The organism is Streptomyces sp. NPDC007084 (assembly GCF_040703595.1).
Classification (GTDB): Bacteria; Actinomycetota; Actinomycetes; order Streptomycetales; family Streptomycetaceae; genus Streptomyces.
This window is the reverse complement of the sequence record NZ_JBEYFY010000010.1, coordinates 1-55,797: the sequence shown is the minus strand read 5'-3', so window position 1 is coordinate 55,797 and position 55,797 is coordinate 1. Positions and strand designations below refer to the sequence as shown.

Here is a 55,797-nt window from a genome sequence, read left to right as displayed (position 1 = left end):
CGAGGAGCGCGGCGCGCGGTGGCCGTGGCGTTCCACGCTGCTGGTCACCGTCTTCGTGCTGCTCGGCTCGGCGTTCGCGGCCCACGCGCAGCAGGGTGACCGGCTCGGCCTGGACGTCCTCGCGCGCGTCCTGCTGGTGGCGGGCTCCGGGCTGCTGCTGTGGCGGCAGCGGTACCCGGTGGTGGTCGCGTTCGGCGCAGCCGTGGTCGCCCTCGTCTACATCGCCGCCGGCTACCCGTACGGGCCGGTCTTCCTGCCGGTGGCCGTGGGCTGTTTCAGCGCGGTCGTGGCCGGTCACCGCAAGGCCGCCTGGACGGCGATCGGGCTGCTGTGGGCGGGACATCTGCTGGTCTCCCACTGGCTCTACCGTTGGCTGCCGCCCGCGGGGGACGGCCCGGCCCCCTGGGTCCAGGAGGCCGGCGTCGCGACCTGGGTGGTGGCGGTCGTGGCACTGTCGGAACTGTTCCGGGCGCGCCGTGAGCAGTGGGCCCGCGAACGTGCCGAGAGGGCCCAGGCGGCCCGGCGGCGCGCGGACGAGGAGCGGCTGCGGATCGCCCGCGAACTGCACGACGTACTCGCCCACAGCATCTCGGTCATCAACGTCCAGGCCGGTGTGGGCCTCGCGCTGCTCGACTCCGACCCCGAGCAGGCGCGGACCGCGCTCACCACCATCAAGACGGCCAGCAAGGAGGCGCTCGGCGAGGTCCGCCAGGTGCTCGGCGCCCTGCGCGCCCCGGGTGAGGCGCCCCGCGCTCCGGCGCCGGGACTCGACCGGCTTCCCGAACTGGTCGAGCAGGCGGCGCGCGCCGGTCTGGCGGTCGACGTCCGGGGCGAGGCGCCCGAGTCCGCGCCCGGCACCGATCTGGCGGCGTTCCGTATCGTGCAGGAGGCCCTCACCAACGTCGTACGGCACTCGGGGTCGCGGCAGGCGCGGGTGCGGCTCGATCACGCGGAGGGCGTGCTGCGGCTGACGGTGGACGATGACGGGCCGGCCACCGGCGTGGACGCGGGCGGGAGCGGCAACGGGCTCGCCGGGATGCGGGAGCGGGCGGCGGCCCTCGGGGGCACGATCGAGGCGGGGCCGCGCGACGACGGAGGGTTCCGTGTGCTGGCGGTGCTGCCGTGGCAGGCCAAGGAGGACCGGTGATCCGCGTACTGCTCGCCGACGACCAGTCGTTGGTCAGGGCCGGGTTCAAGGCGCTGCTCGACGCGCAGCCCGACATCGAGGTGGCCGGGGAGGCCGCCGACGGAGAGCAGGCGCTGCGTTCGGTACGTGAACTGCGCCCCGACGTCGTCCTGATGGACATCCGTATGCCCGTACTGGACGGTCTCGCGGCGACCCGGCGCATCACCGGTGATCCGGGGCTGCGGGACGTCAAGGTGGTCATGCTCACCACCTTCGAACTGGACGAGTACGTCTTCGAGGCGATCCGGTCCGGTGCCTCCGGCTTCCTCGTCAAGGACACCGAGCCCGACGAACTCCTGCGCGCCGTAAGGGCGGTGGTCGGCGGTGACGCGCTGCTCTCGCCCGGGGTGACCCGGCGGCTGATCGCCGAGTTCGCGGCGCGCTCCAAGGAACCCGACTCGGTCGCCTCGCTCACCGGACTCACCGACCGGGAGCGCGAGGTGATGGCGCTCGTCGGCATCGGCCTCTCGAACGACGAGATCGCCCGCCGGCTGGTCGTCAGCCCGCTCACCGCCAAGACCCACGTCAGCCGGACGATGGTGAAGCTGGGCGCCCGCGACCGCGCCCAACTGGTCGTCCTCGCCTATGAGTCGGGCCTGGTGCGCCCCGGCTGGCTGGGCTGAGCGGAGGGCGCCGCACCGCCGCGGAACCGCCACAGTACGGTGGCCACCCGGAGGGCGAAGAGCGCGGCGGCCAGGACACCGCCCGAGGTGACGAGCGCCCGTACGGCACCCCGCGACAGGTCCAGGAAGAGGGCGGGGCCTGCGACCACCCCGAAGGCGACGGCGGCGAGGAACGCCGCGCTGGCCAGGGCGTATCCGATCTCCACCGTGACCGCGTCCCGCTGTGCCTGGCTGCGCCGGCCGCCGGTGTCCTCCGCGACGGGTCGGTAACCGTCCAGGGAATCCCCGTTGTTGCTCATTCTCCGAGTCAACAGGGCGGTGTCCGGCGGGGCAAGGGCCCGCCGGACACCGCGTCCGGTCCAGTGCGTTCCTGTCCTGCCCTGCCCGGCCCAGTCCTGTCCGACTCAGACTGGTTCAGACTGTTTCATACAGGTTCGGCAGCGTACGAGTTACGAGTCGTTCGGCCCGGGCGCCGGTCAGGTGCTAGTCGGCGACCGTCACGGTCTCCTGTTCCGACTTCTTCGTCAGGGACCCGGCGACGACGACGGACTCCTGGGGGCGGCGGGTGCGCAGGCCCGGCAGGGTGATCAGCAGCCCCGCGAGGGCGATGCCGGTCACCACCATCAGGCCGGGGCGGTAGCTGTTCAGGACGGCCTGGGGCGAGGAGCCGTCCGAGGCGTTCGCGGTGACGGCCGCCGTCACGACGGCGAGGAAGATCGCGCCGCCGACCTGGACCGAGGTGTTCAGCAGACCGGAGACCATGCCCTGCTCGTGGTCGTCCACGCCGTTGGTCGCCTGGATGTTGAGCGACGGGAAGACCAGGGCGCAAGCGGCGCCGATCAGCAGCATGGTCGGCAGGATGACCGACGCGTAGGCGGGGTGGAGGTCGACGCGGAGGAACAGCGCGTAGCCCGCGACCATCAGGGTGAAGCCCGTCGCGATGAGCCGGGGTGTGCCGAACCGGTCGACGACGGCACCCACCGACGTGGAGGACAGCGCCACGAGCGCGCCGGCCGGCAGGAAGGCGAGCGCGGTGTGCAGGGCCGACCAGCCCAGCAGCGACTGCATGTACAGCGTCACCAGGAACTGGAAGCCGACGTACGAGCCGAAGAACGCCATCGCGCCGAGCTGGGCCCGGACCTGGCTGCCGGAACGCAGCACGCCCAGCCGGATCAGCGGACTCGGACTGCGCCGCTCCACGCCGACGAAGACGGTGAGCAGGACGGCGACGGCGGCGAAGGACAGCAGCGTGCGGGCCGAGCCCCAGCCGGCCTCGGGTGCCTGGACGACGGTGAAGACGAGCAGCAGCATCGAGGCGGTGCCCAGGATGGCGCCGGGGATGTCGTAGCCGTCGTGGTTCTTCTCGCGGTCGCTGCGCGGGATGAGCTTCAGGCCCGCGAACAGGGCGAGGAGGGCGATCGGGGCGGGCAGCAGCATGGTCAGCCGCCAGCTCGCCTCGGTGAGCAGGCCGGACAGGACGAGGCCCATGGAGAAGCCGGTGGCCGCGCAGGTGGTGTAGATGGAGAGCGCGCGGTTGCGCAGCGGGCCCTCGGCGAAGGTCGTGGTGATGATCGACAGTCCCGCGGGTGCGGTGAACGCGGCGCTCAGGCCCTTGACGAAGCGGCTGGCGATGAGCAGCGGCCCGGAGTCCACGAGGCCGCCGAGCACCGACGCGAGCGCGAAGACCGCGAGCGCCACCAGGAAGACCTGGCGGCGGCCGAGCAGGTCGGCGGTGCGTCCGCCGAGGAGGAGCAGTCCGCCGTATCCCAGGATGTAGCCGCTGACGACCCACTGGAGCGTGGCGGTGGAGAGGTCGAGTTCGGAACCGATGGACGGCAGGGCGACGCCGACCATCGACACGTCGAGGGCGTCCAGGAACATCGCGGCGCAGAGCACGAGCAGGGTGCCCCACAGCCGTGGGGTCCAGTGTTCCTGGGGCGCGGGACGGGTGAGCGGAGAAGTCATGCGCCAGAGATTACATGCACGCGCATTCAATGCAAGAGCATTTAATGACGGTGCAATAAAGCGGGTTCTTTGCTACCGTGCGCCCATGGCGGCGACGCATGCCGAGCAAGGGCTCGTGAACCAGTGGCGCGACATCCTCGCGGTGCACGCCCGCACCCTGTGCGAACTCGACCGTGAACTGCACCGGCACGGCCTGGGGGCCAGCGACTTCGAGGTGCTCGACGTCCTCGCGGCCTCCACCGCGGCGGACGGCGGTTCCTCCTACCGCGTGCAGGAGATCGCCGAGCGGGTCCATCTGAGCCAGAGCGCGCTGTCCCGGCTGGTCGGCCGCCTGGAGAAGGACGGCCTGGTGGCACGCGGGATGTGCGCTGAGGACCGGCGGGGCGTACGGGTCTGCCTCACCGCCAAGGGCCGTCGGCTCCACGGCGAGGTACTGCCGTTGCAGCGCGCCGTCCTGGCCCGCATGCTGACGCCGGAGTCGGCGGGCCCTCACGACTGACGGGCCCCGGCGACCGGGGGGTCCCATGCGGCTGATGGGCGCCGGCGACCGGGGGTCCCGCGCGGCTGATGGGCGCCTTCGTGGCGGGCGACGCGCGTCTCGCCGCCCCTCCGGGGGGCTCGGGGTCCTCGGACCAAACATCGGGGTCCTCGGACCAAACATCGGGGTCCTCGGATCAAACATCGGGGCCCTCGGGCCAAACATCGGGTATCTCGGGCCCAAGGGGACCGGCGCTCAGCCCACCGCGACCCGGCGCGTCGCGAAGCCGATCAGCGCGGCCACCGCCGCGAGCGCGGCGACGCTGGTCAGGGCCGTCGGCAGTGAGTACCAGTCGGCCATGAACCCGATCGCGGGCGGCCCGAGCAGCATGCCCCCGTAGCCGAGGGTGGAGGCGACGGCGATGCCGCTCGCTCCGGCGAGCGCGCCGGCCCGTTCAATCGCGACGGGGAAGATGTTGGCGAGACCGAGGCCGGTGACCGCGAAGCCGAGCAGCGCCACCCATACGGACGGGGCGAGTGAGCCCAGCAGCATGCCGAGAGCCGCCGTCGTGCCGCCGGCCACCAACGTACGGGTGCGGCCCAGTCGTTCGAGCAGTGTCGTCCCGCTCAGCCGGCCGATCGTCATGGCCAGCGCGAAACAGGAATAGCCGGCCGCCGCGATCCCGGGGTGCGCCTCCAGGTCCTGCTCCAGGTGCAGCGCGCCCCAGTCGGCGAGCGCGCCCTCGCCGTACGCCGTGCACAGGGCGATCAGGCCGAAGACCACGACGAGACCCCGGGTGCGTCCAGCCAAGCGCCGCGGTGCCGTCCGGTCGTCGCTGCGCGGCCGGTCCGGCGGCGCGGGCATGTCGTACCGCAGCAGGGCGGGCCCGGCGAGAGCGGTCACGAGCAGGCCGAGGAGGGCGAGGGCGAGCAGGTGCCGGGTGGGGGACAGATGGGCGGCGACCAGGCCGCCGAGCCCGGCTCCGAGCATCCCGCCCAGACTGAACGCCGCGTGGAAACTGGGCATCACCGGGCGCCGCAGCGCGGCCACGAGATCGACGGCCGCGCTGTTCATGGCGACGTTGATCCCGCCGTAGGCCATGCCGAACACGAGGAGGACGGCGCCCAGCGCGGCGGCCGAGTGGGTGAGCGGAGGCAGGACGACGCTGAGGCAGAGCAGGACGGCGCAGGCGAGGGTGACCTGACGGCTGCCGTAGCGGCGGCAGAGCCGCCCGGTGAAGACCATGGTCACGACCGCCCCGGCGGAGACGCCGAGCAGGGCGAGGCCGAGCGCGCTGGCCGAGGCTCCGGTCTGCCCCTTCACGGCCGGGATGCGCACGACCCACCCGGCGAAGATGAAGCCGTCGAGGGCGAAGAACGCGGTGATCGCGACGCGGAGCCTGGTGAGGGAGGGGTCCGGCACGACGCTGTGCGGGAGGGTTTTGTTTATTGGCGGCACAAATTCACGTTAGGCCGGTGTTCCGCTCAGGGCAAGGGACCGGACCTCGCGCTCACCGGCGTCTCCGTGCTCACCCGGCGACCCTACGGTCATCGGCGCCTCCCCTCCGGTCACCGGGAACCCCGCGGCTCGCCGTCCCCTTGCGCCGGGACGGCGAGCCGCGGTCCTACCGGCGGGGTCAGGCCGCCGGAGCCGGGTACGTCGGGTACTCCACTCCCGAGACGTGCTGCACGACGCGGATGACCTGGCAGGAGTAGCCGAACTCGTTGTCGTACCAGAGGTAGAGGATCGCGTTGTCGCCGTCGACCTTGGTGGCGCCCGCGTCGACGATCGAGGCGTGGCGCGAGCCGATGAAGTCGCTCGACACCGCGTCGGGCGCGCTGGTGAAGTCGATCTGGCGCTTGAGCGGCGAGGTCAGCGAGACCTCGCGCAGGTGGTCGAGGACCTCCTCGCGGGTGGTCTCGCGGCCCAGGCGCAGGCTGAGGATCGCGATCGACACATCCGGCACCGGCACCCGGATCGAGCTGCCGGTGATCGGGGCATCGAGGTCGGGGAGCGCCTTGGCGACGGCGGAGGCGGCGCCGGTCTCGGTGATGACCATGTTGAGCGGCGCGGAGCGGCCCCGGCGGTCGGAGCTGTGGTAATTGTCCAGCAGGTTCTGGTCGTTGGTGAACGAGTGGACCGTCTCCACATGGCCGCGCAGCACGCCGTACTCGTCCGCCATCGCCTTCAGCGGCGGCACGATCGCGTTGGTCGTGCAGGAGGCGCAGGACAGGATCCGCTCGTCCGGCTTGATCATGTCGTGGTTGACGCCGTGCACGATGTTCGGGACGTCGCCCTTGCCCGGCGCGGTCAGTACGACCTTGTCGATGCCGGGGCGCAGGTGGTTCGACAGGCCCGCGCGGTCGCGCCACTTGCCGGTGTTGTCGATCAGGATGGCGTCGCGGATGCCGTACGCCGTGTAGTCGACCTGGGAGGGGTCGTCGGCGTAGATCACCTTGATCTCGTTGCCGTTGGCGATGATCGTGCTGTTCGCCTCGTCGACGGTGATCGTGCCCTGGAACTGGCCGTGGATGGAGTCGCGGCGCAGCAGCGAGGCGCGCTTGACGATGTCCTGGGCGCCGCCGCGGCGGACGACGACGGCGCGCAGCCGCAGGCCGTTGCCGGAGCCGGTCTTCTCGATGAGCAGGCGGGCGAGGAGGCGGCCGATGCGGCCGAAGCCGTAGAGGACGACGTCGCGTCCCTCCCGGCGCTCGATCTTGTTGTCGCCCGTGGCACCGGCGACCGCCTCGGCGGTGAACTCCTCGACCGACAGGCCGCGGTCGTCCGCCCGGTAGGTCGCCGCGAGCATCCCGAGGTCGATCTGCGACGGCCCCAGGTCCAGCGTGCTGAGCGTCCGCAGGAACGGCAGCGTATCGGTGACCGACAGCTCCTCCCCGGCGATCTGCCGGGCGAAGCGGTGGGTCTTGAGAATGCTGACCACTGACTTGTTCACCAGGGAACGGCTGTGCAGGAGGATCGTGACGTCCTGCTCCCGGTGCAGCCGGCCGATGATCGGGATCATCGACTCCGCTATCTCTTCGCGAGTCTTCCAGTTGGTGAACGCGTCGTCATTGACAGTCACAGAATCATCTTTCGAGCTAGGTGGCGCTCATATGCTAACCCGCCCCTCGGTGGTGATCGTTCACGCGGTGTCCACCCGTGCGGAACCCGGGACTCTGGACTCTTTCGTTGCGGTAGGCACCCTTGACAGCGTGCGTACTGTTTCGCGACGTTTGAGCCCCGCCGTTCGCTTCGGATCTCGGCGCTCGACCTGGGGGGCGAGCCGCGGTCCGGCGCGACCGGCGGAAATCAGAAAAGTGGCGGGACGCGGACAGCGCGTCACGGGGGGAGCTGTCGCCCATGCGATCCATCAACGATGATCCACACGCCCTGACGTCCTGCGGTGTGACGTCCTGCGGTGTGACGTCCTGCGGTGTGACGTCCTGTGTAGTGACGGCCGGTGCACTGACATCCTGTGTACTGACGGTTTGTGTAGTGACGGCCTGCGTTGTGACGGCCGGTGTCGTGGCCGGTGCGTCTTGCGCGGCGCCCACCGAAGGGCGGCTGGTCTGAGGTGGAGATCACCAACCACAGACTCGACGGCCTGAGTCTCCCGCTGCGCGCGGCCTGGCACCGGGCGATGGACGAGTCGCCCGAGTACGCCAACCCGTTCCTGGCACCGGAGTTCGCGGCCGGGGTCGCCAGGTTCCGCAACGGCACCCGGGTCGCCGTCCTGCGCGAACACGGCGAGCCCGTCGGCTTCCTGCCCTACGAGCGCGGCGCCCTCGGCGTCGGCAGAGCCGTCGGCCTCGGACTCTCCGACTGCCAGGCCCTCGTGCACAGACCCGGGGTCACCTGGGACGCCCAGGAGGTGCTGCGCGCCTGCGGGCTGTCCATCTTCGAGTTCGACCATCTCGTGGAGGAGCAGCGGCCGTTCGGCCGGTTCGTCACGGGCACGTTCGCCTCCCCAGTGGTCGACCTGAAGCCGGGCGACAGCGGCTATCCGGAGTGGCTGCGCGGCGCCTACCCGGGCCAGGCCAAGACGACCCTGAAGAAGGAGCGGCGGCTCGCCCGGGACGTGGGGGAGGTGCGGTTCGTCTTCGACGAGCGCGACCCCCGGATGCTGCGCACGCTCATGCGCTGGAAGTCCGCCCAGTACCGCAGGACCGGACGGATGGACCGGTTCGCCCGGCCCTGGATCGTCGGTCTGGTGGACCACCTCTTCGACGTCCGCGAGGAGCACTTCACCGGCGTGCTGTCCGTCCTCTACGCCGGGGACCGGCCGGTCGCCGCCCACTTCGGACCCCGGTCCCGCGGCGTCCTCGCGGCCTGGTTCACGGCGTACGACCCGGAGTTCCACCGCTACTCGCCCGGCCTGATGATGCATCTGCGCACCGCCGAGGCGGCCGGACGCAACGGCGTCAGCGTGCTGGACCTCGGCCGGGGCGACAAGGAGTACAAGGACTGGCTCAAGACCCGCGAGCTGCGGGTGGCCGAGGGCTTCGCCTACCGCCCCCATCCCGTCGCGGCGGCGCACCGGCTGTGGCGCAGGCCCGTGCGGGGCCTGCGGAACACGGTCCTCGCCCATCCCGAGCTGCGCGACCCGGCCGACCGGCTCCTCAAGACCGTCGGCACCCTGCGCGCGTCCCGGCGGCCGCGGTCCGGCGCGGTGAACCGGGCGGAGTGGACAGGCGGAGCCGACTCAACCGACTGAGCCGATGGAGGGGCGGAGCGGGTGGAGGGGCTGGGCGGAGCGGGCTGAGGGGCTGAGAGGGCTGGGCGGACGGAGTGGGCCCGGGTGTCAGACGGTGACGACCTCGACGCCCGCCTCCTCGAACTGCCGCACGGTCGCCGGCGCCACCGCCGTGTCCGTGACGAGCGTGCCCACCGCCTCGGCCGCGCAGATCCGGGCGAACGCGCGCCGGCCGAGCTTGCTGGAGTCGGCGGCGACGATCACGCGTTCGGCGCGCTCGCACAGCAGCCGGTTGATCGCCGCCTCCGCCTCGTCGTGCGCGGCGGCGCCGTGGGCCGCGTCGAAGGCGACCACGCCGAGCACCGCCACGTCGAGGGTGATCTGACCGAGCACGCCGTCCGCGAGGGGGCCGATCAGCTCGTAGGACTGGGGCCGGGCCACCCCACCGGTGACCACGATCTTGAACTGCGGGCGCACGGCCAGCTCGTTGGCGATGTTCAGGGCGTTCGTGACCACGGTGAGCGCGGGGGAGCCGTCCGCCAGGTCCGGGCGCACCGCCAGGGCGCGGGCCACCTCGGTCGTGGTCGTGCCGCCGGTGAGCCCTACCGCCTCGCCCGGCGCGATGAGCCCGGCCACCGCCTCGGCCACGCGCTGCTTCTCCGAGGCGCGCCGGGCGGTCTTGTAGCGCAACGGCAGTTCGTACGACACCCCGTGGACGACCGCGCCGCCCCGGGTGCGGACCAGCATCTGCTGCTCGGCGAGCTGGTCGAAGTCGCGCCGGATGGTCGCCGCCGACACCTCCAGCAGCGTCGCCGCCTCCTCGACATCCAGGCGGCCCCGCTCCACCAGCAGTTCCAGCAGCGCCTTCCAACGGGCGTCGCGCGACATCCGCCTCTCCCTTGCTCGATCCTCCGCGACCTTAGCGCACCCCACCTCATCCCAAATGCTTGATTGTGCTTGAAAGATCGCTATATCTTGCAGGAACAAGCATCACTGGGAGGGGTACGGCATGACCTATGTCGAGGACGAGCTGAGCAGCCAGCCGGAGTGCTGGATCCGCGCCGCCGAGGAGGCCGCCGGACACCGGGCCGCGCTGCCCGCGGCGGGGGAGCGGGTGGCCATCGTGGGATGCGGCACCTCGTACTTCATGGCACAGGCCGCGGCCGCCCTGCGCGAGGGGGCCGGACAGGGCGAGACGGACGCCTTCGCCGCCTCCGAGTACCCGCACGGCCGCTCCTACGACCGCGTGATCGCGCTCACCCGCTCCGGGACGACCACCGAGGTCCTGGAACTGCTCGGACGGCTGCGCGGGCAGACCCGGACGACCGCCGTCACCGCCGACCCGGACACCCCGGTGATGAAGTCGGCAAACGACGTGGTCGTACTCGATTTCGCCGACGAACGGTCCGTCGTGCAGACGCGGTTCGCGACCACCGCGCTCACCCTGCTCCGGGCCCACCTCGGCCTGCACACGGACACCGTCGTCGCCGACGCGCGCACCGCGCTGGACACACCGCTGCCCGAAGGGCTCGTCGGCTGCGCCCAGTTCACCTTCCTCGGCCGCGGCTGGACGGTCGGCCTCGCCAACGAGGCCGGACTCAAGATGCGCGAGGCATCCCTCGCCTGGACCGAGGCCTACCCGGCCATGGAGTACCGGCACGGCCCCATCAGCGTCACCACCCACGGCACCGCCACCTGGATGCTCGGCGAAGCACCCGACGGGCTGGCCGAACAGGTCCGCTCGACCGGCGCGTTGTGGATCGACGGCGCCCTCGACCCGCTGGCCGAACTCGTCCGCGCCCAGCGCCTCGCCGTGGCCGTCGCCGCCGCCAAGGGCCTGGACCCCGACCAACCCCGCCACCTCACCCGCTCCGTCATCCTCGGCGACTGACACCCGCTCACCCACCCCTGGAAAAGGAGCAGTTGTGCCCCTCGCAGCAACCGGTGAGCTGGTCGCCCGGGCAGCGGCGGCGCGGACCGCCGTCGCCGCGTTCAACGTCATCACCCTGGAGCACGTCGAAGCCGTCATCGCGGGGGCGGAGTCCGCCGCCGCGCCCGTCGTCCTCCAGGTCAGCGAGAACGTCGTCACCTACCGCTACGGCCGGCTGCTCCCGCTGGCCCGCGCCGCCACCGCCGCCGCCGAACGGGCCTCGGTGCCCGTCGCGTTGCACCTCGACCACGTCCAGAGCGACGACCTGCTGCGCCAGGCGCCCGCCGCCGGGTTCAGCTCCGTGATGTACGACGCGTCCCGTCTGCCCTACGCGGAGAACCTCACCGCCACCCGCGCCGCCGCCGACTGGGCGCACGCCCAAGGGCTGTGGATCGAGGCCGAGTTGGGCGAGGTGGGTGGCAAGAACGGCGAGCCGCCGCGCGACGCGCACGCACCCGGCGCCCGCACCGGACCCGGCGAGGCGCGCGCCTTCGTCGCCGACTCCGGGGTGGACGCCCTCGCCGTGGCCATCGGCAGCTCGCACGCGATGACCACCCGCACGGCCGCCCTTGACCACGGCCTGCTCAAGCAGTTGACCGCCTCGCTCGACGTCCCGCTCGTCCTGCACGGTTCCTCCGGGGTGCCGGACGGCGAACTGCGCGCGGCCGTCGAGGGCGGCATCGCCAAGGTCAACGTCGGCACCGCGCTCAACATCGCGATGACCGGCGCCATCCGGGAGTTCCTGGCGGCGCATCCCGAGGCCGTCGACTCGCGGAAGTACCTCAGCGTGGGACGCGAGGCCATGGCGCGGACGGTGGCGGAATTCATCGGCGTACTGCGGGGCTCCGGCGAGGCCTAGCCGGGACAGGCCCTGACGGGCCGGGAAACACGGCGCCCTGACGGGCGGCGACCATGACGGACGGGGCCTCCCGCCGCTCGGGTGACCTTCACCACGGGCCGGCGGGAGGCCCTTTCGCATGCCCGGCCGGGGGACCGAGTTCCGTGTGCGGGCGTTCGCACGGGTGACAACGTGGCTAGTGTGAACAAGTATGGGAGAAGGCCGAAAAGGGCACGGCGCCTTCGCGCGTGAGGCACCCTTCGGGAGGCCTCTCGGGGAGGCCTCCCCGTGCCCCGTTGACGCGAGGAGCAGGAGTTGGCGGTGATGCGCAGGGGGCGGAGCCGGCGCCGGGCCGAGAACCGGGGGGTGGTGCCGGGGGGTTGTTCGGTGGCCGGTTTCCGCACATCGGGAGAGCGGGCTGCGCGCCCGCGTGCCGGTGACTCCAGTGAACCGGCGCCGGCCGTCCCGGAGCTGGTTCGCGGGTCGCGTACGACGTTCACGCGCCGAAGGTCCGTGGGCCCGGCGTGAGCGGATTGATCTACTATCTGGCCGCCGCCGTCCTGTGGACAGGGCTGGCGGCGCAACTCCCCGATTTGTGGCGCCACTGGCGAGACCCCCTCAAGCGGGCCTTCTGCGCGGTCATCTTCCTGTCGGGACTCTGCTTCGTGCTCGGCGCACCGCCCACCGTGGCGCTGGTCAACGGGACGACGGGCATTCCCAACGTGGCCGCCCCCCTCACCTACGGAACGGTGACCGCCTTCAGCGCGGCATCCCTCATCCTCATCGTGCACTGGCGGGGCACCGACCCCGTCCGGGTACACCGGACCGCGCGTGTCTGGATGTTCAGCTACCTGGCAGTGATCGCCTCCCTCGGCATCCTGTTCACCCTGGGCGACGCGCCCGTCGAGCGCCGCGCGGACTTCGACACCTACTACGCCTCGACACCGTTCATCCGCGAGATGATCGTGCTGTACCTGGTCGCCTACCTGGTGGCCGCCGTGACGACGACCCTGCTCTGCTGGCGCTGGACCCGCCAGGTCAGACGTTGGACCCGTGCGTCGCTGGCCCTGCTTGTGCTGGGTTGGCTGTTCATCAGTGCCTACGGAGTCGTCAAGTTCGTCGCGCTGACCGCCCACTGGCTCGGGCACGGCTGGGACGGCCTCAGCACCAGCGTGGCCCCGCTGGTCGCCGTCGGCGCCTGCCTCGCCTCGGCGGGCTACATCCTCCCCGTCATCGGACCACGCATCGACTCGGCGATCACCTTCGTGCGGCTGCGCCCCCTGTTCCGGCTGCTCGCCGGGCCCGCCGGCGGCAGACGGCCGGTCACCCCGCTGTCGTGGCGGACGATCGGCGACGTCGATCTGCGGCTCACCGCGCGCGAGACTGCCATCCGTGACGGCCTCAAGCGGCTCTCCGGGCACCTCGACGACCAGGTCCGGCTCCGCGCCTACCGGGAGGCTCTGGCCGCCGGGTTCAGTGTCGCCGACGCCGAGGTCGTCGGCATGGCCGCGATGGTCGCCGTCGCCGCGCTCGCCGACGCCCCGTCCCGCCGCGCCGGGCCGGGAACGGTCGGCATCACGGTCGGCGACCTCGACGTGGTCGTGTCGGTCGCCGCGGTCGCACGGCGTTCCGCCTCCCGCGCCCGCACGCTGGACACGGCTCAGCCGTCGCTGCTGAGCCTGTCGCGAGCGGTGCGCACCCCGATCGTCGACGCGGCGGTCCAGTCACGCAGGACCACCGTCCGTCCCCTGTGAAGCCGGCCTCCTCGCCGGCGAGTCGGCGAGCGACCGGCTGAACTGCGTTACGGCAGGACGGGGTTCGGCGGATTCAGGCGCCGGTCACGGCGCGTGCCGGCCGTGCGGGAGTCGCCTCCGTGCCCATGGCCCCTCGGGCAGTTAGTCGCGTTCGACGACGGTCACCTCGTCCACGGACCCGGACAGGGCCGCGGCGGCGAGAAGACCGGCCACGCTCCCACCGATGACGACAGCGCGGCGCGACATGGTTCTCCCGATCGTCATGAACGTTGCCCTGGGCGCGAGGGCTCACCTTACGGTCGCGCTCGTCGCCGTTCACAGGAGATCGGGAGGTCCGCCGCTCGCGCCCGTCCGGAGGACCCGAAAACGTCAACTGGACCGCTGTGCAGAGTGGTTGACGTGCCCCGGGGCGCGTGACGACGGGCCGGGACCGCTGGCCCGTCTCCAAGCTGGCGGCGCCTCCAGGCCGGCAGCCCGCGGGCGTCCGTCATGGCCGCTTCCCGTCAGGGCGTTAGCCTTTGACGTCCTTCTTCACCGCCCGCAGAATCACGAACTTCGCGTCCCCCGCGACCAGTTCGCTGTTGCCGAAGAGGCGGCGCAGCTTCAGGTGGTAGCCGAGGTGGCGGTTGCCGATCACCCACAGTTCGCCGCCCGGGCGCAGCGCGGTGCGGGCGTCCGAGAACATCCGCCAGGCGGTCGTGTCCGTCGTCGCCTGGTGGGAGTGGAACGGCGGGTTGTTGAGGACGAGGTCCACGCTCCCGGCGGGCACCCCGGTCAGGCCGTCGGCGACGCGGAACTCGGCGGCTCCGTCGGCGTTCGCCCGGTAGGTGGCCTCCGCCGAGGCGACCGCCTGGAACGACTCGTCGACGAACAGCACCTCGGCCTCCGGATTGGCCAGCGCCATCGCCGTACCGACCACGCCGTTCCCGCAGCCCAGGTCCACGATCCGCTCGCCGCCCCGGCTGCGCGGCAGGTGCCGGAGGAAGAAGCGGGTGCCGATGTCGAGGCGGTCGGCGCAGAACACGCCCGCGTGGTTGACGACCGTACGGCCGGAGACGATCCCGATGTCGTCGGGGAGCCGGTAGCTGTACGGCCAGGGGTTGGCCTCCCGGGCGATCCCGGTCAGCGGGGTGCAGAAGATGAGCCGGGCCTTCTTCTCGGCCGGCGAGGTGCGGGTGGGACCGAGGATCCGCTCGAAGAGCTGGAGCGTCGAGGTGTGGATCTCCTTGACCATCCCGGTGCCGACCACGACCGTGCCCTCGTGCACCGCGGGCGCCAGCCGGCTGAGCTGGTCCTCCAGCAGGGCGAGGCTCTTGGGCACCCGGACCAGCAGCACGTCGATCCGCTCGGGCGGCGGGTCCTGGGTGGTGAGCAGCCGGACCGCGGACTCGTCGGCGCCGGCCCGCGCCAGGTTCGCCCGGGTCGCCTGCTGGGTGAGGTGGGAGTCGGTGATCTGCGTCGGCCGGGCCGCCGACAGCGCGGTGGCGAGCGCGCCCCACCGGTCGCCGGCGATTACGACCGACCCGGTCAGGGGCACCTCGCTCGCCGCGAGGTGCCGCAGCAGATAGGTGTCGGCGGCGTCCCACGCGCGCAGCCGGTCGCGGGGGTCCTCGGGGAAGCGGGCGAGCTGGTGGTCGCCCCAGGGGGTGGTCATCCGGTCGGTCATCGTGCCTCCAGGCTAAGCGACGCAGGTCGGTGCGGGTGCGCGAGGATGGAGGCATGGCGATGGACACGGAGCTGTTCCCCCGTGGCCGCCGGGAGATCGCGCCGGGCGCGGTCCACCTCCCGGACTGGCTGGACGCGGACGGTCAGCGGCGGCTCCTGGAGGACTGCCGCGGCTGGGCGCGCCCGCCGGCCGGCCTGCGCACGGTGCGGACCCCCGGCGGCGGCACGATGACCTCCCGGCAGGTGTGCCTGGGCTGGCACTGGTATCCGTACGGCTATGCCCGGACCGTCGTCGACGGCGACGGCTCCCCGGTGAAGGCGTTCCCCGACGGGCTCGGCGAGCTGGCCCGCGCCGCGGCCCGGGACGCCCTCGGCGCGGGGGTCGCGGGCTCCGACGGGCCCGCGTACGACATCGCGCTGATCAACTTCTATGACGCCGAGGCCCGCATGGGCATGCACCGGGACAGCGACGAGACCTCCGACGCCCCGGTGGTGTCCCTGAGCCTGGGCGACACCTGCGTCTTCCGGTTCGGGAACACGGAGTCCCGGACCCGGCCCTACACGGATGTCGAACTGCGCAGCGGCGACCTGTTCGTGTTCGGTGGCCCGTCCCGGCTCGCCTATCACGGTGTGCCCCGGGTGTACGCGGGCACGGCACCGCCCGAGTTGGGACTCACCGGACGGCTCAACGTCACGCTCCGGGTCAGCGGGTTCTAGACGAGCGGGTACGGGTGCGGGGGTTTCCGCCGAGCGGGTGCGGGTGCGGGGGGAGGTGGAGGTGCGGGTGCGGGTGCGCGGATGGGCGAGTTCCGGCCGGGCGGGTGCCAGACGGCCGGGCTGCCGTCCCAGCGGCACGGGTTCCCGTGCCCGGCGGGCTCCGGGGGACGGAGGCCACCGGGGGAGCGGATCATGGGAGACTCACCCTCATGAACGGCAAGGCGGGCCCCCGGACGGCGGGGGACGGGAACACGCGGACACGGCTCGACCGGGGGCGCGGGGCGCTCGGACCGGCCCTGGAACTCGTGCACACCGGGCGTGCGCCGACGCGCGCCGTGCTCACCGCCGAACTGGGCGTCACCCGGGCGACCGCGGGCGCGGTCGCCGCCGAACTGGAGGCGCTCGGGCTGATCCGCGTCGACGCCCGGCCCGGCGCCGCCGCCGGTTCCCAGGGACGCCCCTCGCACCGCCTGGAGGTCGCCGAGGACGGGCCCGTCGCCCTCGCCGCGCAGATCCACGCCGACGGGTTCCGCGCCGCGCTGGTCGGCCTCGGCGGCCGGATCGTCGCGACCGCGCCCGGCTGCGAGGCCGTCGACGCCGATCCGGCGAAGGTGCTCGGCTCGGTCGTCGAGGCCGGCGCCGACCTGCTCCGGGCGACCGGCCGCCGCTGCGTCGGCGCCGGGCTCGCCGTGCCGTCCGCTGTCGCCGAACCCGAGGGCCTCGCCCTCAACCCACTGCACCTGGCCTGGCCCGCGGGCGCCCCGGTCCGGCAGATCTTCGCCGAGCGGGTGCGCGCGGCCGGCATCGAGGGACCCGCGTTCGCCGCCAACGACGTCAACCTCGCCGCCCTCGCCGAGCACCGGCACGGAGCGGGCCGCGGCGCCCGCGACCTGCTCTGCGTGGCCACCGGCCACCGTGGCGTCGGCGGCGCGCTGGTGCTCGACGGCCGCCTGCACACCGGCAGTTCGGGCCTCGCCCTCGAAGTCGGCCACCTCACGGTGAACCCCGAGGGCCGCCCCTGCCACTGCGGCAGCCGCGGCTGCCTCGACGTCGAGGCCGACCCGCTGGCCTTCCTCACCGCCGCGGGCCGCGTCCCCGGCCCCGAGATGTCACTGCTCCAGCAGTCCAACGAGCTGATCCGCGACGAGTACGCCGACCCGTCCGTCCGCCGGGCCACCGAGGCGCTCATCGACCGCCTCGGCCTCGGCCTCGCCGGTCTCGTCAACATCCTCAACCCGGACCGCATCATCCTCGGCGGCCTCCACCGGAGCCTGCTCGACGCCGACCCGGACCGGCTGCGTGCCGTCGTCGCCGACCGCAGTCTGTGGGGCCGCAGCGGCGTGGTGCCCATCCTGGCCTGCACCCTGGACCACAACAGCCTCGTGGGAGCGGCCGAGTTGGCCTGGCAGCCGGTCCTGGACGACCCGCTGACCGCCCTGGCCGCCTGACCCGGGCCCGGTAGCAGGAGACTGCCCGGCCCGACCGGCCTCACGGCGCCTGATCGGGCCGAGCGCGAGGCCGGGCCGGGAACGCCGGGCCACCGCGGCGGCCCGGCCCCCCCCCATTCGCTCAGGAACCCCACGCCACCGCGAAGGCGCGTCCCGGGTTGCCGGTGAGGATCCGGTCCACCAGGTCCTTTCCCACGGCGTGTTCGAGCCGGGGGCGGACGCGGCGCAGCAGATACGGCATGCCCGGACCGCCGTCGACCGACCGGGCCGCCGCGGTCGTCGTGTCGCCCCCGAGCAGCAGCCGGTCCCCGAACCCCGCCTCGGCCAGGGCGCGTACGGCGTCCGGCATCCGCCAGTCCGTGGCGTGATGGGCGCGCGAGGGACCGTCGAAGGCGAGGAAGGCGCCCGCCTCGGCGGCCTCGCGCTGCACCACCAAGTCCGGTGAACGGTTCAGGTGCCCGAGGATCACCCGGTGCGGCGGCACCCCCAACTCCCCGCACAGCAGGTCGAGTACGTCCAGCGCCCCGGTGCCCAGCTCCAGGTGGACCGCGATCGGCGCGCCGGTGGCGTGATGGGCCTCGGCCGCCGCCGTCATCGTCCAGCGGGCGTGCGCGTCCACCGCGTGGAACCCGCCGGCCACCTTGATCAGCCCGGCGCGGACACCGGACGTCCCGATGCCGGAGGTGAGTTCGGAGACGAACAGAGCCGCCAGCTTCCCGCGCAGCCGGCGCGGCAACTCCGGTGAGTAGTGGACGGCTTGGTGCAGCCCGGTCGCCGCCACGATGTGGACCCCGGTGTCCCGGGCGACCAGCGGCAGGTCCGCCGCGCGCCGGCCCAGTCCGTACGGGGTCCACTGGACCACGCTGCCGCCGCCCTCGGCGCGGAACGCGGCGAGTTCGGCCCGCGCGGCGGACGCGTCCCGCAGTTCCTGGCCCGGCAGCCGGGGGCTGCCGAAGAAGACGTGGTCGTGCGCGTCGCACACCCCGAGGTCCTGGGGCGGCAGGTCCCCGAGAACCGTACGCACCATCGCCGCCCCGAGCACCGAACTGGCGGTCGCCGCCCCGGTCACCACTGCCGGCCCCGCGGCAGCGACCCCCGTTCCGGCTCGGACAGGTGGAGCACCTGGAAGACCTCGCCGGACGCCTTGGGGGAGGAGCCGGACCAGAGCGAGAAGTGGACGATCTCCCAGTGCCGGGCATCGACGGCGGCCGCCGCGCCCACCACCCCGTCCAGGGACGCCAGCCGCTTGGTCTCCCGTACCGCCTCCTCCATCGCCTCCGTCAACTCGACGCCCTCCGGGACGGGTTGACGCCGACGGACCGCCACCTCGGCCGGTGAGCCCGCGGCGCCGCCGTCCTCGTAGGCGAGTCCGGTCCAGTGCTGCACGACCGGGCGGCCGAAATCGTTCACCAGACCCTGGAACGGCCCTCCCCAGAGGAAGGAGTTCATGCCCTCGACGGTGTTCCACAGGTAGAACGGCGCGTACTGGTTGACCGGCGAGCCGTCCACCCCGCGCTCGCGCATCAGATACGCCTTGAAGCCCAGGCCGTCCCACGAGTCGAGCAGATGGCCGAGCCGGGCCACGCGGTCGCGGATCACGGTCATGTCGTAGTCGGCGGGAAGCGTGACCTCGTACTGGATCGCATGCATGGGCGGAGTCCTCAGCTCTGGTCGGTGTCGGAATCGGTACGGGCGGTGAGAGAGGCCGGAGCCAGCAGGGCGAGCAGGCCCCGGACCCCGGCGTCGAAGGCGGCAGGAGAACCCGAGGCGCGCGCCAGCACATAACCGCCCTGCACGGTGGTGAGGATCGTCGCGGCGATCTCGTCCGCGTCGAGCGACGGCCCGAACTGCCCCTGTTCCTTGCCCTCTTCGACGAGCGAGGCCAGCCGGCCACGCAGCCAGGCGAGCGTCTCGTCGACCGGCGCCCGCAACGCGTCGTCGGCGATCACGTCCGGGTCCATCGTGAGCCGCCCCACGGGACAGCCGCGCAGCACCTCGCGCTCACGGGTCAGATAGGCCTTGATGCGCTCGTACGGGGTGCCGGGGGAGTCGAGAGCCCTCTCCGCCGCTCCCCGCAGCTCGGTCGCGGTGCGTCGGATCGCGGCCAGCGCCAGATCGGGCTTGCCGCGGAAGTGGTGGTACATGCTGCCCTGCCCGGCACCCGCGCGATCCAGGATCGCCTTGGGGCTGGTGCCCACGTATCCGCGCTCCCACAGCAACTCGCGCGTGGACTCGATCAGTCGGTCCGCTGTATCCATGCGAGCACTGTACATACCAGTAGGTACAGAGGTCTAGACGGGCCGGGAGGAGCCGCCGACGGGCCCCGGCGCGGGCGGTATCCGCCGGACGGCATCCGGCAGGTAGCAGATAGCAGGGGGCAGGGGGCGGCGAGAGGCGGGCGAAGCAGGCGCGGGTGCCCCGTGTACTCCCCGGGAGGTACGCGGACGGCCGCTGGCCGTACGACGACTCGGGCCCCCTCCCGGAGCCAGTCTCGAAGCATCACCCGATTCCGAAGATCCCGCGCGAGGGCGCGGCCCCACCGAGGAGATGACCCGAGATGCAGACCCTGGCGAACTGGGACGGCGGCCCCGGCCCGTGGATCCTGTTCTTCCCGCTGATCTGGGCGGCCGTCGTGCTCGGCGTGGTGACCGTCCTGCGGCGCACCGCGTTCCGGGGCCGCCGCGGTCCGTGGCGGGCCGTCGGCGGCTTCGGTCCGGGCGACCCCCGTCCGACGGGCGACTCGCCGATCGCCGTGCTCGGCCGGCGCTTCGCCTCCGGGGAGATCGACGAGGACGAGTACTGGCGCCGGCTGTCTGTCCTGGACGAGCAGTTCGGCCGTACCGGCAAGGGCGGCGCGGCGTGACGGCGGCGACCGCCACCCGCGACGCGGCCCGGGTCGCCGACGCCGTGAAGGTGTACGGCAGCGGCGACACGGCCGTACGGGCCCTGGACGGGGTGAGCGTCGGGTTCCCAGCCGGCCGCTTCACCGCGATCATGGGGCCGTCCGGCTCCGGCAAGTCCACCCTGATGCACTGTGCCGCGGGCCTGGACACCCTCACCTCCGGAGCCGCGTACATCGGCGATACCGAACTCGGCGCGCTCGACGACCGCCGGCTGACCCTGCTGCGCCGGGACCGCGTCGGATTCGTCTTCCAGGCGTTCAACCTGATCCCGACGCTCACCGTCGCGGAGAACATCACCCTGCCGCTGGATCTCGCCGGCACCGGCGGCTCCCGTGACCGGCTCGACGCGCTCATCGACGCGGTCGGCCTGCGCGACCGGCTGCACCACCGTCCGAGCGAACTGTCCGGTGGGCAGCAGCAACGCGTGGCCGTGGCACGGGCGTTCGCCGGCCAGCCCGACGTCGTCTTCGCCGACGAACCCACCGGCAACCTCGACTCCCGCTCCGGCCAGGAGGTGCTGGACCTCCTCGGCGGGACAGTGCGCCGTACGGGCCGCACCGTCGTCATGGTCACGCACGACCCGGTCGCCGCCGCCCACGCCGACGAGGTGCTCTTCCTCGCGGACGGGCGCCTGGTCGACCGGATGGCGGACCCGACGGCCGACAGGGTCCTCGACCGCATGAAGGCCTTCGACGCGTATGAGACCCACGGCGCCTCCGACGGAGAGGCGGCCCCGGTATGAGAACCGGCACGAACGCCAGCACGAAAACCGGCATGAACACCGGCACGAACACCCGCACGAAAGCCGGAATGAACGCCGCGCTGCGCCTCGGCGCCTCGGCGCTGCGCGCCCACCGACGGCGCTTCGCCGGCACGTTCCTCGCGGTGTTCCTCGGCGTGGCGTTCCTGGCCGGCACGCTCGTCATGGGCGACACCCTGCGCGCCGGGTTCGACACGATGTTCGGCAACGCGACCAAGGGCACCGACGCCGTGGTCCGCAGCGCCGACACCATCACCACACCGGGGCAGAGCCAGGGCGTACGCAGCCCCGTCGCCACCCGCCTGGCGCGAACCCTCGAACACGTGCCGGGCGTCGCCGCCGCCGTGCCCGACATCGAGGGCGCCGGCCAGCTCGTCGGCGCCGACGGCGAACCGGTCGGCGGCCAGGGCCCGCCCACCCTCGCGGGCAACTGGATCGACGACCCCCGGCTCAACGCCTACCGGCTCGCGGAGGGGCGGGCGCCCGCCAGGACCGGCGAGGTCGTCGTCAACCGCGGCGCCGCGAAGAGGGGCCACCTCGCGATCGGGGACACGACCGTCCTGCGCACACCGGACCCCGTACGGGTGACGATCGTGGGCCTCGCGACCTTCGGCGGCGAGGACGGCATGGCCCAGGTGACGTTCACCGGCATGACACAGGCCGACGCGGAGAAGTACCTGACCGCGCGACCCGGCCAGGCCGCCGGCATCCGCGTGCGGGCGGCTCCCGGAGTCGGCCGGCACGAGCTGGTGGCCGGCCTGACTCCCGTACTGCCCAAGGGAGTCGAGGCCATCACCGGCGAGGAGTTCGCGCGGGAGAACACCGACATGATCTCCAGCCAGTTCCTGACCCTCTTCACCACGCTGCTGCTCGTCTTCTCCGGGATCGCGCTCCTCGTGGCGACCTTCTCCATCCACAACACCTTCGCCATCGTCGTCACCCAACGCACCCGCGAGAACGCCCTGTTGCGCGCCCTCGGCGCCTCCCGCCGCCAGGTCACCGTCTCAACCCTGGCCGAGGCGAGCGTCGTCGCCGTGACGGCCTCGGCGGCCGGACTCGCCGGGGGCGTCGGGATCGCGGCAGGACTCCAGGAGCTGTTCCCGGCCATCGGATTCCCCTTCCCCGACGGCGACTTGGTGATCAGCGTCCTGTCCATGCTGCTGCCGCTCGCGGTCGGCGTCGTGGTCTGCCTCGCCTCCGCGCTGCCGCCCGCCGCGCGGGCCGGACGCACCGCGCCCCTCGCCGCGCTGCGGGAGTCCGCCGTGGACGAGTCCGGCGCCTCCCGGGGACGCGCGATCACCGGCGGGGGACTGGCCGCCCTCGCCGTGACGGTCACCCTGACCGGGGTCCTGATGGCCCCGTCGCTGTGGCTCGCCGGGCTCGGGGCGCTGCTCGCCCTCGCCGCGTTCGTGGTCCTCGGCCCCGTGGCCTCCTCCACCGCCGTACGCGTCCTCGGCGCCCCGCTCGCCCGACTGCGCGGTGTCACCGGCGCACTCGCCCGGCGCAACGCGCTGCGCAGCCCCCGGCGTACGGCCGCCACGGCGGGCGCCCTGATGATCGGCGTCGCCGTCGTCGCGCTCTTCACCGTGTTCGGCGCCTCGCTCAAGGCCACCATGGACCAGACCGTCTCCCGCTCCTTCGCGGGCGACATCGCCGTCAGCGCGCCCTCGTTCGGCGCGGGCGGCAGCGGACTGAGCCCCCGACTCGCCCCCGCCCTCGCGCGCGAACCGGTCGTCGAGCACGCCGTGGGGCTCGGCAAGGGCATCGCCGAAGTCAACGGCAAGGGACGGGCGTTGACCGTCACCGACCCGGTCGCCCTCGCCACGGTTCTCGATCTCGGCGACGTGCGCGGCTCGTTGGCCCGCCTCGGCACCGACGGCATCGCCGTCACCCGCGAGGAGGCCGGCAAACAGCACCTCGCGACCGGCGACACGGCCCAACTCGCCTTCACCGACGGCCGGAAGGAGAAGTTCACCGTCCGCGCCGTCTACGGGCGCTCGGAACTCGCGGGCGACTACCTCATCACCCGCGCCGCCTGGGCGCCGCACCGAACCCAGGACTCCGACACCCTCGTGGCCGTCTCCCTGAAGGACGGCGTGAGCACGGACCGGGGCACGGCCGCCGTACGCCGGGTCGCCGAACGGTACGGCAGCCCCGAGGTGCAGACCCGTGACGCGTACGCCCGCTCGTCCGCCTCGGGCATCGACATGATGCTGACCCTGGTCTACGCGCTGCTCGCCCTCGCGGTCCTCATCGCACTGCTGGGCATCGCCAACACGCTGACACTCGCGACACACGAACGCACCCGCGAGATCGGGCTCCTGCGGGCCGTCGGGCAGACCCGGGCGCAACTGCGCGCCATGGTCCGCTGGGAGTCGGTCCTCGTCGCCGCCTTCGGCACGGCGGGCGGTCTCGCCCTCGGCGCCTTCCTCGGCTGGGTGCTGGTGAAGGCCTCGGACGGAACGTCCGACACCGCCTTCGCCTTCGCGGTCCCGCCGCTCCGGCTCGCCGTGGTCGCCCTGGTGGGCCTCGCGGCGGGAGCCATCGCGGGCCTGCGCCCGGCCCGGCGGGCGGCGCGCCTGGACGTCCTGCGCGCCATCGCCACCGAGTGATCCCACGGGGTTCGCAACTGATCCCGCCGGCCACGTACATGGTCGCGCCGGGCCCGCGTCCGAACCCGCCGGACACGTGCCCGATCCCGTCGGGCCTGTACGTGAACCCGCAGGCCACGTACCCGGTCCCGCCGGTTCCGTACGTGATCCCGTCGGGCCCGTACGACGTCCGTGACCGGGCGGCGTACGCGACGGAGGTCACCGCCCGGTCAGCCGGCAACGGCCGACCGGGCGGGAGCGTGTTCCGGCCTGAGGGCGTCGATGCCGACATCGACACCGACGGCATCGACGGTCTGCCGCAGCGAGGCCTCGCCGGAGATCTCGTACGGGGAGCGGAGGGCGGACGCCACGACGGGCGCCTTCGCCGGAAGGGTGAACCAGACGACCTTGCCCGCGTCACCGTCGGGCCGCACCCCCCAGTTCTCGGCCATCGCGGCGACCATGGCGAGGCCGCGTCCGCAGGTGGCGCCGGGGCCGGCCTCCCGTATCTCGGGAAGCCGTGGATCGTGGTCGCGCACCGAGACCGTGAGGGTGTCGAGCAGCAGCTCGATCTTCACGGTGCACTGTTTGTCGGGCCGGGCGTGCAGATGGACGTTGGTCAGCAACTCGGTGACGCCGAGCGCGGCCCGGTCTATCAAGGGGTCCAGATGCCAGTAGCGCAACTGCGCAGAGACGATTCTGCGGACCTGGCCGATCCGCGACGGCAGGGCTTGGAGCTCCACCGCGCAATGCCTGCTTGGCTGGCTGATCACGGCTGCGACTCCCCGAATTGAGGTCCGGAAGAAGACGGAGATCGGATCCAGCAGGGCGGCCGAGTGGAACGCCGCCTGCTGTGGTGACCGGCGGGCTGGTTCACAGCGTTATCGCCGGTAGACCCAGAGTAGTGATGTGGAATCAGAGTGACCCAGGGGGCGCCGTCCCGCAACTCGCGGTGCCCCGCGGGCCGTCGTGGACCGCCTCAGCGGCCGTGTCCCGCCGCCCTGCGGACCGCCTCGATGAAGCGGCGTGCCGAGGGCGGCCCCGGCTTGCCGGGCGCCGGATCGCGCTCGCCGAGAGTGAGCGAGTAGCGGGTGCCGTTCAGATCCGCCGAGGCCCGGTCCCCGTGCGCGAACCAGGGCTTCGACGCCCGCACCGCCCGCACCGGGGCGCTGTCGATCTCGCTGCCGTAACTGGTGAGCAACTGCAGCCTGCCGTCGCTGATCCGGACCTGTCCGGCTCGGGTGAGCGAGCGCAGCCGCTTCCCGATCCGCACGCCCGTCGCCGTGAACTCCGGCTCCGCCATGCCGCTCCGCCCCCTCGCGCTCTCCGGCTCTGCCCGGTCGTGGTTCCCGGTGTCCGTGCCCGGCGGGGCGATCGCCCCGAGGGGCAGTCTGCCCGCAGGCGCCGCCCGGCACCAGTGCGCATCGCGGGGGCGCTCGGGGCGTCGGCAGCACGGGCCGGTTGCGCCCCCTCGGCGGTGCCCGGGCCCCGTCCCCAGGGGTGCCTTTGGGGCGCCCAAAGGTGTGTTTATGCAGGTGAGAAGCGTGCGGAAGGTGTTTATGATCGAAGTGTCCGACCGGTTCAGCGGCGTCGGCACCACGCGAACAGGAGCCCTGCCGTGAGCACTCCCCAGCAGACCCGGACCGGCGCGACCCTCGACGTCGACCGTACCGACGAGGGCTACCGGAAGTGGCTGAAAGACGCCGTCCGCAAGGTCCAGGCCGACGCCAACCGCTCCGCGGACACCCACCTGCTCCGCTTCCCGCTGCCCGAGGCCTGGGGCATCGACCTGTATCTGAAGGACGAGTCGACCCACCCCACCGGCAGCCTCAAGCACCGGCTCGCCCGCTCCCTGTTCCTGTACGGCCTGTGCAACGGATGGATCCGCCCCGACCGCCCGGTGATCGAGGCGTCCAGCGGCTCGACCGCCGTCTCCGAGGCCTACTTCGCGGGGCTCATCGGCGTGCCCTTCATCGCCGTCATGCCCCGCACCACGAGCCCCGAGAAGTGCCGGCTCATCGAGTTCCACGGCGGGCGCTGCCACTTCGTGGACGACTCGCGCCGGATGTACGAGGAGGCCGCCGCCCTCGCGGTGGAGACCGGCGGCCACTACATGGACCAGTTCACCTACGCGGAGCGCGCCACGGACTGGCGCGGGAACAACAACATCGCCGAATCCATCTTCCGCCAGCTGGAGTTGGAGCGGTTCCCGGTGCCCGCGTGGATCGTCGCCACGGCCGGGACCGGCGGCACGTCCGCGACCCTCGCGCGCTACGTGCACTACATGCAGGCGGACACCCTGATCTGTGTGGCCGACCCGGAGAACTCCTGTTTCTTCGAGGGCTGGACCACCGGCGACCCGGACGTGACCTGCGACTGCGGTTCGCGGATCGAGGGCATCGGCCGGCCGCGAATGGAGCCCAGCTTCGTGCCGGGCGCCATCGACCGCATGATGAAGGTCCCCGACGCGGCCTCCGTCGCCGCGGTGCGCGCCCTGGAGCAGGCCATCGGCCGCAAGGCGGGCGGCTCGACCGGCACCGGCCTGTGGAGCGCCCTGAAGATCGTCGCCGAGATGGTGGCCGAGGGCCGCACCGGAAGCGTGGTGACGCTGCTGTGCGACCCCGGCGACCGCTATCTCGACAAGTACTACTCGGACTCCTGGCTGGAGGAACAGGGGCTGGACATCGCCCCGTACACGGAGGCGATCAGCTCGCTGCTGCACACGGGCGTCTGGCCGGACTGAGGCGCGGCCGGGCCCGCCCGCGCGGACCCCTCTGGTCGGGAGCCCCTGCTCATGCGGCCCATTGCTCATGCGGGCGCCTGCTCATGCGTGCCCTGCTCATGCGTGCCCTGCTCATGCGGGCCCCTGTCCACGCGGCTCCTGCTCGGGCGCCGCGCCCCCCGTCCAGGCGGCCCCTGCCCGGCCGGGCTTCTGCCCCGCCCGGAGCCCAACGGCCAGGTGGGCGCGCCGGTGTCAGGCCGGCGCGGATGCCAGGCGCCGGTCCAGCGCCGTGACCGCGTTACGGAAGGCGCGGCCCAGACCGGGCCGCGCGAGAGTGAGTCCCCCGCGGAACAGGGCCGTCCCGTCGGCGGCGAAGGTCCACTGGACCCGGGTGCCCCCGCCTGCGGGCGTCAGCCGCCACTCCTCGACCAGCGCGCGCATCCCGGGCGCGTTCGTGACGTCCGCCCGGTACGCGTACAGCCGGGGCGCCTCGGCGGCCAGGACCGTCTCCGCGAAGCGGGTGCCGCCGCGCAGCCGCACCTCGCGTCCGGTGCCGTCGCCGGTGGGCCGGGCCAGTGTCACCGCCGAGAACCAGTCGCTCCAGCCGGACACGTCCTCGGCGAGCGCCCGGAAGACCGCCTCGGGAGGCGCGGCCACCTCACGGGCGAACACCAGACGCACCGGAGCGGTCTCGGCGAAGTCGGGCCCTACCGGACGCAGACGGTGTGCCATGAGCGAACCCCCAGCGGGAACGAGTCCCGGTCGGCAACGATCGATGACCCGAAGCACCCCGAAGGCCTCCGGAGCCTCGGCAGCGACACCCTGGCTGGCGGCCCGTCAGATGTCTGTATCGTCCTCGGGCTCACCGGCCACGACGAGGCGCCGCAGGTGTTCCGCGATCTCCGCGCGGGCCTCCGCCGGGAGCCCCCCGTCGGTCACCAGCGTGTCGACCTGCTCCAGCGCGGCGAACGAACTCAAGCCCACCGTGCCCCACTTGGTGTGGTCGGCGACCACGACGACCCGGCGCGCGGACTGCACGAGGCGCCGGTTGGTCTCCGCCTCCGCCAGGTTCGGCGTCGACAGGCCCGCTTCCGGCGATATGCCGTGCACCCCGAGGAAGAGGACGTCGAAGTGCAGCGTCGCGATGGCCTGGTCGGCAACCGGCCCCACGAGCGAGTCGGACGGCGTACGGACACCGCCGGTGAGGACCACCGTGGCGCCACCCTGGCGCTGGCCGGAGGTGCGCTGCGCGGAGTGGAACACGTCCGCCACCCGCACCGAGTTGGTGACGACCGTCAGATCCGGGACGTCCAGGAGCCGGTGGGCCAGCGCGTATGTCGTCGTGCCGCCCGAGAGCGCGATCGCCGAACCCGGCGCGACCAGCTCGGCCGCGGCCCGCGCGATGTCCTCCTTGGCCGTCAGCTCCAGACCCGACTTGGCCTCGAAACCCGGCTCGTGCGTACTCGCCTCGGCCACCGGGACCGCGCCGCCGTGCACCTTCTCGACGGCACCCTGACGGGCCAGCGCGTCCAGGTCGCGGCGGACCGTCATGTCCGACACACCGAGCTTGCGCGTCAGTTCGTTGACCCGGACACCGCCGCGGCGGCGCACCTCGTCGAGGATCAGGGCGCGGCGCTGCTCCGCGAGGAGGTTCTGATTCTCACTCACGACCGCTCCGGTCCTTTCGCCGCTGGCTGCCCGACACTCCGACCGAACCCGCTCCCACGTGGACGTTCTCCTTGTCCGAGGTCTGGAGGAGGTCCCATCCTCGCACGGCGCGCCGACAGCCGCGCCACCGCCCGCACGCCCGTCGCGGCCCTTCCGGGCCGTCACTTTCACACGTATCGGGGAGATTCGGCGCGTACCCCTGTGCCGCGCGCACCCCAGCCGCGATCCTTGTGCCTGAACATGACACACGTGGCACACGTTGCCCGGGGGAGTGCCCAACCGTGGAACACACACCGGAACAGACCGCCGGCGCCGAGCCGCCCAGCGCCTTAGCGAGGCGCCGGGCGGACGACATCGCCCTGGAACTCCTCGTCCACGGGGTGGGCGGCGCCACACCCGAGGACATGCTGGACGACCCCCGCACCGTCCGGGTCACCGGCGACGCGACCGCGGCCGTCTACCGCCGCGCGGACGACGCCGACGCCGAGGAACACCCGCGGGCCGACCGCGCCGGCCCGGTGCGCGAGGCGTACGTGTGGTGCAACCTCACCTCCGGCAACGGCGCCCGCGCCCTCTGGCTCCTGCTGCTGCCCTTCATGGTCGTCAACCTCGCGCACTGGATGCGCCCGGCCTCCCGCCACCACCCGCGCACGGTACGCCTGTACGGGCTGCTCGTCCGGCTCGCCGGACTCACCCTCACCGTCCTGCTCGTCGCCGCCGCCTGCGAGGTGGCCCTCGACCTCGCCGCCTGGCAGTGCGCCGGCACGCGCGCGTGCGTCCGCAACCACTCCTGGCTCGGCTTCCTCTCCCCGGACCGCCCCGACCCCGGCTGGTGGAGCCAGCCGGGCCGCCGCCTCGCCCTGGCCGCCCTCGTACCCGCCGCGCTCACCGCCCTCCTCTGGTACCTCTCCCACCGCACCTGGAGCGCCTACGAGTCCCAGCAGCCCATGTCCCGCGAGGCCCGCCCCGGCGAGGAGACCGACGGCACCGCGCTCAGCCGCCCCGGCTTCTGGTACGGGCGCCGCCTGGTGGCCCGGCTGCGCGCCGCGCACACCGCCGCGGGCTTCCTCACCGTCGCCGCCGCCGTCGCCGCCCCGGCGACCCGCCACGACCGCGCGCCGGGCGGCCCCGCCCCGCTGGACGTCCTGGGCACCCTCCTGGACGCGGCCCTCGTGCTGGGCGCGGCCGTCGTCCTCGCGGTGGTCTGCCGCCGGGGCCGCAGCGAGCACCGGATCGACCGGCAGGGCGACCGGACGCTCGTCCGTCTGCTGCCCCAGGGCGCGATCCTGCTGCTCGCCCTCACCCTCGTGTACGCCTGCTGGTCGCGCCCCGAGTGGCAGGCGACCGGGCGTCTCCCCGGCGACGCCACCTTCGGCGGCCTCACCCTCGTCCAGGGCCTGTTGGTCATCGCGCTCGGCCTCGTCGCCCGCACCCTGTACCGCACCAACCCCGTGACCTGGGGCGGCCCGGGCACACCGGACGTTCCCCTCGACACCCGTACCGCGATGCGCGGCTTCGCCGGGCCCGCCGTCGCCATGCTCGCCTGCGCGCTGGGCGGCGTGATGTCCGGCGGGGTCTGCCAGCGCGTCGCCGACTGGCTCGACGGCACCCGGCACTCCATCCCCGGCCCGCCCGTCCTGCTCACCTGGCAGGCGTCCGCGATCCCGCCCCTGATCCTCGTGCTCCTCGCCGTCGTCGCCCGCCTGGGCCGGCGAACCCTGCGTCAGCGGCACCGCGAGGCGATCGCCGTCGAACGCGCCTACCCGGGCGAGCCGAAGGACACCACGCGCACCCGGCGCATCGCGAGCACCCGCGCGATGGCCGCCCTCACCGACCGCGCGCCGTTCGTCGTCGGCGTCCTCTCGTTCGCGACGCTGCTCCTCGGAGCCGGCGCCGTCGCCGGGGCGTTCGCCACCGGGGACACCCCGAGCGCCGCCGCGCGGGGCACCTACGCCCTCGTCCACGGCGCCGCCGAGACCGCCCAGGCCCTCGGCTCCTGGCTGATCGGACTTGGCTTCATACTCTTCGTCACCTGGGGGCGCCGCGCCTACAAGGACCCCGCCGCCCGCCGCACCATCGGCATCCTCTGGGACGTCGGCACCTTCTGGCCCCGCGCCGCCCACCCCTTCGCACCGCCCTGCTACGCCGAGCGCGCCGTCCCCGACCTCACCTGGCGCATGGCCACCTGGACCCGCGCCACCGGCGGACGGCTGGTGCTCTCCGGACACTCCCAGGGCAGCGTCCTGGCCGCCGCCGCGGCCTGGCAACTGCGGCCCGCCACCCGCCGGCGGATCGCGCTGCTCACCTACGGCTCCCCGCTGGAGCGCCTCTACGGGCGCTGGTTCCCGGCTCACTTCGGGCCCGCCGCCCTCGCCTCACTGCACCGCGAGGTCGCCTGCTGGCGCAACCTGTACCGCCCGACGGACCCCATCGGCGGCCCCGTCCGGCTGCCCGGCGACTGCGGCCCCGAGGTCGACCACGAACCCTTGACGGACCCGCTCGCCTACGGCCGCACCGAACGGCATCCACTGCCCGCACCGGTCCTCGGCCACTCCGACTACCAGGCGGACCCCGTCTTCGCGGCCGAGCGCGAACTGCTGCTGGCCCGGCTGCGGACCGACGTCCCCGGCCAGCGCCCCCACGGGAACGCTCAGGACAGCTCCGGCAGGTCCTCGGAGTAGAGCAGGGTCAGATCGTCCGTGCTCGGCTCGTCCAACTGGGCCACCCGGCCCGCGTGCCGCTCCACCATGGCCTCGAACGTCTGCCGGGCGGTCCGGCCGTTGCCGAACGCGGCGCCCTTCGGGATCGCCGTGAAGTACTTCAGCAGCGCCTCGGCGGCGCCCGGCCCGAGCCGGTACTCGTGCTCCTCGGCCTGCTGCTCCACGATGCGCAGCAGTTCGTCGGGGAGGTAGTCGTTGAAGGTGATGGTCCGTGAGAAACGCGACGCCACACCGGGGTTGACCGACAGGAACCGCTCCATCTCGGCGGTGTAACCGGCGACGATCACGACCACCGCTTCCCGGTGGTCCTCCATCAGCTTCACCAGGGTGTCGATGGCCTCGCGCCCGAAGTCGCGGCCCGAGTCCTCCGGCGACAGCGCGTACGCCTCGTCGATGAACAGCACGCCGCCGCGCGCCCGGTCGAACGCCTCCTGGGTGCGGATCGCGGTCGACCCGATGTGCTCACCGACCAGGTCCACCCGGGACACCTCGACCAGATGGCCCTTCTCCAGCACGCCCAGCGAGGCGAGGATCTCGCCGTACAGCCGGGCCACGGTCGTCTTGCCAGTGCCGGGGGAGCCGGTGAAGACCAGATGGCGCCGGGCGGACGCCGCCTTCAGCCCTGCCTGCTGTCGGCGCCGGCCCACCTCGATCATGTCGGTGAGGGCGCGGACCTCGCGCTTGACGTTCTCCAGGCCCACCAGCGCGTCCAGTTCACCGAGCACGGCCTTCGACGCGCGGGCCTCCGGGACGGGCTCCGGCTCGGCGACGAGCGGATCGCGCTCGGTGCCGCGCTGACCGGGGATCACCCCGAGGAGACTTCCCGGGGCACTCGACGTCTCGACGGCCGTCTCGTGCGCCGGGGTGCGCAGCCCCGTGCTCTCGTCGCTCGCGCAGTCCTCGACCACCGGACCGCCGCCGGGCGCGCCGCCGTCGGCGAACTCGTAGCCGCCGCGCGCGCACCGCTCCGTACGGCACTTGCGCAGGGTCGCGCGGCAGCCGTCGATCACATGGAAGCCGTAGCCCCCGCTGTCCGCCACACGGCAGTTGAGGAAGCTGCCGCGGCCGTCGGCCGACACATAGAAACCGGCCTCGGCGGGCGAGGTGACCGTGCAGCGCTCGATGGTCGGGTCGGCGCCCTTGGTGACGATCACGCCGGTCTGGGTGCCGTCCACGGTGCAGCCGGACAGCGTGCCGCCGCTGCCGTGGTCGCGGAACCAGGCTCCCGTGGCGGCGTCCCGGATACGGCAGTCGTCGAGCTGGGCGGTGGCGCCGTCGCTCACCGACACCGCCGTGTTGCGCACCTGGGAGATGTCGCTGTCCACGACGTCGGCGCGCGAACCCCGGTCGAGGACGAACAGCGCGTCCGGCACGTCGTGCACCCGGCAGGAGTCGAGCACCGCCGTCGCGCCGTCGCTCACCCACACCGCGGGGTAGTCGCCCGTGCTGTCGAAGATCTCGCACTGGTTGGCGTCCACGCGCGTGCCCGGGTCCCAGACCGACAGGCCGTTGCGCCCGAACTGCCGCACGGTGGTGCGGGTGAGCGTCAGCACGGACCGGGACCGCAGGTCCACCGCGTTCTCGGGGATGTCGTGGATGCGGCAGTCGGCGAGCGTGAGCACCGCGTCGGTGTCCAGGGTGACGCCGTCGGCGGTAGTGCGGTGCACATCGCAGTCCGTGAGGTGGGCGGTGGCCCGCGCGGTGACCTGCACCCCGGACCCCTTGACCTCGTACACCTCGCAACCCACCGCCTCCAGCGAGGAGTTCTCCCCCGTCGCCGACAGGCCCGCGCCGGAGGCGTGGTGCACCCGGCAGCGCTCAAGACGCGGATGCCCGCCCCCGCGGACGAGGATGCCCGACTGGCCGGCCGCGACGATCTCGCACTCCTCGAACACCCCGCCGCCGCCGTCCAGTACGGCGATGCCGACGCCCGCCGGGTTGTCGACGGTGCAGCGGCGCACGGTCGGGCGGGCGCCGCCGCGCACCTCGATCCCGGCCGCCGAGCGCGTGACGATCCGCACGTCCAGCAGTTCCGGGGTGCCCTCCTCGACGAGCAGCGCGGGCGCCGCCGAGTCCTGGCCCTCCACGTGCAGGTCCTGGACCACGGCCGAGGCGCGGACGGTCAGCGGCACACCGTCGACCGGCGCGATGCGCACGGAGCCGGGCGAGCCCTCGGGGCCGCGCAGGGTCACCGCGCGCTGCACCACCAGGTTCTCCCGGTAGGTGCCCGGAGCGACCGTGAGGACGTCACCATCCGCCGCGGCCTCCAGGGCGGCGGCCAGCGATACGTACTCACCCGTGCGGCGCCGCCACCGCGAGGTTCCGGTGTGCGTCACCTGGACCGTGCCCTGTGCCATGGCGCTGTCGTGCCCCCACCTCGTCGTACGCGGGTCCTGCGAGGCCTTGCTGATACCCCGTCGGCGGGGATACTGCCCCTGCCGGACAGCCTCTCATGACGGTGCGGGTCAGCGCGGCCGGTCCACCGTAGCGTGCGCCGGCGGGGCCGGTTGACCGTGGCCGGCGGGCCGTCAGCTTCCGGTGCCCGCCTTGCCCCAGTCGGGACCGGCCTTGTCCCAGGCTCTGTCCCAGTGCGCGTACCGCCGGCGGACCAGATGCCACAGGACCAGGCGTCTCGCGCACTCCACGCAGCCCGCGGTGAGCACGGCCGCGCCGAAACCGGCAAGGACGGCGTGCGTCGTGGCGGTGGCGCCGTCCAGCGGGCGGCCCACCAGCCGGCCGTGCCGGTCGGTCCAGAGGCCGAAGTGGGCTCCGGGACGCGGTGACTTGAGGAGGGTGACGACGACACCGCGCTGCCGGCTGCCGTCCGGCGCCGTCCAGTCGGCTATGACGCGGGTACGGGTGTCCCGCGCCGTCGAGGTCTCGGGGTCGGGCTGGACGGAGCTGTGGGAGAGCGCCCTGACGACGGTGGCGGTCACCTGGTGGCGGTCGGCTCGCTGGTGCCGCACCGCCTGTTGCAGGGCGTGGTCGGCGGAGGTGCCGACGGCGGTCCCGACGAGGGGCGCTCCGAAGGCGATGACCAGGAGGGCGGCCAGGGCGAGCCAGGCCTCGACGAGATCCGTCGTGCGGCGCAGCGGATTGTGCCGCCAGCGCCAGAGTCCGATGACCGAACGCACCGTCCATCACCCCCTTCCGCGTCCGTGATAACCCCCTGCCGGGCCGTTCACGCGGAAAGCGGCGGAAGAGAGAGCGACATCACCCCTCCCGCGAGGCCTTCCGCGAACGGTCCCGCACGCCGTCAACGATCCGGCCCGCGGCCGGGGTTCCCGTCCGGCCAGCCTCCGGTGAGGACTTCGGTGAGGACTCCGGTGAGGACTTCGGCGGGTGCTTCTGCCGGGGCCTTCTGCGGGGCCGGGCCGCGCCGGCCGTTCGAGGACCATCAGCAGGCCGCGCCGGCCGTTCGAGGACGATGAGCAGGCCGCGCGGGCTCTTCGAGGACCGTGAGCGGCCCCGCGGGCTTGAGCGGGCCGGCGGGCTATTCGAGGATCGTGACCGGGTCGCCGACGCGCAGTGTGCCGCGCGACTCGGGGACGAGGTTCTGCCCGAAGACCAGCTTGCCGCCGATGCGGCGGTGCCGGGCGAGCGTGCGCAGGGGTTCCTTGCCGCGCCGGGCGCTGTCCTGGTCGGTGGTGGTGACCACACATCTGCCGCACATCTTGGCGACGCGGAAGGTGACCTCTCCGATGGCGATCCGGGACCAGCCGTCCTCGGCCCAGGCATCGGTTCCGGACACGACGGCGTTCGGCCGGAAGCGGGTCATGGGCAGCGGGCCCTCGTCGGGATGGTCGCCCCGGGCGATCAGCGCGTTCAGGGCGTCGAGGGAGCCCAGGGTGGTGACGAGGAGCGGATAGCCGTCCGCGAAGCTGACCGTCTCACCGGGCAGCGCGAACCGCGGGTCCACGGGCCGGCGGACGGCGGGATCGTCCATGTGGGCCAGACGTACGCCGGCGCCCAGATGGGCACTGCACCAGGCGTGGGCGGCGGCGTCGGCGAGCACCGCCTCCACCTTGTCCCCGAAGATCTCCACCGTGGTCGTACCGACCGGATCGGGCACGGGGACGGTCACCGGACCGAGACCCTCGGCGGACAGCCGCAGACCGCCGCCCGGCATCGCCTCGGCGGCGGCCAGCGCCATACGCGGCTGCTCGCGCTGTGTGACGACCTTTCCCCCGTCGTCGATCACGACCCAGCGCCGGTCCCCGGCCAGCCCCCAGGGCTCCACCACGGCCTCCCGGGGCGACTGGGCCCGGAACGCCTTGACCGGATGGACGTGGATCGAGTGCAGTACCGCGTTCCCCATGACCGCCATGGTGCCAGCAGGCACCGACAATCCAGCGCGAAGGGGTCAGTACCCGCGGTACTGCTGACCGTTGTAGGGGTCCTGGTACGGGGTGGGCGTGGGCCGGGGAGCGGCGGGCCGCATCGCCTCGTAGCCCGTGTTGCCCGGCACCGGGCGGGGCTGCTGCGGCTGCGGACCGGGGTAGCCGCGCGGTGCGCCCGCCTGCTGCGGGATGTACGGCGAGGGGGCCTGGTGCAGCGGAGCGGGCTGCGGGGCCTGCTGGTAGCCGTACGAGGAGGCCTGGTGCGAGGGGCCGGCCGGCAGGGCGGGGAGCGCGGACGGCAGTGCGGGGAGGTGGCTGCCCGAGTCGTACGCGGCGGGAACGCGAATCGGGGCGATCTGAGGGGTGCCCCGCTCGGCGACGAGGGAGTCGTAGATCGGGGTGTCCTGGAAGGCGGAGTAGTAACCGCCGCCATAGGTGGAGCGGGGGGAGGTCATGGCACATAAGTTAAGCCCACGATGTGCTGGTTGGGGAGACCGATAAGAGGGTTGTTTTCCGTGTCCGCAGTGACCCGCTGTCCCCAATGCGAGCGAACTCGGCAAAAAAGGACGCCAAAGCGGGTTCAGATCGTGTAAAGGGCGAGTTCCTAGCGGGTTACCGGCAGTTGGCCGCCGATCTTCCGGTGCGCGCCGGGGGAGTTCGGCGGGCCGGGGGATTAGGTTGGGAACGGAGCCGGCGGCCGCCCCGGGGCCGGACCCGGCGCGGAAAAGACGCGATGGGGGCGCACATGAGCATGTCCAAGGGATCGAACGTTCCTGTCCCGACGAGCGCGCTGCGGGTGGAGCTGGGCTGGCGGCCCGGCCCCGGGGCACCCGACGCGGACGCCTCCGCGCTGCTGCTCGTCAACGGCAGAGTCCGCTCGGACGGCGACTTCGTCTTCTACAACCAGCCGGCGCACTCCTCCGGTGCCGTCCGACACGAGGGCAAGCAGGCCGCCGGCGGCCAGGTGACCGACGTCCTGCACGTCGATCTGCCGCGCGTGGAGCCCGCCGTGGAGAAGGTGGTCCTGGCCGCCTCCGCGGACGGCGGCTCCTTCGGACGCGTCCCCGGCCTGTACATCCGGGTGCTCGACGCCCGCGCCGGCACGGAGATCGCCCGCTTCGACAGCACCGACGCCACCGTGGAGACCGCCTTCGTGCTCGGCGAGTTCTACCGCCGCCAGGGCGCCTGGAAGTTCCGCGCCGTCGGCCAGGGCTACGACAGCGGCCTCGAAGGACTGGCCACCGACTACGGCATCACCGTGGACGAACCGCAGCACGCGCCACCCGCGCCCGCCCCTCCGTCGCCCGCCACCCGGGTGCAGGGACCGCCGCCGCCCACGGCCCCGCCGGTCACCGCGCCGCCGGTCGCGCCCCCGCCGGCCGCCCCGCCCGTCACCATGCCCCCGCCGCAGGCTCCGCCCGCGAACCCCTGGCAGCCCGCCGCACCCGTGGCGCCGGTGCGCCTCAGCAAGGTGACGCTCACCAAAGAGGCGCCCTCCGTCTCGCTCAGCAAGCAGGGCGGCACCTCCGGCGCCATGCGCGTGAACCTCAACTGGCAGGTGCGCAAGCAGTTCTCGGGGTGGGGCAGCAAGCGGGGCCGGGCCGTCGCCCAGCACGCCGACCTCGACCTCGACCTGTGCGCCCTGTACGAACTGAGCGACGGCCGCAAGGGAGTCGTCCAGGCCCTCGGCAACGCCTTCGGCGCCCTGCACCAGCCGCCGTACATCCACCTCGACGGCGACGACCGCACCGGAGCCGTGGACACCGGCGAGAACCTCACCATCAACCTCGACCACAAGCGCGACTTCCGCCGCATCCTCATCTTCGTCACCATCTACGAGGGCGCCCGCTCCTTCGCCGACCTGCACGCCACCGTGACCCTCCAGCCGCTCAACGGCGCCCCGATCGACTTCTCGCTCGACGAGTGCACGGTCCCCTCCACCGTCTGCGCCCTCGCCCTCATCTCCCACGACGGCGGCGACCTCGTCGTCCAGCGCGAGGCCCGGTACCTGATCCCGGAGCGCGGTGTCAGCCCCCAGCGCACCATCGACCACGCCTACGGCTGGGGCATGAACTGGACACCCGGCCGGAAGTGACCGGCCGCGCCGCCGGTCAGCTCTCGTCGAGGGCGGTGCCGGGCCGCGCGTAGGTGCGGCCCTTCCAGGCGGCCCCGCGGCCCCGGTAGTGCTGCACCGCGGAGTCGACCGTCATGAGGAGATAGAGGAACGCCGTGACCGGCAGCAGGGGAGCGAGCCACAGGGGCTGCCGGTAGTAGCGGAGCATCGGCAGATACGTCACTGTCATCACCGACCAGGCGAGGGCGCCGGCCAGTGCCGCCCACCCGGTCCCGGTCGCGAGCCCCGCCACCAGCGCGGCCGGCGGGACGAGATAGACCAGGGCGAGCCCGGCGACCGTCCCGGCGAGCAGCGCCGGACTGTGCCGGAGCTGGGCGTAGGCGCTGCGCGCGACCATGCGCCACAGATCGCGCAGCCGGGGATAGGGGCGCACGCTGTCCACCCGCTCGGCGAGCCCGAGCCAGATCCGGCCGCCACCGCGCTTGACCGCCTTGGCGAGCGCCACGTCGTCGATGACGGCGTGCCGGATCGCGTCCGGGATCCGCGCCCGCTCGGCGGCGTCCGCGCGCAGCAGCACACAGCCGCCCGCGGCAGCGGCCGTCCGCGACCCGGGCACCGCGATCCGGCGGAACGGGTAGAGCTGGGCGAAGAAGTAGACGAACGCCGGCACCACCAGCCGCTCCCACACGCTCTCCACGCGCAGCCGGGCCATCAGGGAGACCAGGTCGAAACCGCCCGTCCGGGCCGCCGCCACCAGCTCCCGCAGGCTGCCCGGCTCATGGGCGATGTCGGCGTCGGTCAGCAGCAGGTACTCGGGTTCCCGCGCGCGGGCCAGACCGATGCCGTGGCGCACCGCCCACAGCTTGCCGGTCCAGCCGGCGGGGGGTTCGCCGGGCGAGCCGACGGTCAGCGGCAGACCGCCGTGCCGCCGGGCCAGCTCGCGGGCCAGCTCACCGGTACCGTCCGAGCTTCCGTCGTCCACCAGGAAGACCTCGGCCCGCCCCGGATAGTCCTGGGCGAGCAGCGACGGCAGGCTGGCGGGCAGCACGGCCGCCTCGTCCCGGGCTGGCACCACCACACAGACGAAGGGCCACTCGGCCGGCTCCACGCGCGCGGGCAGCCGCATGTCCGTACGCCAGAAGAAGCCCTGGCAGAGCAGCAGCCACAGCCACGCGGCCAGCGATCCGACGGCGATCCACACGAGGGCGCTCACCCGCCGCAGTCTGCCCCACCACGGCGGGCCGCCGGGGCGGATCGTCTATGGTGACCGGGTGAAGATCGCGCTCATGGACTCCGGAATCGGACTGCTCGCCGCCGCCGCCGCGGTGCGCCGACTGCGGCCGGACGCCGATCTCGTCCTCTCCTCGGACCCCGGCAGCATGCCGTGGGGACCCCGTACCCCGGAGGACGTCACCGCGCGCGCCCTGGCCGTCGCCGAGGCCGCCGCCCTGCACCGGCCCGACGCCCTGATCGTCGCCTGCAACACCGCCTCCGTCCGCGCCCTGACCGCCCTGCGCGCCCGGCTGGAGCCGGAAGTGCCCGTCATCGGCACCGTGCCGGCGATCAAGCCGGCCGCCGCGGGCGGCGGACCCGTGGCGATCTGGGCCACGCCCCTCACCACCGGAAGCCCCTACCAGCGCGGACTCATCGAGGAGTTCGCCGGGGACGTGGAGGTCACCGAGGTCGCCTGCCCCGGACTGGCCGACGCGGTGGAGCACGCCGACGAGGCCGCCATCGACGCCGCGATCGAAGCCGCCGCCGCGCACACCCCCGACAACGTAAGGGCCGTCGTCCTGGGCTGCACCCATTACGAGCTGGTCGCCGAGCGCATCCGCGCGGCCGTGCAGCGCCCGGACCTCCCGCCGCTCGTCCTGCACGGCTCGGCCGGCGCGGTCGCCGCGCAGGCGCTGCGCCGGATCGGCGCGCGGCCCGATCCCACCGCCCCCGCCGACTCCACGGTCACCGTGCTCCTCGCCGGCCAGGAGGCCGCCCTGCCCGCGCCCGCCCTCACCTACGAGGAAGGCCGCACCCTGGCAGCCACCAGCCCGGCACGCTGAGTTTCCTACCGGGCACTTCCGCGTCAGGGGGACGGCACCGCCGGGGGACCAGTTCCGCCTGCCGAGCGGTCATCCGCGTCGCGGTGGACCCACGTACGGCTATGCGGGAAGCCTGATGGTCAGTCATCCCGTACACCCCTCGCGTACGGCGTGGCACCGTCGGTGTCGGTACGCGCTGTCACCATCGCGGCGCCCTCGACGGGTGGGTCCCCCGGGCGGGGGAGTCACGCTCCGCGACTCGGTGCCCGCTCAGCGGAACCTGAGTACTCTCATAGGTATGAGGGACCACCCCCGCGGCGAAACCATCCCGCAGCCGGAGCTCTGGACCGGCCGCGCCAGGAACCGCGTCCAGTGGTTGCCCGCCCTCGGCGGCGCGGCCTGTCTGGCACTCGGAATCGAGCTGGCCGTCGACGCCGGCGCCACCTCCGGCACGGCCCCGCTGATCATGTCCGTGGTCGGCTGTATCGCCGCCGGACTGCTCATCCTCTTCGGCACGCTCGCGTTCGTGCACGTCGCCGTGAAGGTGGACAAGGACTGCCTGGAGGTGCGGTGCGGCCACATAGGGCTGCCGCGTCGCCGCATCCCCCTGTCGAGCGTCGTGGGCGCCGACTTCGCCCCGCAGGTCACCCCGCGCCAGTGGGGCGGCTGGGGCTACCGATGGCGGCCCGAGCAGGGCACCGCCGTCATCGTCCGCCGAGGGGAGGGCGTCGTGCTGCGGCTGGGCGACGGCCACACCTTCACCATCACCGTGGACAACGCCGAGGCCGCGGTCAGGATCATCCGCGACCACCTGCGGCCCAGCACGCCGGGCGCACTGCGCTGATCTCCGAGGCGGCGGACTCGGGGGCGCGCCGCGGTCACGTCCTGGGCGCTCAGGGCGTCAATTCGTCCGGCGGTCGTGGGAGTCCCATCGCCGCGTGCTCCGGTTCCTCCGCGTTCAGGGGGCGTGCCGTCGCGAGGCCCGCCAGCAGCCCCGCACCCGCCGTCACCGTCATGAAGCTCAGCGCGTTCCCGATCGACGCGATGACCGCCAGGGCCGTGAGCGCCGCCCCCGTCGTCAGCGCGACCGGTGTGGAACGCGGGCTGCGCGACAGGGCGTACAGCATCCAGCAGAAGGCCGCTGCCAGCAGGAGCGCGCCGATCACCCCCTGCTCGGCGGCCTGCTGAAGAGGCGCCGAGTGGGGTTTGCCGTCCGGCAGCAGGGACTGGGCGACGGTCGGACTCAGCTCGCCGTACCGTCCGGGCCCGACGCCCAGCAGGGGATCGGCGCGGACCATCCGCAGCGCGTCGTGCCAGAGCAGGATCCGGTGCCGGGTGAGCTGGCCCTCCAGGGAGGCCGTCGGGCCCTCGGGCAGCGCGTCCTCGCCGATCGCCCAGGCGCCCCCGGCCACCAGCACCGCCGTCACCGCGAAGCCCGCGAGCCCCAGGGCGCGGCGGCGCACCCGCGCGGCGGCGAGCGAGCACAACAGGACCCCGGCGCAGGCGACGAGACCGGTGATCGAGCCGAGGACCGCCGCCGTCACCGCGATCACCACGGCCAGCAGCCGCAGCGCGAGCCGCAGGGCGGGCGTCCGGGCCGCCCAGGCGGCACAGCACGCGGCACCGGCCGAGAGGGCCAGCAGCGCGGCGGTCGCCCCGGTGTGACCGAGTTGCAGGCTGATCTGCGGGCCCGGCGTGGCGACGGCGAGACCGAGACCGGTCAGCGCCCCGGCGCAGGGCGCGGCGACCGGCAGGAGCACGCCGAGAATCCGTCCCGAGGCGTAGCCCGCGGCCACGGCGAGCACCGCCAGCAGCACACCCTCCGGGCGTCCGTCGTGCGTGCCCGCCGTGATCAGCGACCACACGGCACACGCCGCCAGCACGGCGATCCCCGCCGCGTCCGACGCGCTGCGTCTTTCGCCCGTGGCCGAGGCGTCCGCTGCGGACACCGTCCCCGTGGAACCCACCCCGTCGCCCCCCCGACCTCGCCGCACCCCGGGCGCCATCACCGTTGACAGCCGCACGTCAGAGGCTCGGGCACACCGTAACGGGTGATGTGCCGCTTTGGGGAGCAGTTGTGCAGGAACGTTGCTGCGGTGGGCTGTGCGACCGCCCGGAAGCCGCTGTCCCGTCCCTGTGCGCCGACGGCTGTCCGGCGCCTGGACGCCGACCGGCCGAGCTGTCGGCCCGCAGGTCAGCCGCCGTACACTCCCCGAGTGACCGCCACCGCAACCACCGTAGACGAGCCGGAACAGCTCGAACCCCAGGCAGCGCCCGCCTCGCGCGGGGCCGCTCTGGTCCGCCGTCTCGCCCCGGCCGCCGCAGCGGCGCTCTCCGGCGTGCTGCTCTACGTCAGTTTCCCGCCACGAACCCTGTGGTGGCTGGCGCTGCCCGCCTTCGCGGTGTTCGGCTGGACCCTGCGCGGCCGCTCCTGGAAGGCCGGTCTCGGCCTCGGCTACCTGTTCGGCCTCGGTTTCCTGCTGCCCCTGCTGGTGTGGACCGGCGTCGAGGTCGGCCCCGGGCCGTGGATCGCGCTCGTCGTGGTGGAAGCGGTCTACGTCGCGCTCGTCGGCGCCGGGATCACCCTGGTCTCCCGGCTGCCCGGCGGGCCTCTGTGGGCGGCGGCCCTGTGGATCGCCGGCGAGGCCGCACGCGCGCGTGCCCCCTTCGGCGGCTTCCCCTGGGGGAAGATCGCGTTCGGCCAGGCCGACGGCGTCTTCTTGCCGCTCGCCGCGCTCGGCGGCACCCCGGTGGTCGGCTTCGCGGTCGTGCTCTGCGGATTCGGGCTCTACGAAGTCGTCCGCCTGGCCCTCGACGCCCGCCGCACCGGCGTCCCGCGGCGCGGCGCGGCTCTCGCGGCCCTGCTCGCCGTCGCCGTTCCCGTCGTCGGCGCACTGGCCGCACGCGCGCTGGTCAGCGACAAGGCGGAGGACGGCACGGCCACCGTCGCCGTCATCCAGGGCAACGTGCCGCGCGCGGGACTCGACTTCAACTCCCAGCGCCGCGCCGTCCTCGACTACCACGTCAAGGAGACCGAACGCCTCGCCGCCGAGGTCGAGGCCGGCAAGGCCGCCCGGCCCCAGCTCGTCCTGTGGCCCGAGAACTCCTCCGACATCGACCCCTTCGCCAACGCCGACGCCCGCGCCGTGATCGACCAGGCCGCCCGCGCCATCGGCGCCCCCATCTCGGTCGGCGGGGTCGTCGAACGGAACGGCAAGCTCTACAACGAGCAGATCCTCTGGGACCCCGCCAAGGGCCCGGTGGACACGTACGACAAGCGGCAGATCCAGCCGTTCGGCGAGTACCTGCCGATGCGCTCGCTGCTCGGCGCCGTCAACAAGGACTGGACGACCATGGTCCGCCAGGACTTCAGCCGCGGCGACAAGCCCGGCGTCTTCACCATGAACGGCACCCGCGTCGGCCTGGTCACCTGCTACGAGGCGGCCTTCGACTGGGCGGTGCGCAGTACCGTCACCGACGGCGCGCAGATCATCTCGGTGCCCAGCAACAACGCCACCTTCGACCGCAGCGAGATGACCTACCAGCAACTCGCGATGTCCCGCGTCCGCGCCGTCGAGCACAGCCGCACCGTCACCGTGCCCGTCACGAGCGGTGTCAGCGCCGTGATCATGCCGGACGGGCGGATCACCGAGAAGACCGGCATGTTCGTCGCCGACTCGCTCGTCCAGAAGGTGCCGCTGCGCTCCTCCGAGACCCCGGCCACCAAGCTCGGGATCATCCCGGAGCTGCTCCTCGTGCTCGTCGCCGCCGGCGGTCTCGGCTGGGGCGCGGCGACGGCTGTGCGCGCCCGGCGGAACAGCGCCGCCTAGGCCGGCACCGGCTTGGCTTGGCACCGGCTGGCACTGCGGTGACGCCGGGTGGCGCCGGGGCACGGTGGGCGCACGGTTAGGGTCGGGAGCATGGCTACTCCCGACTTCATCCTCGCGATCAGGGCCTCTGCGGGCCACCAGCTCCTCTGGCTCCCCGGCGTCAGCGCCGTGGTCTTCGACGACGAGGGCCGCGTGCTCCTCGGGCAGCGTTCCGACAACGGCAAGTGGGCGCTCGTCTCGGGCATCCCCGAGCCCGGCGAGCAGCCCGCCGCGTGCGCCGTGCGCGAGGTGTACGAGGAGACCGCCGTGCGGATCGAGGTCGAGCGGGTCGTCATGGTCCAGGCCGGTGAGCGGGTGACCTTCGACAACGGCGACGTCTGCCAGTTCATGGACACCACGCTCCGCTGCCGCGCCGTCGGCGGCGAGGCCCGGGTCAACGACGACGAGTCCCTTCAGGTCGGCTGGTTCGCCGTGGACGCGCTGCCGGAGCTGAGCGAGCACGCCCTCTTCCGGATCAAGCGGGCCCTCCTTGACGAACCGACCTGGTTCGAGCCGGCCGGCTGAGCGGGCTGAGGGCGTCCGCGGTCGAGCCGGTGGGACTTACGTGGTCGAGCCGGTTGAGCTGCCCCGCCGTCGCCGGGGTGGTCGAGAAGACGTAGACCGAGCTGTGACGGTCGAGAAGACGTAGACCGACCCTCACGAACCCGCCCTTGCGGTCGCCGTCGGCGTCGGCGGGCACCCCGGCCGGGCTCCCGTCGTCAGCTCCGCAGCGACGCCAGCGCCGTGGCCACCCTCGCGCAGGCCTCCGGAGGTGTCGAGGCATGCGGGGAGAACCGGAGCGAGTCGGCGCGCACGGTCGGGGTGACGCCCTCGGCGTGCAGTGCCTTGGCGACGACGGACGGATCGTGGTCCGGCATCGCGAAGGAGAGGACCCCCGCACGCCGTGCCGGGTCGGCGGGGGAGAGGACACGGCCACCGTGCTCCTGCACGACCTCGGCCAACTCGGCGACCCGTACGGCGATCGCCGACTCGATCGCCTCGACCGTGTACCGCTCGACCAGTCCGAGAGCGGTGGCGAACGCGGCGGCCGTCACGGGGCTGAGGTTGGTGATCGACCACCGGCGCGCGTCCATGGCGGGCATGTGCTCGGTCCCGTCGAAGACACCGACGTCCTCGACACCCGTCCAGCCGGTCAGGACCGGTTCCAGCGACTCCAGGGCCCGGTCGGACAGCGCCGCGAAGCCGGTGGCCCAACCCGCGCGCAGCCACTTCTGGCCGCCCGCGACCACGACGTCGGCCGCCTCCCACGCCATCCGCGCCACCCCGAACGCCTGGATGGCGTCCACGATCAGCAGCCGGTCCGGTCCGATCGCCTCGCGCAGCGCCCCGAGGTCCGTACGGAAGCCGGTCCGGAAGTCGACGGCGCTGACGGACACGCCGACGACGTCGTCGGTCAGGGCCGCGCGGACCAGCTCGGGGGTGACGCCGCCGCCGGGCGCGGGATCGAGCCAGCGTGGCGTGGCCCGGCCCAGGTCGGCGCTGCGCCGCCACGGGTAGTGGTTGGCGGGGAAGTCGGTGCGGGGCGCGAGGACCACGCCCTCACGGATGCCGAGCGCGGCGTGGAACAGTCCGGTGGACGCGTTCGGGAGCAGCACGGTGTGCCTGCCGTCGGTGCCGGCGAGGCGGGCGGCCGTGTCCCTGGCGACCTCCTCGGCGCGCATCAGGCCGTCCACGGTGGTGTGGTCGGCGCCGGCGGACTCCTCCATGGCCCGGGCGGTCGCTGCCACGACGTCCCGCGACGGCGGACCGAACCGCGCGAAGTCGAGATACCCGGCAGGCGTGTCGAAGTGGCCTGCGTACGACGTGAGCATGGGGCTCGTCCTTCCGGGAGGTGCGGGAGGTGCGGGAGGTTCAGGAGGTACGGGAGGTTAGCTAGCGCGTGGCAGCGGGCCGGCGTGGTACGGGTCGGGGGGTACGAGTCGGGGGGCGACGCCGAAAGCCCGGGGCCGGCGGTGCTGTGCCGTCCGGTGCCGCGCGACGGGCGTACGGTGCCCCGCCTCCCCGACGCCGACCGCACGATCCAGCCTGCTCGCACGGTACGCGCCGCGCCTCGCGTCCACCTGACCGGGGTGAACGACCGTCCGCCGACCCGGCGCGCGGGCCTGCGGCCGGCTCCCGGAGTCGTAGCCACTCGCCTTACGCAGCGTCCTCCGTCCCTCGGCTCCCTTCCGGCCCCTTCCGGCCCCGTCCGGCCCCGCCCAACGCAAGCGGAGCCGCCCGGGCCCTCGGACTCAGTGCCCCTCCGACCCCTCGGGGCGCGCGTGGCGCGGCAGGAGGAACGCGAGCAGGAACGTCAGCGCGAGCAGTCCGTCGACGATCCAGAGCACCGTCTGCATGACGGAGCCGAAGCCGCTGCGGAAGGCCGAGGTCGCGGTGGCCTCCAGCGCGGCGGGTACTCGGGCGCCCGCCTCGGACGTGGTCACCGCGGACCGGGTGTCCTTCTCCAGGAGCGCGCAGGACGCCGGGGTCGCGGCGGGGTCCTTCGCGGTGGCGCGGTCCGCGGCGCACCGGCGCAGGTCGGCCACCATGCGGTCCTGCGCCGCCGGGGCTACCTGCGCCGCGGTCAGCCGGCCGCGCAGGTCGTCCGAGCGGTGGTCGACCGCGGTGGCGATGCCGCCGCCGAGCAGACCGAAGAACACGGTGCCGAGCAGGGCCACGCCGAAGGCGCCGCCGAGCTGCTGCACCGCCGTCATCGTGCCGGACGCCGAACCCGTCTCGTGCTGCTCGACGCTGGCGAGGACGATGTCGAAGAACGGCGCCATGAGCAGGCCCATCCCGATGCCGGTGACGAGCAGGGACGGCAGGAGCTGCCAGGGGCCGACGCCGGAGCCGGCCTGGTCGAGGGTCAGCCAGATGCCGAACACGCCGAGCGCCATGACCAGCGCGCCCGCCTGGAGCACGGCGCGGCCGAAGCGGACGACCGCCTGGGCGAGCCCGAAGCCGACGATCATGCCGCCCGACCAGGGCACCATCACCAGGCCTGCCTTGAGCGGCGAGTAGCCGAGGCCGATCTGCGTGTAGAGGTTGAAGACCAGCATGAAGCCCTGCATGGTCGAGAAGAAGACCAGCCCGAGGATCATGCCGCCGCTGAAGCCGCGCTTGCGGAAGAGGCTCGGGACGACGAGCGGGTCCTGGCCCTTGCCGCTGCGGTACGACTCGTACCGGGCGAAGACGGCGAAGACGGCTATCGAGGCGGCCATCATCACGAACGTCCACACGGGCCAGTCGTACTCACGGCCCTGGACCAGCGGGAAGATGATGAGCAGGGCGGCCAGCGAGACCAGGAGCATGCCGGGGATGTCGAGACGCGGCTTGGTCGCGGAGCGGCCCTTCGGCAGGTAGCGCAGGGCGCCGAGGATCGCGGCGGCGCCGAGCGGCAGGTTGATCAGGAAGATCATGCGCCAGCCGGTGCCGAAGTAGTCGGCGTCCACGAGCCAGCCCGCCAGGATCGGCCCGCACACCGCGGACAGCCCCATGACCGGCCCGAACATGCCGAACGCCTTCTGCGACTCCTTCGGCGGGAACATCTCCTTGATCATGCCGAGGCCCTGCGGCAGCATCACCGCGCCGAACAGGCCCTGCACGACCCGCGCGCCGATCAGCAGCGCCGGCGACACGGCGATCGCGCAGAGCAGCGAACCCACCGTGAAGCCCGCGGCGCCCACCAGGAACATCCGGCGCCGCCCGTGGATGTCGCCGAGCCGTCCGCCGGTGACCAGCCCGACGGCCATCGACAGGGTGTACGCGGCGGCCAGCCACTGGAGCGTGGAGGCGCCGCCCCCGAGGTCGGCCCGCATGGAGGGACCGGCGATGTTCGTGACGACGGCGTCGAGGAGGTCCATCACCTCGGCCGCGAGGATCACGAAGAGGGCTGCCCAGCGCCACCGGTAGGGCGCTGGAGAGTCGATGGGCGTCTCGGCGGACGCGACACCGGTGGTGGACATCGGAACTCCTAGGAAGGTGGCCGCCCGTGGCGACGGTCCACGGGGGCGATGCGATGAGGCGGATCGACGACGACGAATGCCCGGCTCCCCGACGGGCGCGGAGAAAGGCGGCCGACACCGGAGAACACTGTTCACCGTAGCAGAACAGTGCTCACCGAGAGAACGGCGTTCATCAAGATATAGCGCAACCGGACGTGCGACACAAGATATATCGCGTATCTCCGGGTGAACGCTGCTCACCCGGAGAGAACACCGCTCTCTGCCCGTCCTAGACTGTCCTCATGAGTGACGCGGCCGCCGGCACCCCCGCACAGCCCCCGCCGTCCCCCTGGGAGCGCGAGCGCCCTGCCCGTCCCCGCGCCACCCCCGCCCGCACCCCGCTGTCCCGCGAACGCGTCGTGGAAGCCGCCTTCACCGTGCTGGACGCCCACGGCCTCGACGGGATGTCGATGCGTCAGGTCGCGGCCGCACTCGGGGTCACGGTCTCCGCCCTCTACGCCCACGTGAGTTCCAAGGAAGATCTCCTGGAACTCATGTACACCCGGCTCTTCGACGACTTCGATCCGCCCGCGGCCGACCCGGAGCGCTGGCAGGAGGAGGTGCGGGACTACGCCCGCGAGGCGCGGCACCGCCTCCTGTCGCACCGGGACATGGCCAGGATCTCGATGGCCCACGTCCCCTTCACCGCCGAACTGCTGCCGCACGTGGAGGGGTTGCTCGCCGTCTTCCGCACCGCCGGACTGCCCGACCGTATCGCGGCGGAGGCGGGTGACCTCATTTCCACCTACATCGACGGGTTCGTGCTGGAGGAGGGGATGTGGCTGGACCGGGCCGAGCGGCAGAACGCCGACGCCTCAACGCCCGCCCGCCCCGACTGGCGCGAGATGGCCGACGAGATGCAGAACTACTTCGCCTCCCTGCCGGCCGCCGACTTCCCCCATCTCCGCGCCCTGGCCGGGGTGATGGTGACGGACTCCTCCGACGAGCGTTTCGACATCGGCGTGGAGATCATCCTGCGCGGCCTCGCGAGCTATCTGCCGGACACGGCCGGCTGAGCCGACAGGCGGCGGGGCGCGCTCAGTTGTTCCAGCTCTCGTCGTACGGATCGCGCGGGGCCGGGACCGGTCGCGCGGAGCCGACCTCGAAGAACGGGATGACTCCGCCGTTTACGGGGTCCTTCGTCCGCCGGCCGCTGTAGGTGCCCGTCACCTCCAGCCAGGTGTCCGGCTGGAGCACCGGGGGGATGCTCCCGGTCAGCCCGATCTTGACCGGCTGGGCGTCGGCGGCACAGCAGTTGAGGGCCATGCGGACGAGATACGGGGTGCCGGCGCGGTCGAGGGCGACGAACCCGGTGATCCTGATCCGCCGGTCGCCGAGCGTCCGCCCGCGCCCGTACGCGGCCCGGCCGGCGTAGTCGACCAGTCCGAGCCGGACGGGGTCCCCCTTGGGCAGCGCGGGATAGCCGAAGGGCGCCTGCAACGCCGTACCCGTACGCATCGCGCTGTACGAGCCGAGCGCGGGCGGGGCGACCAGGATGAGCGCCAGCAGGGGCAGCACCAGGAGCCAGGAGACGCCCGGGTCGCGATGCGGGTGCCCGTCGCCGTGGCCCCCCTTGTCGTTCCAGTCGTTCCCGTTGTTCCCTTCGTTCTCGTCGTGCTCGTCCTTGCCCTCGTTCCCGTCGGCGTCGGGGCCCGCTGGAACGGTCCTGCGTTCGCGTATCTCGTACCAGACCGTGGCGAGCGCCGTCGCGATCAGCACCACGCCGGCCGCGAGGAGCAGGGGCCGCAACCCCGCCTTGACGTACCGGAGATAGAGATCGGTCGTGCCGGCGTGCAGCACCGCCGCGCCGAGCAGGAAGAGCACCGCCGCCTGTGCCTGCCGGTTCACCGCGGCACCGCCCCGACCAGGACGGACACCAGGACCGCGAGGGCGAAGGTGGTCGGCGCGAACCGGGTCGCGAAGCCGCGTCCGAAGGTACCGACCTGCATCGCGAACAGTTTCAGGTCGATCATCGGTCCGACCACGAGGAACGCCAGCTTGGCGGTGAACGAGAACTGGGTCAGCGAGGCGACCACGAAGGCGTCGGCCTCCGAGCAGATCGACAGGAGGACGGCCAGCACCGCGAGGGCGAGGACCGACAGCACCGGGTTGCCCGCCGCCGCGTGCAGCCAGCTCGCCGGCACGACGGACTTGAGCGTCGCGGCGGCCATCGCGCCGAGCACCAGGAAACCGCCCGCGTGCATCACGTCGTGCCGCACCGATCCCCAGAACGCGGCCCCCCTGCCCAGCCCTTCGTGCGCCGGCCGGTCCGGCGGGCGCAGCCAGTCGGCACGGCCGAGCCGCTGCCACAGCCAGCCCATCACACAGGCCACGAGCAGGCTGGCCACGAAGCGGGCGAGGACCATCTCCGGGTCGCGCGGGAAGGCGACGGCGGTGGCCGTCAGCACGATCGGGTTGATCGCGGGCGCGGACAGCAGGAACGCGAGAGCCGCCGCCGGGGTGACCCCGCGCCGCACCAGCGCCCCGGCGACCGGCACGGACGCGCACTCGCAGCCCGGCAGCACCGCCCCCGCCATCCCGGCGACCGGCACCGCGAGAGCGGGTCGTTTCGGCAGCGCCCGGGCGAAGAAGGACGGCGGCACGAACACGGCGATCGCCGCCGACAACAGGACGCCCAGTACGAGGAAGGGGAGCGCCTGGACGACCACGGCGACGAACACCGTCATCCAGCTCTGCATGACCGGTGCCGACAGCGCCCGCCGGACCGGCCCCTGCGCCGCGACGACCACCAGCAGGAACATCGTCAGAGCCAGCGGGGAACTGACATGCCGGCCCTGCCGGGGCCGCCGCTCCTCGTCGCCGTGCGGATGGACCGGCGGCGGGGCCGGTCTGGTCATGGTCACGCGTGCGCTACCTCCGGTCGGGAGGGGCACGCCGGCTGCCTCGCCCCTCCCCGGTGCATACGTCGGCACGGCCCGGGCGTCTCACCGGAACGGCCGTCCTTGGCCCGCGCCAGGAGAAGTCTTGACCTCCGCGTGAGGCGCGAGGCGCGCCACGTGAGGTGTCCGGTGAGGCACGGGAATCCGGGTTGGGAGGAGCGCGGCGCGGTCGGCATGATCGGGGCGCCCGATTCCGGATGCGGCACCGCACCGATGAGACGCGGGACCGCAACGATGGCCGCCACGATGAGACGCGTGGCCGTCGCGATGAGATGCGGCACCGCCACGATGAGACGCGTGGCCGCCACGACGAGATGCGGGACCGCCGGGATGAATGGCGTGGTGTGCGATGGGTACGCGACGGTCGTTGCACCCGGGAAGACCGCGACCCCCCGGGTGGCCATCCACCGACCACGACCGAGGGATCTGCCATGGACACCCCCCAGAACAACCACCACCCCACCCCGGCCGAGACGACGCCCGCGCAGGAGGCGCTGAACACCCTCGCCGAGAACACCCAGGACACCGCCGCGCTGGACACGCTCGCCGGCAGCGACGTACTGGTCCCCGTGCCGGACGACGTCTCGGACGCGGACGTCGCCGACCCCACCGCCGTCGCGCTGCCTGTCCTGGACCAGCCGGGCGGCGAACAGGTGGTTCCGGTGTTCACCTCCGAGCTGGAGATGGCCGAGCTGCTTCCGTCGGTCTCCCGCTACCGCCTCGTACCGCTCGGCGCGCTCGCCTCCCAGTGGCCGGCGGGCGATCTGGCCCTGACGATCGACGCCAGTTCGCCGCACGGGCTGACCCTCAGCTCGGAGGGCGTCCGCACGCTGCTCGCCCGGTGAACGGCTGAACGCCGGAACCGGAGTTCACCCCGCCCGGGCGGGGTGAGGAAGGTCAGCGGGGGAGCATACGGGCGAGCACGGACCGCTGGAGCGGCAGCACCTCGGCGTGCAGCGCCCGGCCCTTCGCGGTGAGGGCGACCCACACGCCGCGGCGGTCCTCCTCGCACATGGTCCGCTCGACCAGGCCGTCCTTCTCCAGGCGGCCGATGAGCCGGGACAGCGCGCTCTGGCTCAGATGGACCCCGCCCGCGATGTTCTGCACCCGGCACTGCTCGCCGGGCTCCGAGACGGCGCCCGACGCGAGGATGTCCAGGACCTCGAAGTCACTGGCCCCGAGTCCGTGCGGATGCAGCGCGCGGTCGATCTCGCACATCGTGCGGGCGTGCACCGAGAGGATGTCCCGCCACTGGTCCTCCAGCCGGGCACCGGGCGTCTGCGTTGCCATAACCGCATGGTAACCGAGATCGGTCGATTCATTGACTGTGCAACTAGTGCACCCGCATCCGCTTTCGCCTCCGTGTGCCGCCGTCGCCTGGCGGCCGTCTCCGGTCGGCCGCGGGCCCGGGTTCGGGTTCAGTCCCCGAAAACCCGGGCCCGCGCGGCTGTGGCCGTGACTACGCGGCGGTGTCCTGGATCAGCCCTACCTGGTTGCCGTCCGTGTCCTTGACCGACGCGATGAGCCGGCCGCCGCCCACCTCCTGGACGTCCTGGAGCGTCTCGGCGCCGGCCGCGAGCAGCGCCGACAGCGTCGCCTTGATGTCGTCCACGTGCCAGTACGGCACCGGTCCGGTCAGCCCCTTGGAGTGGCCGCTCGGGTCCAGGCCGACGTCCTGGCCCGCGTCCTTGAACCCGACGTAGTACGGCTCGTCCACGTACGGTTCCACCCCGAGCAGCGCGGTGAACAGCGCCTTCGCCTTCGCGATGTCCTTGACGGGGTAGATGACGGTCTTCAGTCCGGCGGTCATGGGGAGTCCTCCGTGGTGCGTGGCGGCCGGTGCGGCCGGCTCTCGTCCCGTCGGCCGTTCGCGACGGTCCGCCGGCTGTTCCGGCGGTGCTTTCACGCTAGGCGGGGGGAGTGGCCGGTGGCTTCTCGAATCCTGACCGGTACCGCCGACCGGTAGCGCTGGTAGCGCCGACCGGTACTTCCCGCAGGTGCCGCCCGACCGGGAGAGTCGGCCGCGAAAGCGGGCCGGTGCGGCGGGGCTCCGCCCGGTCCGGCGCCGAACGGGTCCGGCCATGCTCGCCGAACGCCCTGCGGGCCGCTCCGCGCTGCGGGAGAGTGGCCGCAGACCGCCACGACGGAGGGGGACGAGATGCTGAGGGTTCCCGGCAACGGGCGCCGGCTGGACATCCTGGAGTGGCTGCGCGACCCCGCGGCACACTTCCCCCGGCAGCGCCACGGCGACCTGGTCGAGGACGGCGTCACTCCCGAGTCCCTCGCCCACAAGCTGGGCGTGAGCCGGGCCGTGGCCCGCACCCACCTCGACCTGCTCACCGGAGTCGGTCTGCTGCGCGTCAAGAAGGTCAGGCGGCGGACCTACTACCACCGGGACGAGTACCGCGTCGCCGAGGTCGGCCACTACTTCGGGAAGGGCTGGTAGGCCCGTGGCGGGCAGCCGCGCCGGCCGGCGCGGGGCCCGGTCCCCGGCCGCCTCGCATCCCACCGCCCTCGTGCCCCGGCGCCTCCTGTCCCTCGGCGGGCGCGGCCCCGAGGACGTGGTGGCCGACCACCGGGGCGGCGTACTGACCGGCCTGGAGGACGGCCGTATCCTCCGCGTGGACCGGCCCGGCGATCCCGACCACACCTCCGTACGCGTACTCGCCGAGACCGGCGGCAGGCCGCTGGGCCTCGAACTCCTCCCGGACAACGCCCTGTTGGTGTGCGACGCCGAGCGCGGCCTGCTGCGCGTCGGGCTGGACGACGGGGTGGTCCGCGTGCTCGCCGACACCATCGCCGGAGAGCCACTGCGCTTCTGCAGCAACGTCGTCGCCCTCGCCGACGGCACCGTCTGCTTCACCGTCTCCAGCCGGACCCACCCCCTCGCGCACTGGATCGGCGACCTTGTTGAGCACACCGGAACCGGCCGTCTGCTGCGCCTCGCGCCGGGCGAGACCGAGCCCGAAGTGCTCCTGGACGGGCTCCAGTTCGCCAACGGACTGGCCGTCTCCAGTGACGCGTCCTTCCTCGTCGTCGCGGAGACCGGCGCGTGCCGGCTCATCCGCTACTGGCTCACCGGACCGCGGCAGGGCGAGAACGAGGTCTTCCTCGACGACCTGCCCGGCTGGCCGGACAACCTCTGGCGCGCCCCCGACGGCCCGATCTGGGTGGCGATCGCCGCGCCCCGGGTCGCCGCCCTGGAGTTCCTGCACCGCCGAGGCCCGGCCGTGCGGCACACCGCCGCCCGGATCGCGGTCCGCGCCCCGTTCCGGCCGCCGGGCACCGCCGGCGTCCTCGCGGTGGGCGACGACGGCCGCGTCCTGCACCACCTGGAGAGCCACCGCTCCCGCCACCGCATGGTGACCAGCGCCTGCGAATCCGACGACCACCTGATCCTCGGCAGCCTCTGGGAGTCAGGCCTCGCGGTCTGCGACCTGCCCGGCCGCACGGATTGAACGACGGGTGGTCCCAGGGGCCGTGCGCCCCGACCGGCCAGGTCGGACCGCCCGGCCGGTCCGGACCGAGCGGCCTGGATGGACCCGACGGCCGCCGGTTTCCGGCGGGCCGGCGCGCACGGGCCCGGCGGTAGCCCAGTTCCCCCCCGGCCCGGCGCACAGCGGCCCGACGGGTGCCGCTCGCTGTCGTCCCGCCGGCGCGGGAGGGGGCCGGGGGTGGGCGTGCACCGGTCCGGACCGGGGCGGTACGCTTTTCAGCGGCCGCGATCTTGTGTCGCGGCGCGGCGGTGGGGCCCGCCGTACCCGAACCGCGGTACACCAGCCGCCAACGGTCCCTGCTTGCGATGCCGTGCGCCCGCACCGGCCCGGCGAGTAGGAGCACACCGAACATGACGGTCCCGCACCCCGACCCCCTCGAGCGGCCCGACAGCCCCGTACCGGCGCCCGCGGGCGGATCCTCCCCCTGGCACGGCCAGGGCTCCGTCGTCGCGGTGGTCGCCCTCGGCGGCGCCCTCGGCGCCACCGCCCGCTACGCCGCCGCGGAACTGTGGCCCGCGTCCGCCGGGACCTTCCCCTGGACCACCTTCACGGTCAACGTCGTCGGCTGCGCGGTCATCGGCGTCTTCATGGTGCTGATCACCGAGGTGTGGGCGGCCCACCGCCTGGTCCGCCCCTTCTTCGGCACCGGCGTCCTCGGCGGCTTCACCACCTTCTCGACCTACGCCGTCGACATCCAGAAACTGGTCGACACCGGACATCCCGGCGTCGGACTGGGCTATCTCGCCGCGACCCTGTGCGCGGCGCTCGCGGCGGTGTGGCTGGCCGTGACGGCGACCCGCCGCACCCTGGCACGGAGGCAGCGATGACAAGGCTCACGGGCAGCGCCCCGCGGGTGGCCATCTTCATCGGCGAGAACGACACCTGGCACCACAAGCCGCTCTACGCGGAGATCCGGTGATCCGGTACGCGGGCCGGGGCGGCACGCCCGAGCAGGATCACCCGGAGGCCCCGAGCGCCCCGGACAGCGCGGCCGGCCCGGACAGCGCGGCCGGTGAAGGTGAGAAGCGGTTGTGAACTGGCTGCTGGTGATTCTCGGCGCCGCGGTCGGCGCCCCCCTGCGCTATCTGACCGACCGGGCGATACAGGTGAGGCACGACACGGTGTTCCCCTGGGGCACCCTCGTCGTCAACGTGACGGGCTGTCTGATCCTCGGCCTGCTGACCGGCGCGGCCTCGGCGGGACACGCCTCCGGGCACCTGCAACTCCTGCTCGGCACAGGCCTGTGCGGGGCGCTGACGACGTACTCGACGTTCTCCTACGAGACGCTCAGGCTGACCGAGACCGGCGCGGGGTTCTACGCCGCCGCCAACGTGGCCGTCAGTGTGACGGCGGGCCTCGGCGCCGCGTTCGCCGGGGTCGCGTTCGCGCACGCCGTCTGGTCGTAGGTACGGTGCTGCGCCGTACGTAGGCAACACTGTCTCCCACGCCGTTCACAGCACTGTCGTCCACCTCCTCAGAACTGGATCCAATGAGCGTCATCAACGTCGGTCAGGCCGTCGTCCTCGGAGTCGTCGAGGGGGTGACCGAGTTCCTCCCCGTCTCCTCGACCGGTCACCTCAAGATCACCGAGGGGCTGATGGGAATCCCCGTCGACGACAACGCCGTCGTCGGCTTCTCCGCGGTCATCCAGGTCGGCGCGATCGCCGCCGTGCTCGTGTACTTCTTCAAGGACATCGTGCGGATCGTCTCCGCCTGGGGCCGTGGGCTGCGCGACAAGGAGCAGCGGACGAGCCACGACTACAAGTTCGCCTGGTGGGTGATCTACGCGACGATCCCGATCGTGATCGTCGGTCTCGCGGCCAAGCCGCTGATCGAGGGGCCGCTGGCCTCGCTGTGGGTGGTGGCCGCATCGCTGATCGTGGGCAGTGGTGTGATGTGGGCCGCGGACCAGATGGGCCGGCACAAGCGCGGTGAGGACGACACCTCGTTCAAGGACGCGATGCTGGTCGGCAGCTCGCAGATCCTCGCCCTGCTCTTCCCCGGCTTCTCGCGCTCCGGCGCCACCATGTCGACGGCGCTCATCCTCGACCTCGACCGGGTCGCCGCCACCCGCCTCTCCTTCTTCCTCGGCATCCCGGCGCTCACCGGCGCCGGCCTGTACGAGCTGAAGGACGCGCTCGGCACCGGTGTGGGCGCCGCTCCGCTGGCCGCCGGCACCGTCGTCTCGTTCGTGGTCGCCTACGCCTCCATCGCCTGGCTGCTGAAGTTCGTGGCCAAGCACTCGTTCAACGCCTTCGTGATCTACCGGATCGTCATCGGCGTGGCGCTCCTCGGCCTGCTGGGCGCCGGAGTCCTCGACAGCTAGGGCGTGTCGTTTGGATCAGGTGGCGCCGGAGTGCGGCGCCTTGTCGGCTGGGCCGAGCGGGGCAGGGTGCGTGCAGCTGCAAGGCGGAGG

Annotated in this window: 51 protein-coding genes and 2 pseudogenes (1 of these 53 only partly in view); 27 read left to right on the top strand and 26 right to left on the bottom strand. The window is 73.1% G+C overall.

Annotated features, from left to right (window positions below):
- Nucleotides 1-1,147: the 3' portion of a sensor histidine kinase gene (locus AB0912_RS11790; RefSeq protein WP_366698312.1), read on the top strand. Its footprint begins 89 nt before the window's first position; 1,147 of the gene's 1,236 nt are visible here — the last part of the coding sequence; its start codon lies beyond the left edge, outside the window; the stop codon is at nt 1,145-1,147.
- A complete protein-coding gene (locus AB0912_RS11785) occupies nt 1,144-1,809 on the top strand; it encodes a response regulator transcription factor (RefSeq protein WP_366698310.1) in 666 nt (221 codons plus the stop codon). The genes AB0912_RS11790 and AB0912_RS11785 overlap by 4 nt, the downstream gene beginning before the upstream one ends.
- On the opposite strand, the gene AB0912_RS11780 is transcribed toward AB0912_RS11785, so the two are convergent.
- Complete coding sequence (locus AB0912_RS11780; protein WP_366698308.1) at nt 1,770-2,108, bottom strand: DUF6332 family protein; 339 nt, start codon at nt 2,106-2,108, stop codon at nt 1,770-1,772. The genes AB0912_RS11785 and AB0912_RS11780 overlap by 40 nt on opposite strands.
- Before the next feature lie 184 nt (nt 2,109-2,292).
- Nucleotides 2,293-3,774, bottom strand: coding sequence for an MFS transporter (locus tag AB0912_RS11775; RefSeq protein ID WP_366698306.1), 1,482 nt, complete (start codon nt 3,772-3,774; stop codon nt 2,293-2,295).
- A gap of 85 nt (nt 3,775-3,859) precedes the next feature.
- Here AB0912_RS11775 and AB0912_RS11770 point away from each other — a divergent pair, with 85 nt between their 5' ends.
- Complete coding sequence (locus AB0912_RS11770; protein WP_366698304.1) at nt 3,860-4,273, top strand: MarR family transcriptional regulator; 414 nt, start codon at nt 3,860-3,862, stop codon at nt 4,271-4,273.
- A 234-nt stretch (nt 4,274-4,507) separates the two neighbouring features.
- Here AB0912_RS11770 and AB0912_RS11765 read toward each other — a convergent pair whose 3' ends face one another.
- Nucleotides 4,508-5,710: an MFS transporter gene (locus AB0912_RS11765; RefSeq protein ID WP_366698302.1), complete on the bottom strand. Its 1,203-nt coding sequence runs from the start codon at nt 5,708-5,710 to the stop codon at nt 4,508-4,510.
- Between the two features lie 178 nt (nt 5,711-5,888).
- Nucleotides 5,889-7,334, bottom strand: a complete 1,446-nt coding sequence (locus AB0912_RS11760) for a glyceraldehyde-3-phosphate dehydrogenase (RefSeq protein WP_366698300.1) — start codon at nt 7,332-7,334, stop codon at nt 5,889-5,891.
- Nucleotides 7,335-7,826: 492 nt separating this feature from the next.
- Here AB0912_RS11760 and AB0912_RS11755 point away from each other — a divergent pair, with 492 nt between their 5' ends.
- Nucleotides 7,827-8,966, top strand: a complete 1,140-nt coding sequence (locus AB0912_RS11755; protein ID WP_366698298.1) for a GNAT family N-acetyltransferase — start codon at nt 7,827-7,829, stop codon at nt 8,964-8,966.
- A gap of 87 nt (nt 8,967-9,053) precedes the next feature.
- On the opposite strand, the gene AB0912_RS11750 is transcribed toward AB0912_RS11755, so the two are convergent.
- Nucleotides 9,054-9,833, bottom strand: a complete 780-nt coding sequence (locus AB0912_RS11750; RefSeq protein ID WP_366698296.1) for a DeoR/GlpR family DNA-binding transcription regulator — start codon at nt 9,831-9,833, stop codon at nt 9,054-9,056.
- Between the two features lie 121 nt (nt 9,834-9,954).
- Between AB0912_RS11750 and AB0912_RS11745 the strand changes: the two genes are divergently transcribed.
- The 3 genes from AB0912_RS11745 (at nt 9,955) to AB0912_RS11735 (ending at nt 13,467) form a co-directional block, all read left to right on the top strand.
- Nucleotides 9,955-10,836: a sugar isomerase gene (locus AB0912_RS11745; RefSeq protein WP_366698294.1), complete on the top strand. Its 882-nt coding sequence runs from the start codon at nt 9,955-9,957 to the stop codon at nt 10,834-10,836.
- 34 nt (nt 10,837-10,870) lie between these two features.
- Nucleotides 10,871-11,734 (top strand): class II fructose-bisphosphate aldolase, encoded by an 864-nt coding sequence (locus AB0912_RS11740; RefSeq protein WP_366698292.1) that lies wholly within the window; start codon nt 10,871-10,873, stop codon nt 11,732-11,734.
- A 503-nt stretch (nt 11,735-12,237) separates the two neighbouring features.
- Nucleotides 12,238-13,467, top strand: coding sequence for an MAB_1171c family putative transporter (locus tag AB0912_RS11735; RefSeq protein ID WP_366698290.1), 1,230 nt, complete (start codon nt 12,238-12,240; stop codon nt 13,465-13,467).
- A 144-nt stretch (nt 13,468-13,611) separates the two neighbouring features.
- Here the strand turns inward: AB0912_RS11735 and AB0912_RS11730 are convergent.
- Both AB0912_RS11730 and AB0912_RS11725 read right to left on the bottom strand, forming a co-directional pair.
- Nucleotides 13,612-13,713, bottom strand: a pseudogene (locus AB0912_RS11730) (NAD-binding protein); the annotation flags it as partial.
- A 265-nt stretch (nt 13,714-13,978) separates the two neighbouring features.
- Entirely contained in the window at nt 13,979-15,133 is a 1,155-nt protein-coding gene (locus tag AB0912_RS11725) for a methyltransferase (protein ID WP_366698288.1), read from the bottom strand.
- Nucleotides 15,134-15,192: 59 nt separating this feature from the next.
- On the opposite strand from AB0912_RS11725, the gene AB0912_RS11720 reads away from it, so the two are divergent.
- Both AB0912_RS11720 and AB0912_RS11715 read left to right on the top strand, forming a co-directional pair.
- Entirely contained in the window at nt 15,193-15,849 is a 657-nt protein-coding gene (locus tag AB0912_RS11720) for an alpha-ketoglutarate-dependent dioxygenase AlkB (protein WP_366698528.1), read from the top strand.
- A gap of 209 nt (nt 15,850-16,058) precedes the next feature.
- Complete coding sequence (locus tag AB0912_RS11715) at nt 16,059-17,297, top strand: ROK family protein (protein ID WP_366698286.1); 1,239 nt, start codon at nt 16,059-16,061, stop codon at nt 17,295-17,297.
- Between the two features lie 121 nt (nt 17,298-17,418).
- Here AB0912_RS11715 and AB0912_RS11710 read toward each other — a convergent pair whose 3' ends face one another.
- The 3 genes from AB0912_RS11710 to AB0912_RS11700 are packed head-to-tail and all read right to left on the bottom strand — an operon-like array spanning nt 17,419 to nt 19,570.
- Complete coding sequence (locus tag AB0912_RS11710; protein WP_366698284.1) at nt 17,419-18,324, bottom strand: phosphotriesterase; 906 nt, start codon at nt 18,322-18,324, stop codon at nt 17,419-17,421.
- A 38-nt stretch (nt 18,325-18,362) separates the two neighbouring features.
- A complete protein-coding gene (locus tag AB0912_RS11705) occupies nt 18,363-18,947 on the bottom strand; it encodes a DUF4865 family protein (protein ID WP_366698282.1) in 585 nt (194 codons plus the stop codon).
- Nucleotides 18,948-18,958: 11 nt separating this feature from the next.
- Nucleotides 18,959-19,570 (bottom strand): TetR/AcrR family transcriptional regulator, encoded by a 612-nt coding sequence (locus AB0912_RS11700; RefSeq protein ID WP_366698280.1) that lies wholly within the window; start codon nt 19,568-19,570, stop codon nt 18,959-18,961.
- Between the two features lie 284 nt (nt 19,571-19,854).
- Between AB0912_RS11700 and AB0912_RS11695 the strand changes: the two genes are divergently transcribed.
- The 3 genes from AB0912_RS11695 to AB0912_RS11685 all read left to right on the top strand — a co-directional run bounded on the left by AB0912_RS11695 (nt 19,855) and on the right by AB0912_RS11685 (nt 23,572).
- Complete coding sequence (locus AB0912_RS11695; RefSeq protein ID WP_366698278.1) at nt 19,855-20,160, top strand: SHOCT domain-containing protein; 306 nt, start codon at nt 19,855-19,857, stop codon at nt 20,158-20,160.
- Nucleotides 20,157-20,942 carry an ABC transporter ATP-binding protein gene (locus AB0912_RS11690; RefSeq protein WP_366698276.1) on the top strand — a complete coding sequence of 262 codons (786 nt, stop codon included), beginning with the start codon at nt 20,157-20,159 and terminating at the stop codon, nt 20,940-20,942. Before AB0912_RS11695 ends, AB0912_RS11690 begins: the two co-directional genes overlap by 4 nt.
- 68 nt (nt 20,943-21,010) lie before the next feature.
- Nucleotides 21,011-23,572: an FtsX-like permease family protein gene (locus tag AB0912_RS11685; RefSeq protein ID WP_366698526.1), complete on the top strand. Its 2,562-nt coding sequence runs from the start codon at nt 21,011-21,013 to the stop codon at nt 23,570-23,572.
- 209 nt (nt 23,573-23,781) lie between these two features.
- On the opposite strand, the gene AB0912_RS11680 is transcribed toward AB0912_RS11685, so the two are convergent.
- A complete protein-coding gene (locus tag AB0912_RS11680) occupies nt 23,782-24,324 on the bottom strand; it encodes an ATP-binding protein (RefSeq protein ID WP_366698274.1) in 543 nt (180 codons plus the stop codon).
- A gap of 206 nt (nt 24,325-24,530) precedes the next feature.
- The gene (locus AB0912_RS11675) at nt 24,531-24,854 is read right to left on the bottom strand and encodes a hypothetical protein (protein WP_366698272.1); all 324 of its coding nucleotides are present in this window, start codon (nt 24,852-24,854) and stop codon (nt 24,531-24,533) included.
- A 315-nt stretch (nt 24,855-25,169) separates the two neighbouring features.
- Here AB0912_RS11675 and AB0912_RS11670 point away from each other — a divergent pair, with 315 nt between their 5' ends.
- The gene (locus AB0912_RS11670) at nt 25,170-26,294 is read left to right on the top strand and encodes a PLP-dependent cysteine synthase family protein (protein ID WP_366698270.1); all 1,125 of its coding nucleotides are present in this window, start codon (nt 25,170-25,172) and stop codon (nt 26,292-26,294) included.
- Between the two features lie 231 nt (nt 26,295-26,525).
- Here AB0912_RS11670 and AB0912_RS11665 read toward each other — a convergent pair whose 3' ends face one another.
- Nucleotides 26,526-27,005, bottom strand: coding sequence for an SRPBCC family protein (locus tag AB0912_RS11665; protein WP_366698268.1), 480 nt, complete (start codon nt 27,003-27,005; stop codon nt 26,526-26,528).
- A 105-nt stretch (nt 27,006-27,110) separates the two neighbouring features.
- Nucleotides 27,111-27,941 (bottom strand): DeoR/GlpR family DNA-binding transcription regulator, encoded by an 831-nt coding sequence (locus AB0912_RS11660; RefSeq protein WP_366698266.1) that lies wholly within the window; start codon nt 27,939-27,941, stop codon nt 27,111-27,113.
- A 404-nt stretch (nt 27,942-28,345) separates the two neighbouring features.
- Here AB0912_RS11660 and AB0912_RS11655 point away from each other — a divergent pair, with 404 nt between their 5' ends.
- Nucleotides 28,346-30,622, top strand: coding sequence for a hypothetical protein (locus tag AB0912_RS11655; protein ID WP_366698524.1), 2,277 nt, complete (start codon nt 28,346-28,348; stop codon nt 30,620-30,622).
- Here the strand turns inward: AB0912_RS11655 and AB0912_RS11650 are convergent.
- From AB0912_RS11650 to AB0912_RS11635, 4 genes are all read right to left on the bottom strand, one after another.
- Nucleotides 30,592-33,018: a right-handed parallel beta-helix repeat-containing protein gene (locus AB0912_RS11650; RefSeq protein ID WP_366698264.1), complete on the bottom strand. Its 2,427-nt coding sequence runs from the start codon at nt 33,016-33,018 to the stop codon at nt 30,592-30,594. The genes AB0912_RS11655 and AB0912_RS11650 overlap by 31 nt on opposite strands.
- A gap of 171 nt (nt 33,019-33,189) precedes the next feature.
- Entirely contained in the window at nt 33,190-33,795 is a 606-nt protein-coding gene (locus tag AB0912_RS11645; protein WP_366698262.1) for a hypothetical protein, read from the bottom strand.
- 359 nt (nt 33,796-34,154) lie between these two features.
- Nucleotides 34,155-34,979, bottom strand: coding sequence for an MOSC N-terminal beta barrel domain-containing protein (locus AB0912_RS11640; protein ID WP_366698260.1), 825 nt, complete (start codon nt 34,977-34,979; stop codon nt 34,155-34,157).
- A gap of 45 nt (nt 34,980-35,024) precedes the next feature.
- Nucleotides 35,025-35,456, bottom strand: a complete 432-nt coding sequence (locus AB0912_RS11635; RefSeq protein ID WP_366698258.1) for a DUF6643 family protein — start codon at nt 35,454-35,456, stop codon at nt 35,025-35,027.
- Between the two features lie 290 nt (nt 35,457-35,746).
- Between AB0912_RS11635 and AB0912_RS11630 the strand changes: the two genes are divergently transcribed.
- Nucleotides 35,747-37,096 carry a TerD family protein gene (locus tag AB0912_RS11630; protein ID WP_366698256.1) on the top strand — a complete coding sequence of 450 codons (1,350 nt, stop codon included), beginning with the start codon at nt 35,747-35,749 and terminating at the stop codon, nt 37,094-37,096.
- 16 nt (nt 37,097-37,112) lie between these two features.
- Here AB0912_RS11630 and AB0912_RS11625 read toward each other — a convergent pair whose 3' ends face one another.
- Nucleotides 37,113-38,288, bottom strand: coding sequence for a glycosyltransferase (locus AB0912_RS11625; protein ID WP_366698254.1), 1,176 nt, complete (start codon nt 38,286-38,288; stop codon nt 37,113-37,115).
- Between the two features lie 58 nt (nt 38,289-38,346).
- On the opposite strand from AB0912_RS11625, the gene AB0912_RS11620 reads away from it, so the two are divergent.
- Nucleotides 38,347-39,132 (top strand): aspartate/glutamate racemase family protein, encoded by a 786-nt coding sequence (locus tag AB0912_RS11620; RefSeq protein ID WP_366698252.1) that lies wholly within the window; start codon nt 38,347-38,349, stop codon nt 39,130-39,132.
- 277 nt (nt 39,133-39,409) lie between these two features.
- A complete protein-coding gene (locus AB0912_RS11615; RefSeq protein WP_366698250.1) occupies nt 39,410-39,955 on the top strand; it encodes a hypothetical protein in 546 nt (181 codons plus the stop codon).
- A 49-nt stretch (nt 39,956-40,004) separates the two neighbouring features.
- Here AB0912_RS11615 and AB0912_RS11610 read toward each other — a convergent pair whose 3' ends face one another.
- Nucleotides 40,005-41,117 carry an O-antigen ligase family protein gene (locus AB0912_RS11610; RefSeq protein WP_366698522.1) on the bottom strand — a complete coding sequence of 371 codons (1,113 nt, stop codon included), beginning with the start codon at nt 41,115-41,117 and terminating at the stop codon, nt 40,005-40,007.
- A gap of 210 nt (nt 41,118-41,327) precedes the next feature.
- Between AB0912_RS11610 and lnt the strand changes: the two genes are divergently transcribed.
- Both lnt and AB0912_RS11600 read left to right on the top strand, forming a co-directional pair.
- Nucleotides 41,328-42,941: an apolipoprotein N-acyltransferase gene (lnt, locus tag AB0912_RS11605; protein WP_366698248.1), complete on the top strand. Its 1,614-nt coding sequence runs from the start codon at nt 41,328-41,330 to the stop codon at nt 42,939-42,941.
- Nucleotides 42,942-43,031: 90 nt separating this feature from the next.
- A complete protein-coding gene (locus AB0912_RS11600; protein ID WP_366698246.1) occupies nt 43,032-43,505 on the top strand; it encodes an NUDIX domain-containing protein in 474 nt (157 codons plus the stop codon).
- Between the two features lie 194 nt (nt 43,506-43,699).
- Here AB0912_RS11600 and AB0912_RS11595 read toward each other — a convergent pair whose 3' ends face one another.
- Together AB0912_RS11595 and AB0912_RS11590 are read right to left on the bottom strand one after the other, a co-directional pair.
- On the bottom strand, nt 43,700-44,812 hold the full coding sequence (locus AB0912_RS11595; protein ID WP_366698244.1) for an aminotransferase class V-fold PLP-dependent enzyme: 1,113 nt from the start codon (nt 44,810-44,812) through the stop codon (nt 43,700-43,702).
- Between the two features lie 420 nt (nt 44,813-45,232).
- Entirely contained in the window at nt 45,233-46,945 is a 1,713-nt protein-coding gene (locus AB0912_RS11590; RefSeq protein ID WP_366698242.1) for an MFS transporter, read from the bottom strand.
- A 281-nt stretch (nt 46,946-47,226) separates the two neighbouring features.
- Between AB0912_RS11590 and AB0912_RS11585 the strand changes: the two genes are divergently transcribed.
- Nucleotides 47,227-48,000 carry a TetR/AcrR family transcriptional regulator gene (locus tag AB0912_RS11585; protein WP_366698240.1) on the top strand — a complete coding sequence of 258 codons (774 nt, stop codon included), beginning with the start codon at nt 47,227-47,229 and terminating at the stop codon, nt 47,998-48,000.
- 22 nt (nt 48,001-48,022) lie between these two features.
- On the opposite strand, the gene AB0912_RS11580 is transcribed toward AB0912_RS11585, so the two are convergent.
- Both AB0912_RS11580 and AB0912_RS11575 read right to left on the bottom strand, forming a co-directional pair.
- Nucleotides 48,023-48,832 (bottom strand): TIGR03943 family protein, encoded by an 810-nt coding sequence (locus AB0912_RS11580; protein WP_366698238.1) that lies wholly within the window; start codon nt 48,830-48,832, stop codon nt 48,023-48,025.
- The gene (locus tag AB0912_RS11575; protein WP_366698520.1) at nt 48,829-49,842 is read right to left on the bottom strand and encodes a permease; all 1,014 of its coding nucleotides are present in this window, start codon (nt 49,840-49,842) and stop codon (nt 48,829-48,831) included. The genes AB0912_RS11580 and AB0912_RS11575 overlap by 4 nt, the downstream gene beginning before the upstream one ends.
- Nucleotides 49,843-50,315: 473 nt before the next feature.
- Here AB0912_RS11575 and AB0912_RS11570 point away from each other — a divergent pair, with 473 nt between their 5' ends.
- Nucleotides 50,316-50,729: an SseB family protein gene (locus AB0912_RS11570; RefSeq protein ID WP_366698236.1), complete on the top strand. Its 414-nt coding sequence runs from the start codon at nt 50,316-50,318 to the stop codon at nt 50,727-50,729.
- Between the two features lie 52 nt (nt 50,730-50,781).
- Here AB0912_RS11570 and AB0912_RS11565 read toward each other — a convergent pair whose 3' ends face one another.
- Both AB0912_RS11565 and AB0912_RS11560 read right to left on the bottom strand, forming a co-directional pair.
- Nucleotides 50,782-51,174: a MarR family transcriptional regulator gene (locus AB0912_RS11565; RefSeq protein WP_366698234.1), complete on the bottom strand. Its 393-nt coding sequence runs from the start codon at nt 51,172-51,174 to the stop codon at nt 50,782-50,784.
- Between the two features lie 169 nt (nt 51,175-51,343).
- Nucleotides 51,344-51,694, bottom strand: a complete 351-nt coding sequence (locus AB0912_RS11560; RefSeq protein WP_366698232.1) for a VOC family protein — start codon at nt 51,692-51,694, stop codon at nt 51,344-51,346.
- Nucleotides 51,695-52,042: 348 nt separating this feature from the next.
- Here AB0912_RS11560 and AB0912_RS11555 point away from each other — a divergent pair, with 348 nt between their 5' ends.
- The 6 genes and pseudogenes from AB0912_RS11555 (at nt 52,043) to AB0912_RS11530 (ending at nt 55,707) form a co-directional block, all read left to right on the top strand.
- Nucleotides 52,043-52,330: a winged helix-turn-helix domain-containing protein gene (locus AB0912_RS11555; protein WP_366698230.1), complete on the top strand. Its 288-nt coding sequence runs from the start codon at nt 52,043-52,045 to the stop codon at nt 52,328-52,330.
- A gap of 4 nt (nt 52,331-52,334) precedes the next feature.
- Nucleotides 52,335-53,342, top strand: a complete 1,008-nt coding sequence (locus tag AB0912_RS11550) for an SMP-30/gluconolactonase/LRE family protein (RefSeq protein WP_366698228.1) — start codon at nt 52,335-52,337, stop codon at nt 53,340-53,342.
- Between the two features lie 389 nt (nt 53,343-53,731).
- Nucleotides 53,732-54,208 (top strand): fluoride efflux transporter CrcB, encoded by a 477-nt coding sequence (gene crcB / locus AB0912_RS11545; RefSeq protein ID WP_366698226.1) that lies wholly within the window; start codon nt 53,732-53,734, stop codon nt 54,206-54,208.
- Nucleotides 54,205-54,294: pseudogene (locus AB0912_RS11540) on the top strand (DUF190 domain-containing protein); the annotation flags it as partial. The gene crcB (AB0912_RS11545) and the pseudogene AB0912_RS11540, both read left to right, overlap by 4 nt.
- A 118-nt stretch (nt 54,295-54,412) precedes the next feature.
- Nucleotides 54,413-54,787 carry a fluoride efflux transporter CrcB gene (crcB, locus tag AB0912_RS11535; RefSeq protein ID WP_366698224.1) on the top strand — a complete coding sequence of 125 codons (375 nt, stop codon included), beginning with the start codon at nt 54,413-54,415 and terminating at the stop codon, nt 54,785-54,787.
- Between the two features lie 83 nt (nt 54,788-54,870).
- The gene (locus AB0912_RS11530) at nt 54,871-55,707 is read left to right on the top strand and encodes an undecaprenyl-diphosphate phosphatase (protein WP_366698222.1); all 837 of its coding nucleotides are present in this window, start codon (nt 54,871-54,873) and stop codon (nt 55,705-55,707) included.
- The last annotated feature ends 90 nt before the right edge of the window (nt 55,708-55,797 follow it).

What these genes read in the sequence shown, in the direction of transcription:
- AB0912_RS11780 (WP_366698308.1), bottom strand. Translation starts at nt 2,108, where the DNA reads ATGAGCAACAACGGGGATTCCCTGGACGGTTACCGACCCGTCGCGGAG.
- AB0912_RS11775 (WP_366698306.1), bottom strand. Translation starts at nt 3,774, where the DNA reads ATGACTTCTCCGCTCACCCGTCCCGCGCCCCAGGAACACTGGACCCCA.
- AB0912_RS11770 (WP_366698304.1), top strand. Translation starts at nt 3,860, where the DNA reads ATGGCGGCGACGCATGCCGAGCAAGGGCTCGTGAACCAGTGGCGCGAC.
- AB0912_RS11750 (WP_366698296.1), bottom strand. Translation starts at nt 9,833, where the DNA reads ATGTCGCGCGACGCCCGTTGGAAGGCGCTGCTGGAACTGCTGGTGGAG.
- AB0912_RS11745 (WP_366698294.1), top strand. Translation starts at nt 9,955, where the DNA reads ATGACCTATGTCGAGGACGAGCTGAGCAGCCAGCCGGAGTGCTGGATC.
- AB0912_RS11725 (WP_366698288.1), bottom strand. Translation starts at nt 15,133, where the DNA reads ATGACCGACCGGATGACCACCCCCTGGGGCGACCACCAGCTCGCCCGC.
- AB0912_RS11720 (WP_366698528.1), top strand. Translation starts at nt 15,193, where the DNA reads ATGGACACGGAGCTGTTCCCCCGTGGCCGCCGGGAGATCGCGCCGGGC.
- AB0912_RS11715 (WP_366698286.1), top strand. Translation starts at nt 16,059, where the DNA reads ATGAACGGCAAGGCGGGCCCCCGGACGGCGGGGGACGGGAACACGCGG.
- AB0912_RS11710 (WP_366698284.1), bottom strand. Translation starts at nt 18,324, where the DNA reads ATGGTGCGTACGGTTCTCGGGGACCTGCCGCCCCAGGACCTCGGGGTG.
- AB0912_RS11705 (WP_366698282.1), bottom strand. Translation starts at nt 18,947, where the DNA reads ATGCATGCGATCCAGTACGAGGTCACGCTTCCCGCCGACTACGACATG.
- AB0912_RS11700 (WP_366698280.1), bottom strand. Translation starts at nt 19,570, where the DNA reads ATGTACAGTGCTCGCATGGATACAGCGGACCGACTGATCGAGTCCACG.
- AB0912_RS11695 (WP_366698278.1), top strand. Translation starts at nt 19,855, where the DNA reads ATGCAGACCCTGGCGAACTGGGACGGCGGCCCCGGCCCGTGGATCCTG.
- AB0912_RS11685 (WP_366698526.1), top strand. Translation starts at nt 21,011, where the DNA reads ATGAACGCCGCGCTGCGCCTCGGCGCCTCGGCGCTGCGCGCCCACCGA.
- AB0912_RS11675 (WP_366698272.1), bottom strand. Translation starts at nt 24,854, where the DNA reads ATGGCGGAGCCGGAGTTCACGGCGACGGGCGTGCGGATCGGGAAGCGG.
- AB0912_RS11665 (WP_366698268.1), bottom strand. Translation starts at nt 27,005, where the DNA reads ATGGCACACCGTCTGCGTCCGGTAGGGCCCGACTTCGCCGAGACCGCT.
- AB0912_RS11655 (WP_366698524.1), top strand. Translation starts at nt 28,346, where the DNA reads ATGCTGGACGACCCCCGCACCGTCCGGGTCACCGGCGACGCGACCGCG.
- AB0912_RS11650 (WP_366698264.1), bottom strand. Translation starts at nt 33,018, where the DNA reads ATGGCACAGGGCACGGTCCAGGTGACGCACACCGGAACCTCGCGGTGG.
- AB0912_RS11640 (WP_366698260.1), bottom strand. Translation starts at nt 34,979, where the DNA reads ATGGGGAACGCGGTACTGCACTCGATCCACGTCCATCCGGTCAAGGCG.
- AB0912_RS11635 (WP_366698258.1), bottom strand. Translation starts at nt 35,456, where the DNA reads ATGACCTCCCCCCGCTCCACCTATGGCGGCGGTTACTACTCCGCCTTC.
- AB0912_RS11630 (WP_366698256.1), top strand. Translation starts at nt 35,747, where the DNA reads ATGAGCATGTCCAAGGGATCGAACGTTCCTGTCCCGACGAGCGCGCTG.
- AB0912_RS11615 (WP_366698250.1), top strand. Translation starts at nt 39,410, where the DNA reads ATGAGGGACCACCCCCGCGGCGAAACCATCCCGCAGCCGGAGCTCTGG.
- AB0912_RS11610 (WP_366698522.1), bottom strand. Translation starts at nt 41,117, where the DNA reads ATGGCGCCCGGGGTGCGGCGAGGTCGGGGGGGCGACGGGGTGGGTTCC.
- AB0912_RS11600 (WP_366698246.1), top strand. Translation starts at nt 43,032, where the DNA reads ATGGCTACTCCCGACTTCATCCTCGCGATCAGGGCCTCTGCGGGCCAC.
- AB0912_RS11595 (WP_366698244.1), bottom strand. Translation starts at nt 44,812, where the DNA reads ATGCTCACGTCGTACGCAGGCCACTTCGACACGCCTGCCGGGTATCTC.
- AB0912_RS11590 (WP_366698242.1), bottom strand. Translation starts at nt 46,945, where the DNA reads ATGTCCACCACCGGTGTCGCGTCCGCCGAGACGCCCATCGACTCTCCA.
- AB0912_RS11585 (WP_366698240.1), top strand. Translation starts at nt 47,227, where the DNA reads ATGAGTGACGCGGCCGCCGGCACCCCCGCACAGCCCCCGCCGTCCCCC.
- AB0912_RS11575 (WP_366698520.1), bottom strand. Translation starts at nt 49,842, where the DNA reads ATGACCAGACCGGCCCCGCCGCCGGTCCATCCGCACGGCGACGAGGAG.
- AB0912_RS11570 (WP_366698236.1), top strand. Translation starts at nt 50,316, where the DNA reads ATGGACACCCCCCAGAACAACCACCACCCCACCCCGGCCGAGACGACG.
- AB0912_RS11565 (WP_366698234.1), bottom strand. Translation starts at nt 51,174, where the DNA reads ATGGCAACGCAGACGCCCGGTGCCCGGCTGGAGGACCAGTGGCGGGAC.
- AB0912_RS11560 (WP_366698232.1), bottom strand. Translation starts at nt 51,694, where the DNA reads ATGACCGCCGGACTGAAGACCGTCATCTACCCCGTCAAGGACATCGCG.
- AB0912_RS11555 (WP_366698230.1), top strand. Translation starts at nt 52,043, where the DNA reads ATGCTGAGGGTTCCCGGCAACGGGCGCCGGCTGGACATCCTGGAGTGG.
- crcB (WP_366698226.1), top strand. Translation starts at nt 53,732, where the DNA reads ATGACGGTCCCGCACCCCGACCCCCTCGAGCGGCCCGACAGCCCCGTA.
- AB0912_RS11530 (WP_366698222.1), top strand. Translation starts at nt 54,871, where the DNA reads ATGAGCGTCATCAACGTCGGTCAGGCCGTCGTCCTCGGAGTCGTCGAG.